Genomic DNA, 48,635 nt, shown 5'->3' on the forward strand with positions numbered 1-48,635 from the left:
GGGATTCAGCACCCTCGGCACCATCGGCAGGCTCGTGTACCAGGGCTATGAGGAGCTGATCGCCCTCACCGCGGCCGCCGCCGTCACCAGCAGGATCCGCCTGACGACCAGCGTGCTGCTCGCGCCGCTGTACGAGAACGCCGCGCTGCTGGCCAAGCAGGCCGCGTCACTCGAACGCATCTCCGGCGGGCGCTTCGTCCTGGGTGTGGGGCTCGGCGGGCGTGACGACGACTATGCCGCCAGCGGGCTGTCCACCAAGGGCCGCGGGCATCGCTTCGAGGAACAGATCGACGACATGAAGCGCATCTGGGCGGGCGAGGAGCGCGGATTCGCCGGCGGGATCGGTCCTGCGACGGTGCGTGCGGGCGGCCCCGAGCTGATCCTCGGCGGTTCGACCGACGTGAGTTTCCGGCGGGTGGCCAAGCTGGCCGACGGCTGGATCATGGGCGGCGGCTCGCCCGACATGTTCGCGCAGGCCGCGGTCGGTGTGGACACCGCCTGGCAGCAGGCCGGCCGCGAGGGCAAGCCCCGCAAACTGTCCCTGGCCTACTTCGGGCTCGGCCCGAACGCCCGCGCCCAGGCGGACGGATACCTGCTGGACTATTACGGCTTTCTCGGTGACGCCGCTGCTCAGGTCGCCGGGAGCGCCGCGGTGACCCCGGACATGGTCAAGTCGTACGCCGCCGCGTTCGAGGCCGCCGGCTGCGACGAGCTCATCTTCGTCCCCACCGGTTCCGGCCTGGAGCAGATCGAGCTGCTCGCGGCGGCGATCGCCTGACGGTCAGTCCGGCGGAGCCGCAGTGCTCCGCCGGACCAGCAGGCGGGCCGGCACCAGATCCGTGCCGGGGCGCGGCTCGCCACCGGTACGGATCTGCTGGAGCACCTTGCGCACACACCGGCGGCCCACCTCCGCGAAGTCCTGGTGGACGGTGGTGAGCGGCGGCACGAAGTACGCGGCGTCCGGGATGTCGTCGAACCCGACCACGCTGACATCGTCCGGCACGGACCGCCCGCGCTCGTGGAACGCGCGCAGCAGACCCAGCGCCATCTGGTCGTTGGACGCGAACACGGCCGTGCAGTCGGCTTGTTGAGCCAGCGCGAGTCCGGCCGCATACCCCGACTCGGCCGACCAGTCACCGTGCAGCGGCGGCGGCACCGGGCGCCCCGCCTCCTCAAGTGCCGCTCGCCAGGCCTCGGTTCGGCGCTGCGCGGAGAAGGACGTCTCCGGCCCGGTCACATGCCATACGGTCCGGTGGCCCAGGTCGAGCAGGTGTTGTACGGCCATGCTGGCGCCCGCGCTCTGGTCGGTGTCGACCACGCTGTAGCGGTCGCCGGCGTCCGAGTCCACGACCACGACATGTACCCCGGGCGGGAGTTGGAAGGAGCCGGTACCGGTGTCGAGGAGATGGATCTCCATGATGACGATCACGGCGTCGACCGCCAGCTCGCCCATACGCGTGAAGGCCCCCAGGACGTTGTCCTGCGTCGGGACGTCGATCGGGATCAGCGTGATCGCGTACCCCTCGGCCGCCGCGTGCGTGGCGATCGCCTCCACGGTTCGGCTGTTGCCCGTGGAGGACAGGCTGAACAGGATCACGCCGATGGTGTTGAACTGGCCGTAACGCAGCGCGCGCGCCGCGCTGTTGGGCCGGTAGCCCAGCTCCCGCATCGCGGCAAGCACCTGCTCCCGGGTCGAACCGACCACCCCGGCCTGGCCGTTGGAGACCCGCGAGACCGTCTGCGACGAGACACCCGCGAGCCGGGCCACGTCGGCCATGGACACGCGCTGCTTGCGCCGCCCGCCAGGCACGCCCGAACCGCCCCGCTCCACCACGGCTGCCTCCTTCGACCGGTGCCCGATGTGCCCACGCGCACCGGATGTTACGTGTGGGAAACCTTGACGGTCGCCGGAGCGGATGTCACGATTCCGGCGCCTCCGAGTTTACGTAAACATCGTCCGCGGCGATCCCGAGTCCGCCACCCGCCCCCACTCCTGCCGCCTCTTGCCGCACAGCATGTTTACGTAAACATCCGGTCCTCCTGAAAGGGCACGTCGATGCGCAAGACCCCTGCCACGAGCCGCCGCACTCCTCGGCTGCGCGCCGCCTTCGTGGCGCTGGCGATCACCGCGATCAGCGGAGCGACCCTCACGGGCACCCCCGCCTCCGCCACCGCGCCGAGCACCGGCACGACCCAGTTCAAGGGCGTGAACTGGGCCGACCCGCGCGACAACTTCGCCGACGACCTTCTCCAGCTGTCCGGCCTCTCGACGACCGACGGCTACGCGAAGACGTACGCCAAGGCGACCCGGATCATCGCGGCCTTCCGCGCCAACCTCGGCGCCAACACCGTGCGGCTGCCGATCAACCCGTACACCGTCAACGGCGCGTACTGGAAGTCGTATCGTGCGGTCGTCGACGCGGCCTCGGCCCAGGGCTTCAAGGTGATCGTGTCCTACTGGGAGGGCACCGGCGCCCAGAAGGACGGCTACATCGACGACGAGACCACGTACTGGCCCATGTGGAACACCGTGGTCAAGGCCTACAAGCACAACCCGCTGGTCTACTTCGAGCCGATGAACGAACCGCACGGCTACACCGACGCCGAGTGGGCCGACATCGCCGCCAAGTGGCTGGCCACCTACCCGTCGGTGCCCCGCAACCGCGTCTTCGTCAGCGGCGCCGGCTACAACGACCACGTCACCTCGGTCTGCGCCGACCCGCGCCTGAAGGGGACCTATCTGTCGCTGCACCACTACGGCTTCTGGAAGAGCTACGCCACCTACGACGAGTGGGTGGCCGACCTCAAGGTGCGCATCGGCGACTGCGCGGGGCGTACCGTCGCCGACGAGTTCGGGGCGCCGATGACCACGGGCCTCGACTACAACAAGGCGACTCCGGACGACAACTTCGTCAACTTCATCCAGGCCGTCACGGACACCTTCCGCGAGCTGGAGATGGGGTCGGTGTACTGGCCCGGGCTGCGCACGGACGACACGTACTCCATCCAGACCCTGACCGGTCCGGTCGCCCGTCCCTGGCTGGCCACCACCAACCAGTCGGGCGCCGACCGCCTCGCCTGGGCCTGGGGCCGGGGCAAGCCGGTCAAGCCCTGACAACTCGGTTCACACGGCCGACCGCGGTGCGCCCGCCCGCGGCCGGCCGTTCGGCGTCGGCTCAGGCCGCCGCCGGGCGGACCAGCCCCGACTCGTAGGCGAAGACCACCGCCTGCACGCGGGCCCGGGCGCCGATCTTGGCGAGGATGTGGCTGACGTGGGACTTCACGGTGGTCGGCGCGATGGAGAGCCGCTCGGCGATCTCGGCGTTGGACCAGCCGGAGGCGACACCGGAGAGGATGACGCGCTCGCGCCCGGTGAGCGTGTCGAGGCCCACTTCGCGGATGGCGCGGGCGGGTTGCTGCTCGCGGACCGCCTCGATGAGGGCGCGGGTCAGGTCGGGCGTGATGACGGCGTCTCCCGAGGCCACGATCCGGACTGCGGCGATCAGTTCCTCGGCCGTGGCGTCCGGCTGGAGGAATCCGCCGGCGCCGGCGCGCAGAGCCGCATAGGGATAGGCCTCACCGTCGGCGGGTGTCAGGACCAGCACGCGGGGCTGGCGCTCGCCGACCCGCCCTGACCGGGTGATACGGCGGATGGCGTCGACGCCGATCGTGTGGGAGAAGCGGTCGTCCACCAGGACCACGTCGGGGTGGAGTGCGGCACTCTCACGAACCGCCTCGTCCGCGCTCGTCGCCTCGCCGACGACGGTCAGATCGGGCTCGGCGGCCAGCAGCATGCGCAGGCCGAGTCGCTGCAGTGAGGGTGCGTTGACGATGAGTACGGAGGTCATGGCGGGGCCCTTCGTGAACGAAACGGTATCGTTCCCCTAGGCCTTCAGCGTAGACCCGCACCTATCGAAACGCTAGCGTTTTTCTTCTGTGGTTTCGATCACCATGTGCCTCGGCTGAACGTCCGCCGCGACACACCCGTACCTCCTGTCGGACCAACACGGAGCAGGAGGCCCTTTGTTCCAGCAGCGAGCGCGAATCGGCGTCGATCGCGTCCCGTCCCCGGCCCGGCTGCCGCGGGCCGCCGCCCTCGTCGGCGGCCTGGCCCTGCTGCCCCTGGCCGTGGCGTGCAGCGGAGGCGAGGACGACCGCGCGGAGACCAGGACCGGCAAGATCGCGGTGACCGCCGCTCCCGAGGCCGGGGTGGTGGCACCGGCCAAGGTCGAGGTGATCGCCGGGCTGATCGGCTGCACGCCCAAGATCCGGGTCGACGCGGACGAACTGCGGCAGGGCGTGTGCCACACCAAGGCGGCCGACCAGGTCATCACCACGTTCCCCGAGGAGAAGTACAAGCTCGCCTGGCTCGACGCGGCCAGCGGCTACGGCGGACAGCACCTCGTCGGCTCGCGCTGGGTGGTCAGCGCGCAGCCGGCCAAGCTGAAGGAGTTCCGCACCAAACTGGGCGGCGAGATCCAGCAGTTGCGCGGCATCGGCCCGGCCGCCCCGAGCGCCTCCTGACGGCGGCCGCGGCGGGTCTACCCGAACGTCACCTCGGCCGTCGCGTGCCGCTCCTCCCGGTGCGTGGCCACCCGCAGTGCGGCACCCTCGTCGGTCGGGGTGCCGCAGGCCGCGATGTGCTCGCCGCCGAAGACCGGCTTGTGGAGCCGGTACGACAGTGAGCGCACCGGCCGGAACGGCGCCTGGCGGCGGGGGAGTTCGAGCATGAGCAGGGCGAGCAGCGGGCCGTGGACCAGGAGGCCGGGGTAGCCCTCCTCGTCGCGGCAGTACGGGGCGTCGTAGTGGATCCGGTGCGCGTTCGCGGTGAGGGCGCTGAACCGGAAGAGCAGCGCGGGATCCGGGTGCACGGCGAGCTGCCAAGGGGAGTTGGCTTCGGGGAGGGCCGACTCGTCGAGGGCGCCCGGGTGTTGACCCGCACTGCGGCCCGACCGGTACACGCTGTCCTGCTCCTCGACGAAACAGACCCGCCCGCGCTGCCGGAACTCACGGCGCTCGGTCACGAAGAGCAGCTCCCCGGTGCGCCCTTGCTTGGCGGTGAGCGCGCCCAGGCTGCTCACGCGCTCGGCCGGTTCGCCCAGGCGCAGCGGCTCGCGGATCTCGCAGCGGCCTCCGGCCCACATGCGCTGGCGTTGCGGGATCCGCGGCAGGAAGTGGCCTTCGAGCGGATGGCCGTCGGGTCCCAACCGGCCCTGTGCGGGCCAGTTCAAGAAGTACAGCCAGTGCCACAGCGGAGGCAGCGGCTCGCCGTCCTTCGCCACGGCCTCGGGCAGGTCCAGGACCGCCGACAGGGCGGCCACCGGACCGACGGGCAGCGGATCCTCGTCCGTGACCGGACCCGGGGTCCACGACTCCACGTACGAACCGAGCGGGGTGGCGGCTGACGCGGTCGCCGGCCTGTTGTCGGACTCCATCGTCCTCCTGTCCTCGGAACTGCTCACCGGTCCTGCTCGCCCCCGCCCGCCAGTTGGTCCGCGAGGCACGCGAGGTACAGCGCCATCGTGGTGCGGTGCTCGCGCAGGGGGCGGCCGGTGATCTGCTCGATCTTGTTCATCCGGTAGATCACCGTATTGCGGTGGATGTGCAGCGCGGCGGAGGTCCGTACGAGATGGAAGCCGCTCTCGCACCAGGCGGTCACCGTGTCGCGCAGCGACGGCCAGTCGGGCTGGGCGCGCAGTTCGGCCGTGGTGAGTTCGATCAGCCGGCTGCGGGCGGGCTGGCCCACGGCCGCCAGGAGTTGGTGGACCCGGAGGTCGGTGATCAGGTGGACGGCGGAACCCTCCGTCATCCGGGCGCCGAGCCGCAGCGCGTCGCAGGCGTCCTGGTAGGAGTCGTGCAGTCCACCGACCGAGGAGGCCGCCTCGCCGATACCGGCGCGGGCGCTGAGCCCGTCCTGCGCGGCGATCACATCGGTGACCCGTCGGCACGCGGCGAGCAGGGCGTCCGTCGGCTGCTGCGCGGGCAGCCGGCTCAGTACGCCGATCCAGCCGGGGGCCGTCGAGGCGACGACGTCCTGCGGGTCGGCGAAGACCTCACGGACCGTGCGCAGCAGTTCCGAGCGGACCAGTGCCATGTCGTGGGTGGGTGCGCTGCGGCGCCCGGCGGCCGGGTCGGGCACGGTCACCTCGATGGCCACCGCGGCCCGCGGCAGCCGCAGGTCGAAGCCGAGCTCGGCGGCCCGGAACATCAGGAACTCGCCCTCGACGACCTGCGGATCGTAGGAGGCGATGTCGGTGAGCAGCTTCTCCGAGGCCCGTTCGGCGAGCAGCCGCGAGCGCAGCATCACCGACTCACGCAGCAGGATCTCCGTCTGCCGCTTCACCAGCAGCCCGAAGCGGCGCACTTGTCCGGGCGTACCGGTGATCCCGACCGTGCCCACCGCGCGTCCGCCTGTCACCAGCGGCAGTGTGACGCCCGGCCGTACCCCGCGCAGCAGCCCGGCCTGCGAGGCGCTGTGGGTGGCGGGTTCCTGGGTGCGTACGACGTCCACGGACGCCTCGTGGAAGGTGCCGACGCGGCTGCTGTCGCCGCTGCCGATGACCATGCCCTCCGCGTCCGTGATCAGCACGTTGAACCCGATGACGGCGGAGGTGTCCGCGGCGATCTCCTGGGCGAGCGACGGGCTCAGCATGGGTGTTCCTCCCGCCGGCAGCCGGTGCGGATCTGGGCGCACCGTACAGGGGAGGGGTCCGTATCGGCCACAACTCTGTACGAAGTGACCGGTGACGTGATCCGAACCGGTCTCTAGCGTATGCCCCCAATCAAGGTCCCCGCCGAGGGCACAGCGCGGTGAACGGCGGGTCCCGTTCAGTACCCGGAAGCGCCCGTGAGCGCCCGGACGGAAGGCCCAAGCCGATGACACGTGCACGCTCTCTCGCGTCCGCCCTGCTGGCGACTCTCCTGCTGTCCACCGTCTCCGCCTGCGGTTCCGGCGACGACGCCCCCAAGAACGTGTCCGCGAAGGTCGCCGCCCTGGGCACGCTGACGCCCGGCGTCATCAAGGTGGCCGTCCAGCCGTACGCCCCCTACACCAGCGTCCAGGGCGACAAGATCGTCGGCCTGGACGGCGACATCCTCGGTTACGTCGCCAAGAAGCTGGGCCTGGAGATCAAGCCCCAGGTCACCGACTTCGCCGGCATGCTGGCCGGCGTCCAGTCCCGCCGCGTCGACCTCACCATCGGCGGTGTCGCCTGGTCCGCCGACCGGCAGAAGCAGGGCCTGTTCACCGACCCGCCCTACTACTCGCCGCCCGCGATGGCCGTGCGCAGCGGAAAGACGTACAAGACGGTCGACGACCTCAAGGGCCTCGACCTCGGCACGGTCGAGGGCTATGTCTGGGTCAAGTCGATACAGGCCGTGCCCGGCGCGAAGCTGCACGCCTACCCCGACGCCAACGGCGTCTTCGACGACCTCGGCGCCGGCCGCGTCGACGTCGGCTTCCTCGACCCGCTGATCATCATCGCGGCCCAGAAGGAACGCCCCGACCTGAAGATCAAGACGGAGTACCTGACCCCGCCGACCGCCGCCGAGGTCAAGGCCGAGCCCGCGTACGCCTATTTCCAGCCGTACCAGACCGGCTTCTACCTCCCCAAGAAGGCCACCAAGCTGGAGCAGGCGATCTCCGCGCAGATCGACGCGATGTACACCAACGGCGAGTTGGCGAAGCTCGTGAAGAAGTACGGCGGTGACCCCGAGCAGTTCCTGAAGCCGGCCGCCGATGTCGCCGGCGCGCGGCGCGGAGTGGACCGGCCCGCCGACTGGACGCCCCCGTCCATCGCCAAGTGAGGGGATGACATGTCCGGTCTCTTCCAAGTCCCCTGGTCCGACTACCGATCCGACCTGCTCGACGCGCTCGGCCGTACCGTCTCCTACACGGTGGTCAGCTTCGCCGGCGCGGTCCTGCTTGGCCTGGCGGTGGCCCTGCTCCGGCTGAACCGCGCCTGGCCCGCGCGAGCCGTCGCCGCCGTCTACACCGAGGTGTTCAAGAACGTCCCGCTGCTCGCCATCATCTTCCTGACCTACTTCGGTCTGGCCTCCGCGGGCATCCGGCTCGACGTGTTCACCGCCGGCTGCCTCAGCCTGATCGTCTTCTACGCCGCCTACCTCTCGGAGATCTTCCGCTCCGCCATCAGCGGCGTCCACACCGGTCAGACCGAGGCCGGTGAGGCGCTGGGCCTCGGCAAGGTGGGCATCTTCGTGCACGTCGTCCTGCCGCAGGCGGTCCGGCAGGCGTTGCCCGGCACCAACACCATGCTGGTCGACCTGCTCAAGTCCACCTCCCTCCTGGTCACCGTCTCGGCCGCCGAGCTGATGTCCGAGGGGCGGCTCATCACCTCGGCGACCTTCCGCGCGCTGGAGGTGTATCTCGTCATCTCCGCCCTCTACTTCGCCCTGTGCTACCCGCTCTCCCAACTCCTCCTGCTGCTGGAACGCAAGGTCCGCGCGGGCGTCCCGCTGTCGCCCTGGCGACGACGCCGAGTCCGTGCCGCCCGTGCGCTGCTCGCCAGCGACCTCGACACCCGCACCGACCGCAAGGAGGCGGTCGTATGACTGAGCCTGTCACCACGACCACCGAACAGACCGGCCCGGCCGCGACCGGCGAGGCGGTGGTACGGATCCGGGGGCTGCGCAAGTCGTTCGACGGGCGGCTCGTCCTCGACGACGTGGACCTGGAGGTCGACCGCGGCCGCATCGTGAGCGTCATCGGGCAGAGCGGCGGCGGCAAGACGACGCTGATGCGCTGCGTCAATCTGCTGGAGCGGCCCGACCGGGGCACGGTCGAGGTGGCCGGAGAGGTGGTGCACCGCGACGGCCGGACCGTCTGCCGCGACCTGCCACGACTGCGCCGTACCGTCGGCATGGTCTTCCAACGGTTCAACCTCTTCCCGCACTTGACGGCCGTCGAGAACATCGTGCTGGCCCAGCGCAAGGCGGGCGTCGCCGAACCGGAGGCGCTGGAGCGGGCCGTCACCCTGCTGCGCCGGGTCGGCGTGGCCCACCGCGGCCTCGCCCTGCCCGACCAGCTCTCCGGCGGTGAGCAGCAACGGGTCGCCATCGCAAGGGCGTTGGCGCTCCGGCCCGAGGTGCTGCTCTTCGACGAACCCACCTCGTCCCTGGACCCGGAGGCCACCCGTGAGGTGCTCGGCGTGATGCGCGAACTGGCCGCGGAGGGTATGACGATGCTCCTGGTCACCCATGAACTCCCCTTCGCCCGCGAGGTGTCGGACCACGTCGTGTTCGTCGACGGCGGCCGGATCGTCGAGGAGGGCCGCCCGCAGGACGTCCTCGACCACCCGGCGCAGACCCGCACCAGAGAGTTCCTCACGGCGTACGGATCCGGGACGTGAGCGCCGTCAACAGCTCGAACGGGCTGACCGGCGACGATCCCGTCGTGGTCGTCGGCGGTGGAGTGGTGGGACTGTGCACCGCGTACTACTTGGCCCGGGCGGGCCTGCCCGTCGAGGTCGTCGAGCGGCGCGGCCTGGCCTCCGGGGCCTCCCGGGGCAACGCGGGCTGGGTCTGCCTCAGCCACTCAACTCCTGTTCCCGCCCCCGGAGTTGTGCGCTACGCGCTCCGCTCCCTGGGCCGACCGGACTCGCCCCTGTACCTACGGCCGCTGCCCGACCCGGCGTTCGTGCGCTGGCTGTGGCGGTTCTGGCGCAGCAGCACCCCGGCCGCCTTCCGGCGCGGCTACGCGGCGATCGCCGAACTGAACCGCGACACCTTCGCTCTCTTCGACGAGCTGCGCGCGGCCGGCGTCGACACGACCCTGACCCGACCCGGCATGGTGCACGCCTTCCTGTCGGCGACCGAGGCCCGCCAACACCTCGCCGTCCAACGGGAGATGGCGGCCGGCCGCTATCCCATGCCGGACGACGTCGTCACCGGCGACGAGGCCCGGCTGCTCGACGACGCGCTCTCGCCGCAGGTACGGGCCGCCTACCTTGTCGAGGGAGAGGGCGTCGTGGACCCGGAGGCGTTCGGGCGCGGGCTCGGCGAGGCGCTCGCCGCGTCGGGGGTGAAGGTCCACGAGAACACGGAGGTCGACGGGTTCCGTACGCATGCCGGACGCGTCACGGCCCTGCGCACCGGCGACGGCGAGATCCCCTGCTCGGCCGTCGTCATCGCGGCCGGGATGCGCTCGGCGGGGCTGCTCGGTTCGCTGGGCCGCCCACTGCCGCTCCAGGCCGGCAAGGGCTACAGCTTCTCGGTCGACCTCGACCCGGCACCCCGGCACACGCTCTATTTCGGCGAACGCCGAGCCGTCGCGTCGCCGATCGCCGGCACCACCCGGATCGGCGGCACGATGGAGCTGAGCGGCAACAACAACCGCCTCGACTGGCGCCGGATCGTCGCCGTCGCCCTCGCCAGCCGCCACTATCTGGGCCGCTGGTTCGACGACCCGGACGACCTGGTGAGTCTGATCCGGGACCCCTGGGTCGGCGGCCGCCCCTTCCTCCCCGACGGCCTCCCGGTCATCGACCGCGTCCCCGGCTACGGCAACGCCTTCGCCGCCACGGGCCACGGCATGCTCGGCGTGACGCTGGGCCCGGTCACGGGCCACCGGCTCAGCGAGTACGTCCGCACCGGGCGCCGCCCGGAGGGCCTGGCGCCGTTCCGGTTCGATCGGGTGCGGTAGTTCCGATCGGGGACGGCAGTGAGGCGAAGCTCGCACCCAGGGTTCCGTCCCGACGGTGAACTCAGTTGATGAACCGCGCCGTCGAGCGGACATGGTGGGCGCCCCGATACCCCCGTACCCGCCGTACGAGGTCCTCGGCTGCCGTCGGCCAGTCCGGGTGGTCGAAGTCGAAGCCCGCGTCCAGCAGGCGGCCGGGGACGACGCGGCGGCTCTTGAGGAGGAGTTCGGTGTCCGAGCGAAGCGCGAACGCGCCGAGCTCGGCCATCGCCTTCGTCGCGGGCAGGCCCACCGAGGTGCCCCAGGCCTCGCGGAGGTCACGCATGAAGTCCCGTTGCGGCAGCGGGTTCGGGGCGGCGAGGTTCACCGGTCCGCTCAAGTCGTCCCGCTCGACCAGGAATTCGACCGCGCGGACGAAGTCGTGGTCCTGGATCCAGGAGACGTACTGCGCGCCGCCCGCGACCGGGCCGCCGAGGCCGAGCCGCACAAGGCGCAGCAGGACGTCGAGGACACCGCCCCGGTCGGGGCTCATCACCATGGCCGAACGGAGCGCCACCTTGCGGGTGTGCGGGGTATCGGCCTCCTCCAGCTCCCGCTCCCAGGCCCGGGCGATCTCGATGCTGTAGACCCAGTAGTCGGGGACGTCCGGCTCGGTGCCGCCGATGACACCCGTCGTCTCGTCGTTCGGCGCGTCGAAACGGTGGGAGTAGATGGTCGCGGTGCTCATCTGGAGCCAGACGCGGGGCGGTCGGGCAGCGGACGCGATCGCCTCGCCGACGGCCCGCGCGGAGTCCACCCGTGAGTCCATCATCGCCCGCAAGTTCGCGGGCGTGTAGCGGCAACTGACGCTCCGCCCCGCCAGGTTGATCACCACATCGCTGCCGTCGATCACCTCGGCCCAGGGGCCCTGGCGCACCCCGTCCCACGGGATGTCGCCAGGGCGTCCCGGCCGTCGGCTCAGCACCACGACCTCATGACCGGCCGCGGTCAGCTCGCGGCGCAGCAGCGTCCCCACCTGCCCGGTGCCCCCGGGAATCACGATCTTCATCCGGCTCGCCCCCTCTGTTCTCGGAGCGAGCATACGCCGGTGTTGAACGTGTTCAAAACGGCGGGGTGGCGCCTCCTGGGGTTGGTCAGTGCCGGGGCTGGTACGCCTTGGGCAGGCGTAGGCCGCGGTCGGCCATGATCTGGCGGACGCGGTCGGGGTAGTCCGTGATGATGCCGTCGATGCCCATGTCCATGAGCGCCTCGATGGTGGCCGGATCGTCACAGGTCCACGGGATGACCTTGAGGCCCCGGGCGTGGGCCTCGGAGATCATCTTGGGGTCGGGGTAGAAGCGGAAGTCCGGGTCGCCGATCTTGCCGCTCTGCGGGAAGCCGTAGTTCGGGGAGAGCGCCTTGACACCGGGAATGGTGGCCGCCGCCTTGACGAAGTCGCCGTCGTAGTCGTCGGCGTCGATGCCGCCCAGCCAGGGGGAGGCGCCGGGCTGGCCGACCTGGAGGAAGTCGTAGTTGGTGAGCGCGACCAGCGGCCACCTCGGCGCCAGCTTGTGCATCGCCTTCAGCGCACCCCAGTCGAAGGACTGGATCGTGACCTGGTCCTCGATGCCGGAGCGGTGGATCTCCTCGTAGACGCGGCGCACGAACAGCTCACGCGGGGCGGTCTGTTCGGGCGCGCCCGCCTCGACCTTCGTCTCGATGTTCAGCTTGACCTGCTTGGCGCGGTAGCTCTTGACCAGGTTCAGGACGTCCTTGAGCTCGACCATCCGGAAACCCTTGACCACCTCCTGCTGCGGGAACCCGGGCAGTTGCTGGTAGCCGCAGTCCAGAGTCTTGATCTGAGCCAGCGTCAAGTCCTTGATGTACTTGCCGACATACGGGTACATCGGGTCGCCGGGCGTGACCGGCGCCGTGTCCCTGCACTTCACCCCGCTGATCTGCCGGTCGTGGTTGACGACGACCTTGCGGTCCTTGGTGATGTGGGTGTCCAGCTCCAGAGTGGACACCCCGAGCCGCAGGGCCTTGCCGAAGCCCTGCAGCGACTCCTCGGTCGTCAGGCCCAGACCGCCGCGATGGGCCTGCAGATCGAACAGGGCTCTGTGCGCGGGCGGTTGGGGCGTGTGCGCCGTCGTTGTCGCGTGGGCGGCCGTCGGGAGGGCGAGCACCGGCGCCAGCGCCAGGCCGGCGAGGGCATGTCGTGCGGACATCGAAACCTCACTCGTGTCGGTTCGGGCGAGCAGGAGACGCTAGTTGAGCCACGGGCGTACGCAACAGCGTGGACATGTTCCCGCCATGAACCCTCACCGAACGGCCGCCCGGCCTCACCCGCGCGGCCCCGCTTCACAGCCGTACTCCTCGTGCTCGTCAGCCGCGCAGATAAGCCCCGAGCCGGGCGATCGCCGACGGGTTGCGCGGGCTCTCCACCAGGTCGACGTAGTCGAGGACGAAGATCCGGCGGTGCTTGACGGCGGAGACATTGCGCAGCGGGGCGTACGACAGCAGGAACTTCCGCTTCTGCTCGGCGCTCACGTCCCCGTAGTCGCAGATCACGATGACGTCAGGGTCCCGCTCGACGACGCTCTCCCAGCCGACGGTGGTCCAGGAGTCGGCCAGGTCGTGCATGACGTTCGCGCCGCCGGCCGCGCTGATGATCTGGTCCGGGGCGGCGTAACGGCCGGACGTGAAGGGCTGATCCTGGCCGCTGTCGTAGAGGAAGACCTTGGGACGCTTCGCCGGCGCCTTCGCCTCGACGTCGGCGATCTGCTTCTTGAAGCCCGCGATGAGGGTGGCGGCCCGCTGCTGCACCCCGAACAGCTTCCCGAGGTTGGTGAGGTCCTCGTACAGCGCGTCCAGCGGCGGCATGATCCCGCGCGAGGTCTCCGTACGGCCGTTGTGGCACGACTCGGTGAGGGTGTACGTGGGGATGCCGAGCTTCTTCAGGCTGTCCGGGGTGAAGCCGTCGGCCTCGCTGAAACCGTAGTTCCAGCCCGCGAAGACGAGGTCGGCGCGGGCGTCGAGGACGTTCTCCTTGGTGAGTTGGTCCTTGGAGAGCCACTTGACCTTCTGGTAGCCGTCCTTCCACCGGACGTCGCTGAGGTCGCCCTTGTCGTCGGGCATCGCGAACCCGGCCATGCGGTCCTCCAGACCGAGCGCGAACATCAACTCGGTGATGCCGACGTCGTTGGTGACCACGCGGTCGGGGACCTTGTCGTAGGTCACCTTGCGGCCGCAGTTGGTGAGCGTGACGACGGTGGACTTCGCCTTCGCGTCGGCCTGCGGTTCGACGGTGGCGCCGCAGCCGGTGGCGGTCGCGGCGAGACAGAGGGCGGCGATGAGCAGCTTGCGCACAGGGATCCTTACGCGGGTGGGGGCAGGGTTCTTACGAGGGGTTGGGTGCAGGGTTCTTACGAGGTGGCGGGGAGCAGGTCGAACAGCAGCTGGACCGCGCCCGTCTCCGGGTGCCGCACGGGATGCGCGCGCACCCCGAACACCTCGGCGAGCAGGGCTGGTTGGAGAACCTCGTACGGCGGCCCCGAGGCGACGATCCGGCCGCCCGCGACGACGTACAGCCGATCGCAGTGCGCGGCGGCCAGGTTGAGGTCGTGCAGGGCGGCCAGGGCGGTCAGACCGCTGCGCCGGACCAGCGCGAGCACGTCCAACTGGTGGGCGATGTCGAGGTGGTTGGTGGGCTCGTCGAGGACCAGCACCCGGGGCTGCTGGGCCAGCGCGCGGGCGATGAGGACGCGCTGCCGCTCGCCGCCGGACAGCGCGAGGAAGCCGCGCTCGGCGAGATGATCGACGCCCGTGCGCTCCATGGCCTCGGCGCACACGGCACGGTCCCGCGCGGCCGTCCGGTCCAGGTGCGGCAGTCGCCCCATGGCGACCACTTCGGCGACCGTGAAGTCGAACTCCGCCGCCGACTCCTGGGGCAGCGCGGCCAACACCCGCGCGGCGGCCCGGGATTGCATGCCGTGCACGTCCTCGCCGTCGAGCCGTATCGCACCCTGGTCCGGCCGCAGCGCCCGGTACACACACCGCAGCAACGTCGACTTGCCGCTCCCGTTGGGCCCGACGAGACCCACGAACGCCCCGCTGTCCACGGCGAGTTCGATGTCCTCGACCAGCCGGGCACCGGCCACTTCGACGGTCACGTCGGTGATGTCGAGCCGCATGATCAGCGCCCTCCGAACGCATAGTGGTTGCGCCGCATGAGCAGCGGAGAGGCAGGCGCCCCGGCTGCAGGGATGATGTCTTCGGCGGGCAACTCGGTGCGTGAGAGCGGGAGTTGCGGCAGCGCGTCCGCCCGCTCGACCGGTATGCCGTCCAAGTGGAGCCGCATGGTCAGCGGCCTCTCCGCCCGATCGACCGTCACGCCGTCCGTGTCGATCCGCACGCTCACCGCCCCCCGAACGCATAGCCGCCCCGCCGCATCAGCAGCAGAAACGCGGGCACCCCGACCACGGCCGTGATCACGCCCACCGGCAACTCAGCCGGTGCCAGCAGGAGTCGGGACAGTACGTCCGCCCAGACCAGGAGCACGGCGCCGACCAGGGGGGCCACGGCCAGCACCCGGCGGTGGTCGGCGCCGACGAGCATCCGGACGACGTGCGGCACCATCAGGCCGACGAAGCCGATCGCCCCGCTGACCGCGACCACCGTCCCGGTCACGGCGGCGGTGACGAGGAACAGTTCCCGGCGCAGCCGGCCCGGCCGGACGCCGAGCGCGGCGGAGGTCTCGTCGCCCATGGCCAGCGCGTTGAGCGACTCGGCCCGCCATCGCAGCCACGCCCACCCTGCCGTCACGGTCACCGCGGCGAGCGGCACTTGGACCCAGGTCGCGCCGCCCAGGCTGCCCAGCAGCCACATCATCGCCGACCGGGCAGCCTCGCCCCGGGCCGCGCCGAACACCATCACGGTGGTCACGGCCTCGAAGCCGTACGCCAGTGCCGTCCCGGTCAGGACCAGGCGCAGCGGGGTGAGTCCGTGCGGGGAGCGGGCCACGGCGTAGACCAGGACCATCGCCGCGAGTGCCGAGGCGAACGCCGAAGCGGACAGTGCCCACACCCCGAGCCCCGCGAACGCCCCGAGCAGGATGACCGCGTTGGCGCCGACCGCCGCGCCCGAGGAGATGCCCAGCACGAAGGGATCGGCGAGCGCGTTGCGGACCATGGCCTGCACGGCCACGCCGACGGCCGCGAGCCCCGCCCCGACGACCGCGCCGAGCACGACCCGTGGCAGCCGGATCTCCCAGACGATGGTGTACGCGGCGGCGTCATCGGCATGCACGGTCCCACCGGTGAGCCCGGCCCACAGAAATCGGAACACCTGAGCCCAGCCGATCCCGGCCGCGCCGAGCCCGACCCCGCACACGAGCGAGACCAGGAGCAGCAGGACCAGGCCGATGAGCAGCGGCGGCACGGGTATGCGGGTGGGGGTGGCACTTCGGCGCACGGCGGGGGTGGTCCTTCACCTGGGGCCACCTGTGGGACCTCAAGCAGGAGACAGCCCGTACGACCGTGCCGGCCGCGCGGTCCCCTCTCGCAGTCCACGGCGAGCAGTCGACGGGTCGCGCCACCCACAGGCGATCGGGCTCACGCGGCAGGCCGTTCTCACAGTGCCGCGCACACCGTTGCGGGTCAGCGCCGGACTCTCACCGGACTTCCCCCGCGGGAGGCTCCGGGAGCGTAGCAAACGCACAAAAGGGGTCTGTCACCCAGGTCCTTGCTGCCGCACGCGCCGGGCGACCTCGCTGTCCTCGGTCTCCCACCAGGGACGGACCATGTCCGGCCCCGCCGACTGCGCGACCGGGACCAGGTCAGTGTCCAGGCGTCGGTCCAGTACGACGTTCCGGGCCCGCTCCGTGCGGGCCCACTGCACGAGGATCGCGAGCAAGAAGGGGAGGGCCACCAGTTCGGCGATGCTGATCATGGCGCCGCCACCGATCTGCTGGTCGTGGTGGACGTCCGGCGCCCAGGGCGGGGCGTGGTGCAGATACCAGGCGCCGGCGATCAGCGTGCCGTGGGTCATCACGACGACACCCGGCACGGCGTCCACGATCCCGTCGAGGAACACCAGCGCGGCCCGGACCGGGTGGGTGCACCAGCCGGGCAGCGCCTCCTCGCCGGTCAGCACCGGCACCACGAACAGACAGCCGGCGAGCAGCAGATGCAGATACATGAGGTCGTGCAGCGGACCGTACCGCAGCGCGGTCGCGAAGTACGGCGTGAAGTACACCGTCAGCTCGGTCGCCAGCACCAGCGCCGTACTGACCAGCGGGAAGGTGAGCAGTCGTACGACCCGTCCGGTCATCGCCCGCCGCAGCCGGCCGGCCGGGCCCTCCGGCAGCGCCCGCAGCGCGAGGCCCAGGGGGTCGCCCAGGGCGAGGCCGAGGGGCGCGACCAGGTCGAGGAGGACGTTCTGGACGGCGGCCGGCCAGAACAGCACCCGGTCGTAGACCGCGAGACCGGACATCGTGGCCGCCGTGAGTGTGCCGAGGCCCAGCAGGGCGAAGGCCGCGGTCCGGGCGACGGGCCAGCGCTCGCCCCGGCGTGTGAGCCGCAGTACAGCCGCTGCGTACAGGCCGCCCAGCAGGACGACGAGGAGCAGCGCGGGCACGTCCAGTCGCCAGGAGGAGAGCAGCCGTCCCGCGGTGAGCTCCGGCAGACTCCCCATCACCAGGTCTCTCCTCGCTCCGTGTCGCGTCCGATGCGCGAGGGACGTTACGCCGCGTGGAATACCGACACCGGCCATACATGGGGCGAAACAGGCGACTTCGTACCAGTCTCATACCAACTTCCTACGAACAGCGCCGACTTCCTGTGAAAATCGTCGGCCCGTGGAATTGATCGTGTCGACCCACTCGCAGTCGTCCGCCGCGAGAGGCACTCTTGACGACGTGCGTACTGTTTCGCGACGTTTGAGAACTGCGGGAATCCGTGTCCCGGGGGTGGATCGGGGGCGGAGGCGGGTACACGTCGTGGATCGGCGGGTAATCAAACAGTGGCGCGTCGCGCACAGCGCGTCACGGGGGGAGCAGATCAGACGTGGAAGTGACGATCCACAGACTTGAAGACTTGACCGCCTCGCTCCGAGCGGCTTGGCACGGGGCGATGGACGAGTCGCCCGAGTACTCGAATCCCTTTCTCGCACCGGAGTTCGCGCTCGGGGTGGCCAGACAGCGGGACGCGGTGCGGTTGGCCGTCCTGCGGCAGGAGGGGAAGCCGGTCGGCTTCTTCCCGTACGAACGAGACGCTCTGGGTGTGGGCCGGGCCATTGGTCTCGGCCTTTCGGACTGTCAGGCCCTCGTGCACCGGCCCGGAGTGACCTGGGACGCCCAGGAGTTGCTGCGGGCCTGCGGGCTGTCGATCTTCGAGTTCGACCATCTGGTCGAGGAGCAGAAGCCGTTCGGCGCCTATGTGACGGGCCGGTTCGCCTCGCCGGTGGTGGATCTGAAGCCCGACGAGAGCGGCTACGCGCAGTGGCTGCGCGGCGCGTACCCGGGACTGGCCAAGACGACGCTCAAGAAGGAACGTCGCCTCGGGCGTGACGTGGGCGAGGTGCGGTTCGTCTTCGACGAACGGGACCCGGCCATGCTGCGCACGCTCATGCGCTGGAAATCTGCCCAGTACCGCAGGACCGGCAGGATGGATCGTTTCGCCCGGCAGTGGATCGTCGACCTGGTGGACGACCTCTTCCAGGTCCGTGAGGAACACTTCACCGGCGTGCTGTCCGTGCTGTACGCGGGCGACCGGCCGGTGGCCGCGCACTTCGGACCCAGATCGCGCACGGTGCTCGCGGCCTGGTTCACCGCCTACGACCCCGACCTGCACTACTACTCGCCGGGACTGATGATGCACCTGCGCACGGCCGAGGCCGCGGCCCGGGCCGGGGTGACGATGATGGACCTGGGGCGCGGCGACAAGGAGTACAAGGACTGGCTCAAGACCCGCGAACTGCGCGTCGGCGAGGGCTTCGCCAGCCGCCCGCACCCGGTGGCGACGGCCTACCGCGTCTGGCGCAGACCGGTGCGCGGCCTGCGCAACACGGTCAACGCCCACCCCCGTCTCCGCGAACCCGCCGACCGCCTCCTGAAGACGGTCGGCGGCCTGCGTACCTCACGCCGGTCGCCGTCCGGTGGGGGAGCGGGCAGCGCTTCCTGACGTCGGTCGGTACGGGCGGGGCCTTCGCGGGCCCGCCCGGCGGTTGGGTCGGCGCGGCTCGACGCGTGTCTTCGGGGCCGGACCCGAGTTTGCCGAATCGGCAACAGGCTTCGCCTGGGCCGAGTCGGTCGCCGCATGATCGGTCTCGTAGCCGCAGACCGCAGGGCCGCCCGGTCAGCCGACCCGACGGTCCCCGCGCTCACCCGGGAGGACCCATGCCGCAGCCGACCCCCGCCGACCGCACGCACCGCCTGGTGCCCTCGCCCGCCGGCCGTACCCACCTCGTGGAGCAGGGCGAGGGCCCCCTGGTCCTGCTCGTCCACGGGTTCCCCGAGTCCTGGTACTCCTGGCGCCGGCAACTGCCCGCACTGGCCGCGGCCGGCTACCGCGCCGTGGCCCTCGACGTGCGCGGCTACGGCCGCTCCTCCAAGCCCGCCGCCGAGTCCGCGTACCGGATGCTCGACCTCGTCGAGGACAACGTCGCGGTCGTGGAGGCCCTCGGGGAGACCTCCGCCGTGATCGTCGGGCACGACTGGGGCGCGAACATCGCCGCCACCTCCGCGCTCGTACGCCCCGATGTCTTCCGTGCGGTCGGCCTGCTGAGCGTCCCGTACACCCCGCCCGGCGGTCCCAAGCCCAGTGAGGTCTTCGCGGGGATGGGCGGCGAAGAGGAGTTCTACGTCTCCTACTTCCAGGAGCCCGGCCGCGCCGAGGCGGAGATCGAGCCCGACGTACGCGGCTGGCTCGCCGGTTTCTACGCCGCTCTGTCGGCCGACACCATGCCCGAACCCGGCGCCCCCGACCCGCACTTCGTCACCCGCGGCGGCACGCTCCGCGACCGCTTCCCGCAGGGGCGCCGTCCCGCCTGGCTCGGTGAGGACGAACTCGACGTCTACGCGGGGGAGTTCGAGCGCAGCGGTCTCACCGGCGCGTTGAACCGCTACCGCAACATGGACCGCGACTGGGCGGACCTGGCCGGTCACCAGGGCGCCCCGATCCGCCAACCCTCCCTCTTCCTGGGCGGTTTGCTCGACGCGTCCACCACCTGGCTGGCCGACGCGATCGAGGCGTACCCCACCACGCTCCCCGGCCTGACCGCCTCCCACCTCCTCGAAGGATGCGGCCACTGGATCCAGCAGGAGCGGCCCGAGGAGACCAACCGGATCCTGGTGGAGTGGTTGGACGGGCTCGCTGCATGACGTGAACGGGTGGGCGTAGGGGCCGAGTTACCAGGTCGGGATGAGGCCGCCGTCGATCCTGATGTCCGCGCCGAGGACGTTCCCGGACCGGGGACCCGCCAGGTACAGCACCGCTTCAGCGACCTCGGCGGGCTGGGTGAACCGGCCGCTCACCATGGACCGCGCGGCCCCCTCCGCGACCGAGGCCCGGTCGGCGCCGGTCGCCCGGCCGACCGTGGCGGCCACCCCGCTGTCCGACAGCCACAGATCGGTGGCGACCGGTCCGGGACTCACCGTGTTGACCCGGATGCCCTGCCCGCCGACCTCCTTCGACAGCCCCTTGGAGAAGGCGGCGACGGCGGCCTTCGAGACGCTGTAGTCGAGGACCAGGGGATCGGGCAGGGAGGAGTTGACCGAGGCGATGGTCACGATGCTGCCCTCGCCCCGCGCGAGCATCACCGGAAGCACGGCTCGGGTGGCCCGCACGGTCGTCAGCAGGTTGACCGAGAGCGTGGACAGCCAGTCCTCGTCGGTGATGGACAGGAACCCGTCCGGGCGGACCGGAGCGGCGCCGACGTTGTTGACCAGGATGTCGATACGGTCGCCCGCCCGCTCCACCAGCAGGGCGGGACCATCCTGCGTGGCGAGGTCGACCTCGACCACCTCGACCGCTCCGGACTTGGCCAGCTCCGCCAGTTCGTCGGAGGTGTGCCGGGCACCCGCGACCACCCGCGCGCCCTCGGCGGCCAGCGCCCGGACGACGGCGAGGCCGATGCCCCGGCTGGCTCCGGTGACGACCGCGGTGCGACCGTCCAGTTCGTGGACCATGAGGTGCTCCTAGGTGTCGGGGACGAACCTCTCCCAGCAGCCAGAGTGACTCAGGAACCACCCTGGCGCAGGGCGAACGCCATGGGCGGGAGAAGAACGACAGACATCAGGGTCGCCCTCAAGATCCACAGGCCCGAGGGCCGCCCTCAGATCCGTCCTGCCCCCTGATACGCCCCAGCCCCAGCCTCAGATCCGACCCGCCCGCCGCTGTCGCCGCAGCAGCAGCCCCAGGTACAGCCCGCCGACCACCGCGGTCACCACGCCGACCGGCAACTGGGCCGTCTCATGGATGCGTTGGGAGGCGAAGTCGGCGGTGACGACCAGGAAGGCGCCGGTGCAGGTGGCGCCCAGGAGGTTGGGGCCGGGCGCGTGGGTGAGGCGGCGGGCCAGCTGCGGTGCGATGAGCGCGACGAACGGGACCGGTCCCGCGGCGGCTGTCGCCACCGCGCAGGCGGCCGTGGCCAGGACCAGGATCACCAGGCGGGTGCGCTGGACGGGCACGCCGAGACCGCCCGCCACGTCGTCGCCCATCTCCAGGATCCGCAGCCTGCTCGCCGTGAGGGCGACCAGCGGCAGCAGCACGACCAGGCCGATGGCGGCCGGGCGTACGTCCTGCCAACCCCGGCCGTTCAGGCTGCCGTTGAGCCACACCATCGCCTGCGCGGCCTGCGTGAAGCGGGCCTTGGCGAGCAGATAGGCGTTGACGCCCTGGAGCAGCGCGCTGATCCCGATGCCGACCAGCACAAGCCGGTAGCCGTGGATGCCGTGCCGCCAGGCGAGCAGGTACACCAGCAGCGCGGTCGCCAGGCCGCCGCCCACCGCCCCGAGCGCGATCTGCCCGCCGGTGCCGCCGATGACCAGCACGACCAGCAGGCCCCCGGTGGCGGAACCGTAGGTGAAGCCGACGATGTCGGGGCTGCCCAGCGGATTGCGGGTCAGGCTCTGGAACAGCGCCCCGCTCAGCCCGAGCGCCGCACCGACCAGAACGCCGGTCAGCAGGCGGGGCAGTCGGAGTTCGTTGACGACGAAGTTGGTCTGCCGGCTGCCGTTGCCGAGCAGCGTGCGGATCACGTCGGCCGGGGAGATGGCGAACTCCCCGGTCCCCAGGGCGAGTACACCCACCGCGAAGGTGGCGGCCAGCACCAGCACGCACACCGTGACCGTACGGACGTCCACGCGCAGCGACAGCCCGCGTGAGCGGCTGCGGACGACGTGCGTACGGCGGGGGAGGGTGGAAGTCGTCCCGGGCGGAGCTGTCGTCACGACGACACCGCCTTGCCGGGGGAGAGGACCGTGATCACGACGACACCGCCCTGCCGAGAGGGAAAGCCCAGGTCACGACGACACCACCCGGCGATGCCGGACCAGCGCGATGAACACCGGCGCCCCGATCACCGCGGTCACCACACCCGCGTCCAGTTCGTCGGGCCGTACGACGACCCGCCCCAGGACGTCCGCGTACAGCAGGAGCGCCGGTGCGAGGAGCATGGACAGCGGCAGCGTCCAGCGCTGGTCGGTGCCGGCGATCATGCGGGCCATGTGCGGGACGGCGAGGCCGACGAAGACCAGGGGGCCGACGGCGGAGGTGGCCGCGCCGCACAGCAGGGTGACCGCCAACAGGCCCAGAAACCGGGTCCGGTTGAGGTGGGCGCCGAGCGCGCGGGCCGCGTCGTCGCCGAGGGCGAGCGCGTTGAGCGGGCGGACCAGGGAGAGAGCGAGGATCAGGCCGACGCCGACGAACGGCGTGATGGTCGTCAGCGTCTGGTTGTCGGCGCGGGCGAGCGAACCCACGCTCCAGAACCGGAGTTGGTCCAGGGCCTGGGCGTCGAGCAGCATCACGGTCTGGCTCAGGCCGGTGAACACCGCGGCGATCACCGCACCGCCCAGCGCGAGCCGTTCCGGTGTGGCTCCGCCGCGTCCGCCGGAGGCCAGCGAGTACGCCAGCAGACCGGCGATCACCGCCCCCGCCATGCCGAACCACACCCCGGCCCACAGGCTGGTCAGCCCCAACACCGTGATGGAGAAGACCACTCCGGTGGCCGCGCCCGCGTTGATGCCGAGCAGTCCGGGGTCGGCCAGCGGGTTGCGGGTCAGCGCCTGGATGAGCGCGCCCGCGACACCCAGCGCGGCTCCGGCGGCGATCCCGGCGAGGGTGCGGGGCACTCGTACGTCCCAGATGACGGAACTCGCGATCGACCCGTCGTCGTGCAGGAGGGCGTGGAAGACGGTGGCCGGTGCGAGTGAGCGCGAGCCGATCGCCAGGCTGAGCACGATCGCCACGAACAGCAGCACCAACGCGCCGACGACAGCGAGCAGTCGGGTCCGGGCGCGCCGCCGAGGGGGCGGGTCCGTCTGCTCAAGTGCGGGCGTGGCGACCTTAGTTGACACCGCCACCCTCCGCACTCAGCCGTTCGGCGATCCGGCGACCGAGCGCCTTTTTGTCGATCTTACCGACCGAGGTACGGGGGAAGATGTCGACCACCTCCACCCGGTCGGGCAGCTTGTACGCGGCCACCCCGCGGTCGGCGAGGAAGGCGGCGAGTTCGCGCTGGGTCGGGGTGGTGGCCCCGCCGCGCGGGACCAGGTAGGCGCAGGTGCGTTCGCCCATGGTGGCGTCGGGCATGCCGACCACGGCCGCGTCGTGCACCGCGGGGTGGGCCAGGATGTGGTTCTCCAGCTCTTCGGCGGAGATCTTGTCGCCGCCCCGGTTGATCTGGTCCTTGGCCCGGCCCTCGACGACCAGGTGTCCGCTGGGCAGTACTCGGACCAGGTCGCCGGTGCGGTAGTAGCCGTCGTCGGTGAAGGTGCGGGCGTTGTGCTCGGGCGCCCGGTAGTAGCCGCGCAGGGTGTAGGGGCCGCGGGTGAGCAACTCGCCGGTCTCGCCGGGGAGTACGTCGTGTCCGTCCTCGTCGACGACCCTGATCTCGTCGTCGGGGGACAGGGGCCGGCCCTGGGTGCCGATGACGAGGTCCGAAGGGTCGTCCAGGCGCGTGTAGTTGAGGAGTCCCTCGGCCATGCCGAAGACCTGCTGGAGGGTGCAGCCGAGGGTCGGCTCGACGCGGGCGGCGGGCTCGGCGCCCAGCTTGGAGCCGCCGACCTGGAGCAGGCTCAGCGAGGACAGGTCGGCCTCCTCCCACTCCACCGCGTCCAGCCACAGCAGGGCGATCGGCGGCACCACGGCGGTCGCGGTGACCCTCTCGCGCTCGATCAGCGCGAACGCGTCGTCCGGGCTGGGCGTGGGGGAGAGGACCACCGTGCCGCCGACCAGCAGGGTGCCGAGGATGCCCGGACAGGCCAGCGCGAAGTTGTGCGCGGTCGGCAACACCACCAGGTAGACGGTCGACTCGTCGAAGCCGCAGACCTCCGCACTCGCCCGGACGTTGTACGTGTAGTCGTCGTGGGTGCGCGGGATGAGCTTCGGCTTGCCGGTGGTGCCGCCGGACAGCAGCAGCACGGCCACGTCACCGGGGTCGGGCACGGGCAGCGGCACGGGCTCGGCGTCCAGGTCGTCGAACGCGGTGAACTCCGCTGGATCGCCTGCCACTATGACGTGCTCGAGCGAGGGCACCGCCTTGCGCACGGCACGGGCCAGCACGCGGTGGTCGAAGCCGTCGAGTACGTCGGGGATCGCGTACGCCGTGGCGCCGGCCGTCTCGGCGACATGCACGATCTCGCTCTCCCGGTGCGCGGGCAGTGTCAGCACCGGCACCGCGCCGGCCCGCAGCAGCGCGAAGAACAGCACCACGAAGGCGTCCGTATTGGGGAGTTGGACGACCACCCGGTCGCCGGGGCCGATGCCGAGCCGCCGCAGCCCCGCGGCCGTACGGTCGGCGCGTCGGTCGAGGTCGGCGTACGACCACCTCTGACCGTCGGCGTCGACGAGCGCGATCCGCCCGGGGGCGCGCTCGGCCCGGTCCCGCAGGAGCCGGTCCAGCGGCCGCCCCTGCCAGTGACCGGCGTCCCGGTACCTCCGCGCGAACGGTTTCGGCCAGGTCACCCACCCGTCGAGCATGCTCAACTCCCGCCGCTGTCCACTTCCTTCGATTTAGGAAAGGCTTGCCTAATAAGCGATCTCGGTCAAGCCTGAGGAGGGTCTGGACGGGCGATCGATCCGGAGGCTAGGGTCGGGTTGTAATTAGGTTAGGTTAACCTAAGTTCAGGGAGGTAGCTCGTTGCTGCGTTATCGGAGCGCGGAGACGGATCTGCCGGGTGACCCCCTCCTGTTGACCGCGGCACTGGCGGAGTCGGGATTGTTCGACCAGTACGTGGTCTACGAACGGGAGGGTGACTTCTGCTTCGCGGGCGGTGTGCTCGGCGAGGTCGTGGTCGCTCGCTCCGGGATCCGCCGCAGATGGCTCGCCGATGAGACCAGGACCCCGATCGGACCGCACCCTCTCCGCCAGGTCCAGGAAAAACTCGCGGACATGGACATCCAGGACTGGAACGCCTACGGCTGGATGGCCTTCGAGTTCTCCCACCTGCACACCGACCGACCCGAGCGGGCCGGTGACGCCGACCTCCTCCAACTGGTCGTCCCGCACAGCGAAGTGAGGTTCCGTCAGGGAAGCGTCCTGGTGCGCAGCGCGGACCAGGAGACCCTCGAAGCGCTGTTGACCCTGCTCGCCGAACCCGTCGACCGCCCGGTCGTCGAGGCCCAGCCGATCGATGTCGCGGACCATGCGGGCGGCTACCCGGGGATCGTGGCCCGGGCCATCGAGGAGATCCGGACGTCGACCGACCTCCAGAAAGTCATCCTCTCCCGCTCGGTCCCCGTGCCCTTCCCGGTCGACTTCGTCGCCACCTACGTACACGGCAGGTCGCACAACACCCCGGCCCGCTCCTTCCTGGTGAACCTGGGCGGCCGACGCGTGGCCGGCTTCAGCCCCGAGACCGTCGCCGAGGTGAGCGCGGACGGCGAGGTCGTCACCCAGCCGCTCGCGGGAACCCGGGCCCGTGGCCTGGGCGGCGCCGAGGACGAGCGGCTGCGCGCCGAACTCCTCGCCGACCCCAAGGAGATCTCGGAGCACGTCCTGTCCGTGAAACTCGCGGAGGAGGAGATGGCCACCGTCTGCCGTCCGGGCACCGTCTCGGTGCGCGACCTGCTCAGCGTGCGCCAGCGCGGCAGCGTCCAGCACCTGGGTTCCAGCGTGCACGGACTGCTCGCCGACGACGCCACCGCCTGGGACGTCCTGCGCGCCGTCTTCCCGGCCGTCACCGCCTCGGGCATCCCCAAGCTCCCGGCCTACGACTGCATCAGCCGACTGGAGAGCGGCCCCCGCGGCATCTACAGCGGCGCGATCCTCGCGGCGAGCAGCGACGGGGCTCTGGACGCGGCTCTGGTGCTGCGCAGCCTCTTCGAGGAGGACGGCCGCACCTGGCTGCGGGCCGGCGCCGGCATCCTCTCCGGATCCACGCCGGAACGGGAGTTGGAGGAGACCTGCGAGAAACTGCGCAGCGTCGCCCCGTACGTCGTCCCCGCCCAGCCGGCGCCGCTGGCCGTACCGTCGCTCCAGGGCTAGGGGCTCGCGTGCGTCTCGGAGAAATGGTCGTCGACGTCGCCCCGCTGCGGTCGAGCAGAGACTTCCGGCTGGTGTTCGCCACCCAGGCGATCTCCATGGTGGGCACCCAGCTCACCTCGGTGGCGGCGAGCCTCCAGATCTACGAGCTGACCGGATCCACCGTCCAGGTCGGTCTGATGAGTCTGGTACTGGGCATGGCTCTGCTGGTCGGTCTGCTCGCGGGCGGTCTGCTCGCCGACCGGGCCGACCGGCGCCGGGTCGTGCTCGTCACCCGGTCGGTGACCGCGGTCGTGGTCACCGGACTCGCGGTGAACGCGGCCCTGCCCGATCCGCATGTGTGGTTCGTCTTCGTGGCGGCCGTCCTGGCCGGCGGCAGCGCCGGTCTCGGCGGCCCCGCGATGATGGCCGCCACCCCGAACATCGTCCCCAAGAGCCAGCTCGCCGCGGCGGGCGCGCTCACCACCCTGACCGCCCAACTGGGCGGCATGGCGGGCCCGTCGCTCGCCGGGGTGATCGCGGCGGGACCGGGCCTGGCCTGGTGCTTCGGGATCGACGCGGCCGTCTACGTCGTAGGACTCGCGCTGCTCGCACCGCTCCCGGCGATGCCGCCCGAGGGCTCGGGCGAGGCCCAACACCCGCTGAAGGCAATGGCGGAGGGCCTGCACTTCCTGCGCGGCAACCAGGTCGTCGCCGGGCTGCTGCTCATCGACGTCTGCGCCATGGTCTTCGCGATGCCGTACGCGCTCTTCCCCGAACTCGGCACCGAGCACTTCGGCGGCGGCCCGTCCACCGTCGGGCTGCTCTACACCGCCCCCGCCGTCGGCTCGTTCTGCGGCGCGCTGGCCAGCGGCTGGACCGGCCGGATCCATCACACCGGGCGGGCACTGATCGGTGCGGTCGCGGTGTGGGGCGTGGCGATCGCCTGCTTCGGTCTCAGCGCCAACCTCTGGCTCGGGCTGACCTTCCTGGCGCTGGCGGGCCTGGGCGACACCGCCTCGGAGATCCTGCGCCGGGCCCTGCTCCAGCACTACACGCCGGACCGGCTCCAGGGTCGGGTCGGCAGTCTGTGGCTGGCCCAGGCCACCGCCGGGCCCTCCGTGGGCAACCTCGAAGCCGGCCTGGTCGCAAGGGCGTTGGGCTCGTCGGCCGGGGCCGCGGTGGTCGGGGGAGTGGTCTGTCTGGCCGGGGTGGCGACGGTCGCGCTGGCCGTGCCGGGCCTGCGCAAGGCCACCCTGCACGGACCCGCCGCCACCGAACCCGCGCCGTCCCCCGAGGTCTCCCCGGCGGCCGACTGACACAGGAGGGACCCGTGCCGAGCGCGCAGGTCAACGGAATCCGACTCCACTACGACGATGAGGGCCACGGCGAGCCCGTGGTGCTGGTGATGGGCCAGGGCGCCCGCGGCCGGTCCTGGCATCTGCACCAGGTGCCCGACCTGGTGGCGGCCGGACACCGGGTCGTCACCTTCGACAACCGGGGCGTCCCGCCGACCGACGAGTGCCCCGAGGGCTTCACGATCGACGACCTGGTGGCCGACACCGCCGGACTCGTCGACCACCTCGGCCTCGGCCCCTGCCGCTTCGTCGGCGTCTCCATGGGGGCCTACGTCGTCCAGGAGTTGCTCCTCGCCCGGCCCGAACTGGCTGTCCAGGGCGTCCTGATGGCCACCCGCGGCCGCACGGACGGCCTGCGTGCCGCCATGCGTGCGGCCGAACGCGCCCTGTACGACAGCGAGTCGGAGCTGCCGCCCGTCTACTCGGCCTGGGTACGCGCCCTGCAGAACCTGTCCCCGGCCACCCTCGACGACGAACAGCGGATCCAGGACTGGCTGGAGCTTTTCGAGTTCTCGCCGCCCGCCTCGGGCCCCGGCGCCCGGGCTCAGCTCGACCTGACCGTCCCGCCCGGACGCCTCGACGCCTACCGCGCGATCTCCGTGCCCTGCCTGGTCATCGGCTTCGCCGACGACCTCGTCCTGCCCCCGCACCTCGCCCGCGAAGTGGCCGACGCCATCCCGTCCGCCGGCTACCGGGAGATCAAGGATTGCGGCCACTACGGGTATTTGGAGCGCCCGGACGAAGTGAACCGGGTGCTTCTCGACTTCTTCCGCAGTCGTCCTTCCCCGTCCGGCGATCTTAAATTAGGTTAGCCTCACCTAAGTATCTACTCCAAGGGGTAACCGGTGCAGCGCACCCTTCTCAATGGAAAGATCCACCGAGCCACCGTGACGCAGGCCGATCTCCACTACGTGGGATCCCTGACGATCGATCAGGACCTCATGGAAGCCGCCGACATCGTCGAGGGCGAAGTGGTCCAGGTGGTCGACATCGACAACGGCGCACGGCTCACCACCTACGCCATCACCGGGGAGCGCGGCAGCGGCGTCATCGGCATCAACGGGGCCGCCGCCCATCTCGTCCACCCCGGTCACCTCGTGATCATCATGACCTTCGCCGTGCTCGACGAACTCGAACGGGCCACCCATGAACCGCGGGTCGTCCACGTGGACAAGGCCAACCGCATCGTCAAGCTCGGCGCCGACCCGGCCGAGCCGGTGCCCGGCGCGCCGGACCAGTTCTCCGGCGCCTTCCCCGCCGCCGCCCCTGCCCCCGCCCCGCACCAGGAGAGGAACTGAGCCATGGCCAACCCGTTCGACGACGAGAACGGCGTCTTCCACGTGCTGGTCAACGACGAGGGCCAGTACTCCCTCTGGCCGGATTTCGTGCCCGTCCCGGCCGGCTGGACCGGCGTCCACGGCCCCGACACCAGGGCCGCCTGCCTGGACCACATCGAACAGCACTGGACGGACATGCGCCCGCGCAGCCTGGCCGAGGCCATGAGCCGGACCGAGGCCTGATGGCGGCCCGCCCGGGCGTGGAGGACGTACTCCCCCTGTCGCCGATGCAGGAGGGGATGGTCTTCCACGCGCTCTACGACGATCACGCCCAGGACGTCTACACCGGGCAGCTCACCATCCGCCTCGAAGGACCGCTGGACCCCGACCGGATGCGCGCCGCCGCCGAGGCGCTGGTCGCCCGGCACGCCAACCTGCGCGCCGCGTTCCGCACCCAGCGCTCCGGCCGCCCGGTCCAGGTGATCCGCAGCGAGGTCCGCGTCCCCTGGGTCGTGACCGACTTCTCCGCCCTGCCGGAACCGGAGCGCGACACGGCCTTCGACCGGCTCCTGGCGGCGGACCTCGACGAACGCTTCGACCTGGCCCGCCCGCCCCTGCTGCGGTTCCGGCTCGTCGTGTTCGGCGAGCGGGACCACCGACTGGTCGTCTCCTCGCACCACTTGCTCTGGGACGGCTGGTCGGCACCCGTCCTGGTACGGGAGTTGTTCCAGCTGTACACATCGGCCGGGGACCCTGCGGTGCTGCCCCGCGCTCGGCCCTACCGCGACTACCTCGCCTGGCTCGCCCGCCAGGACCACGAGGCCGCCCGCACGGCATGGACCGCCTCACTGACGGGACTTGACGAACCGTCACTCATCGCGCCCGAGGCCCAGGGCAAACCCGCCGGACAGCCCGACCGGTACGTCCTGGACCTCCCCGAGCGGGACACCACGGCACTGAACACCGCCGCCCGTGCCCACGGGCTCACCGTCAGCAGCGTGCTGCAAGGACTGTGGGCCGTCCTGCTCGCCCGGCTGACCGGCCGCACCGACGTGGTCCTGGGCGCCACCGTCTCCGGCCGCGACGCCGACGTGCCCGGCATCGAGTCGATGATCGGCCTCTTCATCAACACCCTGCCCGTACGCGTCCGGTTGCGCCCCGAGGAACCGCTCGCCGACCTGCTCCGCCGGGTCCAGACCGAGCAGTCCGCCCTGCTGGACCACCGGCACCTCGGCCTCGCCGACATCCAGCGCGCCGCCGGACACACCGTGCTCTTCGACACCCTGCTGGTCTTCGAGAGCTACCCGATCGACGACGACGGCATCGCCCGCGCCCTCGACGGCCTGCGCATGACGGACGTCTCTGTCCGCGACGCCACCCACTACCCGCTGGCCCTCACCGCGCTGCCGGGACCGGGCCTCACCCTCACGTTCAGCCACCAGCCGAGCGCCCTTGACCACACCGCGATCGTGCGCGTCGCCGAACAACTCCTCCAGCTGCTGGACGACTTCACCCACCACCCCGAGCGGCCCGTCGCCCAGCTCTCACTGCCGGACCAGGACGACCTGCCCGCCGCGAACCTCGCGCGCTCCCTGACGCAGCCCGCGGTCCGCGCCCTCTTCGAGGAACAGGCCACCCGCACCCCCGACGCACCTGCCGTACTGCACGGCGACACGACCCTCACCTACGCCGAACTCAACGCCCGCGCCGACCGGTTGGCGGCAGCCGTGACCGCCCGTGGCGCAGGGCCCGAGTCCGTGGTCGCCGTCGCGCTGCACCGCGGCCCCGACCTGGTCACCGCACTCCTGGCGGTCCTCAAGGCGGGCGCCGCGTGTATGCCGGTGGACCCGTCCTACCCGGCGGACCGCATCGCCTTGATGCTCGGTGACGCAGCCCCCAAGCTGGTCATCTGCGAGCCGGACATGGCTCAACAGCTCGGCATCGCCCCGGACTTGGTGTGCACCCCGGACGCGTCGACCGACCTACGGGGACCGCGCCGGCCGCTGTCGCCCGAGAACCCCGCGTACGTCATCTTCACCTCCGGCTCCACCGGCCGCCCCAAAGGCGTGCTCGGCACCCAGCGCGCGCTCGTCAACAGGCTCGCCTGGGGGCGGGAGTTGCAGGAGGGCGGAACCCCGGGGGTACGCCTCGCCAAGAGCCCGATCAGCTTCATCGACGGACTGACCGAGTTGTTGGGGGCGTTGGTCATCGGGGACGCGGTGGCGCTCGTCGACGACGACGCGACCGGCGACCCGGCCGCCCTCGCGACGGTCACGGACCGGAGCGGGGTCACGGTGTTCACCGCCGTACCCAGCCTCTACTCCACCCTGGTCGAATCCGCCCCGCCGGACAGCTTCGCGTCCGTCCGCACCTGGATCGCCAGCGGCGAACCGCTCCCCGCCGAACTCGCGGAGTCCATCACGCGACGGTGGCCGGCGGCACGGCTCGTCAATCTGTACGGCTGCTCCGAGGCGGCCGGGGACAGCCTGATGCACGCGTACGAGGGCGGCGACGGGCCGGTCCCGCTGGGGCAACCCATCGCCAACACCCGCGCCCATGTCCTGGATCCGTTCCTGCGACCGGTCCCGATCGGTGGCACCGGCGAGCTGTACCTGGCCGGGGACGGCCTGGCCCGCGGCTATCTGAACCAACCCGGCCGCACGGCCGAGCGCTTCGTCGCCGACCCCTTCGGCCCGCCCGGCAGCCGCCTCTACCGCACCGGCGACCTGGCCCGCCAACGCGCCGACGGAACAGTCGAGTTCCTCGGCCGCGCCGACGATCAGGTCAAGATCAGGGGCTTCCGAGTAGAGCCGGGTGAGATCGAGGCGGCGGCTCGTGCGCTGCCGGGTGTGGGCCGGGCGGCGGTTGTGGCGCGGGAGGACGGGCCGGGGGCGCGGCGGTTGGTGGCGTATGTCGTGCCGGCGGTGCGTGATGGGGCTTCCGTTCTTGGTGCCGGTGCCGGTGCCGGTGCCGGTGCCGGTGCCGATGCGGATGCCGGTGTCGGTGCTGTTCCCGACCTCGACGCCCTTGCCCTGCGCCGGGCGTTGGCCGAGCGACTGCCCGCCCATCTCGTACCGTCCGCTGTCGTCGTCCTCGACGCCCTGCCCCTCACCCCCAGCGGCAAGGTGGACCGCCGCGCCCTGCCCGCCCCCGACTTCACCGAGGCGAGCACCTTCGAACCGCCGCGCACCGAACCGGAGAAGGTCCTGTGCGGACTCTTCGCCGAGGTGCTCGGGCTCGAACGCGTCGGTATCCACGACGACTTCTTCGAACTCGGCGGAGACAGCATCGTCTCGGTCCGGCTCGCCGACCGAGCGCGCCGGGCGGGACTCGGACTCTCGCCCCGTGACGTGTTCACCCGGCGCACCCCGGCCGGTCTCGCCGAGGCCGTGGGAGACGAATCCGGGCCCCCGCAGGAGGAGTTCACCGCGACCGCCGCACCGCTCGTATCGCTCAGCGCGACCCAGCTCGACAACGTCAAGGCCAGGTGGAGGAGTCGATGAGCAAGGAGCCCGGGGACGACGGTTCCCTGGTCGAGGACGTCCTGCCGCTGTCCCCGCTCCAGCAGGGACTGCTGTTCCACGCCCTGTTCGACGAGGGCGCCCAGGACGTCTACACCATGCAGACCCTGGTGGAGATCGAGGGCCCCCTCCGCCCCGAACTGCTGCGCACCGCCGCCGAGGAGCTCTACGCCCGGCACGCCAACCTGCGCAGCGCCTTCCTCCACGAGGATCTCGACGAACCGGTGCAGGTCGTCCTCAAGCAGGTCGCCGTCGACTGGAAGGAGGCGACCACTAGCGGGGAGGCGGCGGGATCAAGCGGGGAGGAGGCGGGTGCGAGCGCGGAGGAGGCCGAGCTGGCCGCCCTGGCCACCGCCGACGCCACCACCCGCTTCGACCTCACCGACCCGCCCCTCCTGCGACTCACCCTGGTCGACCGCGGCGCCGACCGCTGGCTGCTGATCCTCACCAACCACCACCTCCTCCTCGACGGTTGGTCGATCCCGCTGCTGGTCCGCGAGCTCCTCCAGCTCTACGCCGCGCAGCTTGCCCCCGGCCGGACGGCACCCCTGCCCGCCGTACGCCCGTACCGCGACTTCCTCGCTTGGCTGGCCTCGCGGGACCGGGACACGTCCACGCAAGCTTGGCGGGAGGCCCTCGCCGGGGCCGCACCGACGCTGCTCTCACCTGTCACCGCAGGCCTGGTACCGGTCGCCCCCGAGCTGCACACCCTGCGGCTGACCGAGGAACTCACCGGCCAGGTCGAGGAGTTGGCGCGGCGTCGAGGCGTCACCGTCAACACCGTCGTACAGGGACTGTGGGCACTTCTGCTAGCGCGCCTCACCGGCCGGGACGACGTGGTGTTCGGCGCGACCGTGGCGGGGCGGCCCGCCGAGCTGGCCGGTGCCGAGTCCATGATCGGTCTCTTCATCAACACCGTGCCCGTACGGGTCGCCGTGCCGCCGGGCGAGACGGCGGGCGCGTACCTGCGCCGACTCCAGGACGAGCAGGCCCGGTTGATGGACCATCAGCACCTGGGCCTCACCGAGATCCAGCGCCTGGCCGGCGCGGGCGATCTCTTCGACACGCTGCTCGTCTTCGAGAACTACCCCATCGACCAGGAGGCGGTCGCCGAGGCCGAGGCACAGTCAGGCCTGCGGATCGTCGACGTCAAGGGCGCGGGCGCCACGCACTACCCGCTGACCTTGGCCGTGCTCGCCGAGCAACAGCTCGGTGTCGTCTTCGAGTTCAGGCCCGACTGCTACGAACGCCCGGCGGTCGAGGAACTGGCCGCACGCTTCGAGCGACTCCTCCGTACGACCGTTTCCGCGCCCGACACCCCGTTGGCCGCGCTGGACGTCCTCGCGCCTGAGGAGCGGACCGGGTTGTTGGCGGCGGGCGTCGGAGAGCGGCTGCCCGTGCCGTACGCCACCATGCCGGAGGCGTTGGAGGCGCAGGCGGCCCGTACGCCCGACGCGGTCGCGGTGGTCGGGGCGGGGGAGCGGCTGACCTTCGCCGAGTTGAACTCCCGGGCCAATCAACTGGCCAGGCTGCTGGTCGAGTCGGGGGCGGGTCCCGAGCAATTCGTCGCGTTGGCGTTGCCGCCGACCCCCGACACCCTCACCGCGCTGCTGGCGGTGCAGAAGGCCGGTGCGGCCTATCTGCCGCTGGACCCGGCCTGGCCGGGCGAGCGGATCGCCGGGATGCTCGCGGACTCCCGCCCGGTCGCCCTGCTCGCCACCGAGGACACCGTGCCCGACCTGGACGCCCTCGTCGGTGTGCCGCTGCTCCTGCTCGACGACATCGGTGTCGGGCAGCGCCTCGACGCCACGGACGACACCGACCTCACCGACGTCGAGCGGCTGGCGCCGGTGCACCCGGAACACCCCGCCTACGTCATCTACACCTCCGGCTCCACCGGGCGCCCCAAGGCCGTCGTGATCCCGCAGCGGGCCATCGCCAACCTCTTCGCCGCCCACAACGCGGCCCTGCACACCCCGGCCCGCGCTGCGGTCGGTGGCCGTCCGCTCCGGATCGGGCACGCCTGGCCGACCGCGTTCGACGCGTCGTGGCAGCCCATGCTGTGGATGTTCGCCGGACACGAACTGCACCTCGTGCCCGAGGACGTCCGCCGCGACCCCGACGCGCTGCGCGCCTTCCTCGCCGAGTACGGCATCGAGTTCATCGAGCTGTCGCCGTCCCTGCTGGCCGAGGTGGTCGCCCAAGGCGGGGACTGGCAGGCCGAGTTGAAGGTGCTCGGCGTCGGCGGCGAGGCCGTACCGCCCGACCTGTGGCGCACTCTGCGGGCCACCGAGGGACTGGCCGCCCACAATCTCTACGGCCCCACCGAATGCACCGTCGACTCGGCCGACTGCGACCTCGCCCTCAGCGACCGGCCCGCGATCGGCCGGCCTGTGGCGGGCGGCACGCTGTACGTCCTCGACGGACACCTCAACCCCGTACCCACCGGAGTCGACGGCGAGCTGTACATAGCAGGTGCGGGCTTGGCTCGCGGCTACCTCGGCCGCCCCGGTGCCACCGCGAGCCGCTTCGTGGCCGACCCGTTCACCGACCGCCCCGGCGCCCGTATGTACCGCACTGGCGACATCGCCCGTTGGACCGAGGACGGCCTGGTGGAGTGTCTGGGCCGGGTCGACGACCAGGTGAAGATCAGGGGCTACCGGATCGAGCCCGGCGAGATCGAGGCGGTGCTGCTGGACCACGAGTCGGTGGAGCGGGCCGCGGTGATCGTGCGGGAGGACACGCCGGGGGTACGGCGGCTGGTCGCGTATGTCGTGCCGGCGGGGACGGGTACGGGTGCGGGTGCCGGCTCTGCGGCCGCGCCGGACGGCTCGGACATCGCCCTTGCTCCGGCTCCCGAGGACACGGCCGAGCAGCTGCGCCGGGACGTGGCCGCCGTACTCCCCGACTACATGGTCCCGTCCGCCTTCGTCACGGTCGACGGCTTCCCGCTCACCCTGAACGGCAAGCTGGACACCGCCGCGCTCCCCGCCCCGACCCGGTCCGCAGGACCCGCCGCGCAGCCCCCGCGCACCCCGGTCGAAGAACGGCTCGCCGCGCTCTTCGCCGACGTCCTCGGGCTGGACACGGTCGGCGTGCACGACAGCTTCTTCGTCCTCGGCGGCGACAGCATCGTGTCGATGCGGCTGGTCTCCCAGGCGCGCGCGGCCGGGCTGGGGATCTCGCCGAGGGACGTCTTCGAGCACCCCACGGTCGCGGGACTCGCCGAGCGCGCGGGCAGCAACGGCACCCGGCAGCGGACCGCCGACCCCGACGCGGGGACCGGCGAGATCCCGCTCACCCCGATGCTGACGTGGCTCGTCGAGCAGGGCGGCCCGTTCCGCGCGCTCAGCCAGGCCCGGTTCCTGCGGACGCCGGCCGGCATGGACCTCGACGGACTGCACCGCACCGTCCAGACCGTCCTGGACCGGCACGACCTCCTGCGCGCGTCCTTCAGCCAGGCGGACGACGGGACTTGGAGCTTCCGCGCCGCACCCGTCGGTACGGCCCGCGCCGCCGACTGTGTACGACGGATCGATGCCGAGCGGCTCGACCACACGGCCGTCGGGACGCTGGTCCCCGAGGCGTTCGACGAACTGGTCGCCGAACTCGACCCGGCGGCCGGGTCGGTGGCCCGCTTCCTGTGGTTCGACCCCGGAGAGGGCCGCGAGGGACGGCTGTTGGTCGTGCTGCACCACGTCGTCACCGATGCCGCCTCGTGGGGCGTCCTGGTAGCCGACCTCGCAGGAGCCTGGGACGGGTCACCGCTCCCACCACCCGGTACGTCCTTCAAGGAGTGGGCCGAGGGCCTGCGGACCGAGGCGCAGTCGCCCCGCCGCACAGCCGAACTCTCCTTCTGGCAAGGCATCTTGAACCGTCCCGAACCGTTCCTCGGCTCCTCCCCGCTGGACCCCGCCCAGGACACCAGGTCCACGATCCAGCGGCTGTGGACCACCCTAGGCCCCGACCTCACCGCCCCGCTGACCGCCGCCCCCGTCCAGGAAGCGCTGCTGACCGCGCTGGCGCTCGCCGTCCCGGACTGGCGGCGATCCCTCGGCCGCCCGACACCGGACGGGGACACCTCGCTCCTGATCGCCCTGGAGGGGCACGGCCGAGAGGAGCAACTCCTGCTCGACGCGGACCTGTCCGGCACCCTGGGCTGGTTCACCAGCGTCTTCCCGATCCGACTGGATCCCGGCGGCGCGGGATCCGGCGCGGACCGGGTCCGGCGGATCGGCGACCAGGTCGCCGAGCTCCCCGACAAGGGAGTCGGCTACGGACTGCTGCGCCATCTCAACCCGGACACGGGCGCCGTACTGGCCGAACTCCCGGAGCCCCAGATCGAGTTCAACTACTTGGGCCGGATGACCATGGGTGAGCGGCGGGACAGCGATCTGTTCACCAGCGCCCCCGAGACCGGCGCCATGGGCAGTGGAGCCGACCCTGGCATGCCGGCCCCGTACCCGCTGGTCGTCGACGCGGTGATCACCGGTGAGGAACTGAGCGTCTGCTGGCAGTGGCCGGAGCGGCTCTTCGCCCAGGCGGAGATAGAGCGACTGGCCGACGGCTGGGCGACCGCCCTCGAACTGCTTCTGAAAGGCGGAGAGCTGTGACGGAGACCCCCACGGCCACCCCCGGCGACCTCGCGGCACGCAAGCGTGAACTACTGCGCCGCAGGCTGGAGGACGCCGGCCTGGCCGACGCGCCCGCCCGCTCCGAGCGGATCCCGCGCCGACCCGCCGACGCCGGACGCCTTCCGCTGTCGTACGCCCAGTCCCGGATGTGGCTGCTCCAGCAGCTCGACCCGACCAGCCCCGCCTACAACGTGTGCCTGGCCATCCGGCTGCGCGGCCCCCTCGACGCGACCGCCCTGCGGACCGCCCTGCAGGGCTTGGTCGACCGGCACGAGGTACTGCGCACGCGCTACCCGGCGTCAGCCGACGGCACCCCGGAGCAGGTCGTCGACGCGGGGGCGGAGGTGGCCTTCGAGAGCGCCGACCTGAACGGACTGCCCGAGGAGGAGCAGGACCGCAGGGCCGAGACGCTCGCGCGGACCGCCTCGGCGACCTCGTTCGACCTCGCCGCCCACCACCCCATGCGCACGCTCCTCGTCCGCCGCGGCGAGCAGGACCACACCCTCGTCCTGACGGTCCATCACATCGCTTGGGACGGCGGCACGTTCAATGCCCTCTCCCGTGACCTCAGCGCGCTGTACCGAGCGGCGGCGACCGGCGAGGCCGCCGATCTCGAACCCCTGCCCGTCCAGTACGCCGACTTCGCGCACTGGCAGCGCGAGACCTGGAACGACGAGCGGCTGGCCGAACACCTCGACCACTGGCGCACGGCACTCGTCCCGCCGCCCGGCCCGCTTGCCCTGCCCACCGACGCCGCCCGCACCGCGCAGCCCACCGCACAGGGCGACCGCCGCTTCCACACCTTCGCGTCCGACGTGACCGACCGGCTCACCGCCTTCGCCCGCAACGCCGGCGCGACCCCCTTCATGGTCCTCCTCGCCGGACTCGCCGCCCTGCTGCACCGGACCACCGGCGCCACCGACATCCCGGTCGGCTCGGCCGTGATGAGCCGCGACCTTCCAGGCCTGGAAAAACTGATCGGCAACTTCGGCAACACCCTGGCCCTGCGCGCCGACCTCGACGGCGACCCCGGCTTCGCCGAACTCGTCGAACGTGTACGTCAGTTGTGCACCGACGGCTACGCCCACCAGGACATGCCGTTCGACCTGCTGGTCGAGCGACTGCGCCCGGAACGGCACCCCGGCCGTGCCGTCTACTTCGACGTCATGCTGCTCTTCCTGACCCAGGGGCTCGAAGGGCCGCGCCTGCCCGGAGTGACGGCCGAGTGGGAGACCGTCCACAACGACACCACCCAGTTCGACCTCTCCCTGGAGGCGTTCCACACCGCCGGCCGTCTTCGCGTAGAGGCCACCTATCGCAGCTCCCTCTTCACCCCGGAGACGGTCGACCGTCTGCTGCGGCAACTGGAGACGCTGCTGGGCGCGGCGCTCGAAGAACCCGAACTCGCGCTCTCCAGACTGCCGTTGATGACCGAGTCCGAGGAAGCGAGGGTGCTGGAGGACTGGAACGCGACCGCGCATCCCGTCCCTGCCACCACCCTCACCGCCCTCGTCGACAGGCAGGCGCACGCCACGCCGGACGCCCTGGCCCTGATCGCGGAAGCCACCGAACTCGACCACGCCGAACTCCACGCCCGCGCCAACCGCCTCGCCCGCCTCCTCATTGCCCAAGGCGTGGGCCCCGAGCGGCTGGTGGGCGTCGCCCTCGACCGTGGCCCGGACCTGGTCGTCGCGCTTCTCGCCGTGCTGAAGGCGGGCGGCGCCTACGTCCCCCTGGACACCGGCTACCCCGCCGAGCGACTGGCGTTCATGATCCAGGACGCCATGCCCGCGCTCGTGATCACCGCCGGCGACGCGCTGCCCCCGCACGCGGCACCGACCCTGCGGCTGGACGATCCCGAGGTGCAGGCCCGGCTCGCTCCTCTGGACCCCGCCCAACTCGCCGACGAGGAACGGCTGGAGCCCCTGCGCCCCGCCCACCCGGCCTACGTCATCTACACCTCCGGCTCCACCGGCCGCCCCAAGGGCGCGGTCGTCTCGCACGCGGCGATCGTCAACCGGCTGCTGTGGATGCAGGAGACGTACGGACTGCGCCCCGAGGACCGGGTGCTGCAGAAGACCCCGGCCAGTTTCGACGTGTCCGTGTGGGAGTTCTTCTGGCCGCTGATCACCGGCGCGGCCCTGGTGCTCGCCCGCCCGGGCGGCCACCGCGACCCCGCCTACCTGGCCGAGCTGATCCTCGAACAGCGGGTCACCACCGCCCACTTCGTCCCCTCCATGCTGCGCGTCTTCCTCGACGACCCGGCGGCGGAGCGCACGCGTGGCGTCCTGCGCCGAGTGGTCTGCAGCGGCGAGGCCCTCCCGTCGGAACTCGCCGACCGCTTCGCCCAACTCCTTGACGGCACCGAACTGCACAATCTCTACGGTCCGACCGAGGCCGCCGTGGACGTCACCGCGTGGCCCTGCGCCGAGGGCACCGGGTCCGCCGCCGGTTCCGTACCGATCGGCCGACCGGTGTGGAACACCCGCACCCTGGTTCTCGACCCCACACTGCGCCCGGTCCCGCCCGGCATCCCCGGCGAGCTGTATCTCGGCGGCACCCAACTGGCCCGCGGCTACCTCGACCGCCCCGGCCTCACCGCCACCCGCTTCGTCGCCGACCCCTACGGCCCACCGGGCGCCCTCCTGTACCGCACCGGCGACCTGGTGCGTTGGACCGCGAAGGGGGCGTTGGAGTTCCTCGGCCGGGGCGACGACCAGGTCAAGATCCGGGGCTTCCGGGTCGAGCCGGGCGAGACAGAGGCCGCCACGGCCGCACTGGCAGGGGTGTCCCAAGCCGCGGTGACGGTACGTCAGGACGAGCCGGGTGAGCCGCGCTTGGTGGCGTACGTCGTCGCGCGTCCCGGCGTTCGACTGGACCCCCTCCAGGTCCGGCAGGACCTCAAGGCGACGCTGCCGGACCAGTCGCTGCCCGCCGTGGTCGTCGTCCTGGACGAACTGCCGCTGACCCCCAACGGGAAGCTCGACCGGGCAGCCCTGCCCGCCCCCGACCTCGCGGCCCTCACCACGGCGACCGCGCCCCGCACCGAGGCGGAACAGCAACTGTCGGCCCTCGTAGCCGAGTTGCTCGGACTGCCGACGGTCGGTGTCCACGACGACTTCTTTGCCCTGGGCGGTCACTCCGTCCTGGCCACCCGCCTGGTCGCCCGGATCCGGGCCGACCTCGGCGCGGTCGTCCCGCTGCGCGCCGTCTTCGACACCCCGACGGTCGCCGAACTCGCCACGCTCCTCACGCCTGTCCTAGGCACCCCGGCCGAGCGCCGCCCCGCGCTGCGCCCGACCCGGCGCCCCGACCCGGTGCCGCTGTCCTCCGCCCAGGCCAGGCTCTGGTTCCTGTACCGGCTTGAGGGCCCGAGTCCGACGTACAACATCCACACCGCCATCCAGCTGTCCGGCTCGCTCGACGACACCGCGCTGCGCGCCGCGCTGAACGACGTCGTGGCCCGCCACGAGTCCCTGCGCACGGTCTTCCCCGACGGCGACGGCACTCCCCGACAGGTCGTGCTGTCGGCGCAGGATGCGAAGGTGCCCTTCACCGTGCGGCCCGTCGGCGAGGCAGATCTCGACGCCCTCCTGCGCGAGGAGGCCGCCTACGCCTTCGCGCTGGACGTCGAAATCCCCGTCCGTGCCACGCTGTTCACTCTCGCGCCCGACGAGCACGTCCTGCTGCTGCTCGTGCACCACATCGCCACCGACGGTTGGTCGGCGGATCCGCTGCTGCGGGACCTGGAGAACGCCTACACGGCCCGACTGGCGGACACCGCCCCGGAGTTGCCGCCGCTCGCGGTGCAGTACGCCGACTACACGCTCTGGCAGCGGTCGCTCGGCGAACAGGATGCGCAACTGGCTTACTGGCAGCAGGCGTTGGAGGGGCTCCCGGAGGAACTCCAGCTGCCCGTCGACCGGCCGCGCCCCGCCGTCCCCGGCTATCAGGCGGGTGCTGTCGACTTCACCCTCGGCGCCGACGTGCACACCGCACTGCGAGACCTGGCCGCCGAGACCGGCGGGACCGTCTTCATGGCCCTCCAGTCCGCCCTCGCGGTCCTGCTCGGCAGGCTCGGCGCCGGCGACGACATCCCGCTCGGCACGCCGGTCGCCGGACGTGGTGACGCGGCTCTCGACGACCTCGTGGGCCTCTTCGTCAACACGCTGGTGCTGCGCACCGACCTCTCCGGCGACCCGACGTTCCGCGTACTCCTCGCCCGGGTGCGCGAGGCCGATGTGGACGCGTACGCCCATCAGGATCTGCCGTTCGAGCAGTTGGTGGACGCGCTCGCCCCGACCCGCTCGATGGGCCGCCACCCGCTCTTCCAGGTGATGCTCGCGCATCAGCAAGCGCCGGACGAGACAAGGGACTTCGCCGGTCTGACCCTGCGGGAGCGGCGGGTCGCCTTCTACACCGCGAAGACCGACCTGGCCTTCCACCTGTTCGAGCGCGCGGAGGCGGGCGGGATCAGCGGGGCACTGGTCTTCAGCCGCGACCTCTACGACCCCGACTCGGCGCGGGACTTGGTGGAACGGTTCGTGCGGCTGGTCGGTGAACTGGCCCGGCAGCCGGACCGCCCGGTGGGCGCGGCCGACGTACTCACCCCGCACGAGCGGCAGTTGCTGCTGGGGGAGTGGAACGACACCGCGCACCCCATGCCTGCCACCACCCTGACCGCCCTGTTCGAGGAGCAGGCGGCGGCGACACCCGACCTCATGGCCGTCGAGTACGGCACCGAGGACGGGCCGTCGCTCACCTACGCCGACCTCAGCTCTCGCGCCAACGCCCTTGCGGCAAAGCTCATTTCCCTCGGTGTCGGTCCTGAGCACCGGGTCGGCATTCATCTCGAACGCTCGGTGGAGATGGTGGTCGCCCTGGTCGCCGTCCTCAAGGCTGGCGGTGCCTTCGTGCCGCTGGAGCCGTCCTGGCCGGCCCGCCGGATCGAGGAGGTGTCCCGCAACGCGGGGCTGACGGCGGTCCTGGGTCGAGTCGGCGACACGACAACGCCCGGTGGCCCGCCCCTGGTCGAGGTCGACCTGAGCGGCCCGGTTCCGGACGCGGCGGCTCCTGACGTGGTCGTCGACCCCGAGGGACTCGCCTACGTCATCTACACCTCGGGCTCCACCGGCGTACCGAAGGGGGCGATGATCCGCCACCGGGCCATCGCGCACCGGCTGTTGTGGCAGCGCGTGCTGCTCGGCTTCGGCACGGACGACGCCGCGCTCTTCAAGGCGCCGCTCGGCTTCGACATCTCCATCAACGAGATCTTCCTGCCGCTGGTGCACGGCGGGCGCGTGGTGATCGCCGAGCCCGGCGGCGAACGGGACGTCGACTATCTGCTGGAGACCGTCGAACGACACCGGGTGACCTTCACCTATTTGGTCTCCTCGATGCTCGATCTCCTCCTGGAACAGGACGGGTTCGCCCGACGGGCCGCGTCGCTGAAGCACGTGTGGTGCGGCGGCGAGGTGCTCACGCCCGAGCTGTTCGCCCGCTTCAGGGCCGCGAGCCCGGCGATCATGTACCACGGGTACGGACCGGCCGAGGCGACCATCGGCGTCAGCCACGTCGTCTACCGCACGGGTGCGATGCGCAGCGCCGTCTCCATCGGCCGGCCCAACGGCAACACCCGGCTGTACGTGCTCGACGACCGGCTCCGACCCACGCCGGTCGGCGTCCCCGGCGAGCTGTACGCCGGTGGCGTCTACCTCGGCCGCGGCTATGTCAACGACCCGCGCCGGACCGCCGATCACTGGGTGGCTGACCCCTTCGGCCCGCCCGGCGAACGGCTCTACCGCACCGGCGACCTGGTGCGGTGGCAGCGCGACGGCACGCTGGAGTTCCTCGGCCGCGCCGACAATCAGGTCAAGATCCGCGGTATGCGGGTGGAGTTGGAGGAGATCGAGGCCGTCCTGGAGCAGCACCCGGCCGTGCGGCGCGCGGTCGTGGTGATCCGGGAGGACGCGCCGGGCGTCAAGCAACTCGCCGGATACTGCCTGGCAGTTGGTGACGTGGGCGCCGAGGTGCGCGGCTGGCTGCTGGAGCGGCTGCCCGAGCACATGGTCCCGCGCACGCTCACTGTCCTGGACGCCTTCCCGCTGCTGCCCTCCGGCAAGGTGAACCGCACCGGCCTACCCGCCCCCGAGACCACGGCCACCACCGCGACCCGGGCACCCGCGAACGAACGCGAGGAGCAGCTCACCGAACTCTTCGCGAGTGTCCTCGGGTTGGCGAGCGTCGACGTGGACGACAACTTCTTCGAGCTGGGCGGCGACAGCATCGTCTCCATCCGGCTGGTCACCCTCGCCCGCAAGGCAGGCCTCGACCTCAGCCCCCGGCAGGTCTTCCAGTCGCCGACCCCCGCCGGTCTGGCCGCGGCGGCAGGCACCGCGGCCCGCCCCGAGTCCGGCCCCGCCGACGAGCCGGTGGGCGAGCTGGACCTCACCCCGGTCATGCACTGGACGGCCGGCCCCGACGGCTCCTACGGCGGCCTGGCTCAAGCGGTCCTGCTGACCACCCCGCCCGACCTCACCGACGAGGCGCTCATCGCCGTACTCCAGGTCCTCGTGGACCGCCACGACATGCTGCGGGCCCAACTGACGGACGCGCGGCGGCTGGTGGTGCCGCCCGAGGGAACGGTACGGGCCGGAGACCTGCTCACCCGCGCAACCAGCGAAGACCTCGACGTGCAGCTCGCCGAGGCGGCCGCCCGCCTCGACCCCCGCACCGGTCGCATGCTGCAAGCCGTCCGGTTCGAGGCGGCCGACGGCGGCCCTGGCCGACTGCTCCTCGTCGCCCACCACTTGGTCGTGGACGGCGTGTCCTGGCGGATCATCGGCACCGAACTGGCCGAGGCCTGGGCGACAGCGCGAGGCGGAACGACCCCGCGGCCTCGGCGTACCGGCACCTCCTTCCGGACCTGGAGCGCCCTGCTCGCCGAGGAGGCCCGCAAGCCCGAGCGGTTGCGTGAACTACCTTGGTGGACCGAGGCGTTGGAGGGCGCGCGCCCCCTGCTGGACCGCACGCTCGACCCGGACCGCGACACCGCGCGGACGGTACGGGAGCGGACCCTCGTCCTCCCCGAGGACATCACCGCGTCCCTCCTGACGTCCGTCCCCGCCGCCTACCACGCGGCCGTCCCCGACGTACTGCTCACCGCCCTTGCCCTGGCCGCGGCGGCCTGGCGGGAGGAGCGCGGGGACCTGACGGGACGGTCGTTGCTTGTCGGTGTCGAGGGGCACGGGCGCGAGGAGGACATCGCCGACGGTGTGGATCTGTCGGCCACGGTGGGCTGGTTCACGACCTTCCACCCGGTCGGCATCGATCCGGGCCCGCTCGATCTCGACGACGCGCTGGCCGGTGGTCCCGCCGTGGGTACGGCACTCAAGCGCGTCAAGGAGCAGGTGCGCGCGGTACCCGAACACGGCCTCGGCTACGGCCTGTTGCGCCACCTCAACCCCGACACCGCGCCCGAACTGGAGAAGCTGCCGCAGCCGCAGCTCGTCTTCAACTACTTGGGCCGGTTCAGCGCCGCCAACTCGGCCGCGGTGGCGTGGGAGTTGGCCCCCGAGGCCCCGATGCTGCGCGTACCACCGGACGCCGACCGACCCGTGGCCTTCGGTCTGGAGCTGAACGCGGTCGCCGTCGAGGAGGCGGGCGGCACCCGGCTGCACATCTCCGCCGCCTGGCCGGAGGCCTTCCTGACGGCTGATGAGTCGGACGCCCTGCTCGCCCTCTGGGAACGCGCCCTGCGCGGTCTCGCCCGGCACGCCGACGGCTCGCCCGCCGGTGGGCTCACCCCGTCCGACCTCCCCCTGGTCGAACTGACCCAGGAAGACATCGACGACTTCGAGAACGACGACTTCTAGAACGGCTCCGAGAACCACGACTTCCAGAACGACTTCGAGAACGACTTCGAGAACGACGAGTTCTGAGGGACCCCGAGATGACACCCCAGACGCCCGCACGACCCCCGCAGCGGAGGAACCGGTGACCCAGCAGCCCCCGACACCCGACGAGTTGCTCCGCTCGGTCACCGACGCACTGAGCTCCGAGGAGCCGCCGCCCGGTGAGGACGACAGCCTCATCGGGTTCGGCCTGGACTCCATCACCCTGATGAAGATCGCCGGTGGCTGGCGCAAGCAGGGCGTCCGGATCGGCTTCTCCGACCTGGCCAAGGAGCCGACTCTGCGCGCCTGGCGGTCCCTGCTGGCGGCCGCCGTACCGGAGCCGGCCGCCCCGCCGACTCCACCGTCGCCGGTCGCGGCGACCGTCCCCGACGAGCCGTTCCCGCTCGCGGTCATGCAGCACGCCTACTGGATCGGCCGCGGCGACGACACCAACCTGGGCTCCGTCGCCGCGCATCTCTACGTCGAGTTCGACGGCGCGGACGTGGACCCGGAACGGCTCGACACCGCCGTACGGGCGCTCGTGGCGCGGCACGCGATGCTGCGGGCGCGGTTCACCGACGACGGGCGGCAGCAGATCCTTCCCCAAGTGGCTAGGCCGGTCACGGTCGTTGACGACCTGAGGGACCTGGACGAGGAGGCCGCCGCCACGGCACTGGAGGAGACCCGGCACTCCTCCTCGCACGCTCGGCTGGACGTCGCCGCCGGTGAAGTGTTCCTCGTCCGGCTCTCGTTGCTGCCCGGCGGCCGGACCCGGCTGCACGTCGACGTCGACATGCTCGCCGCGGACGCGCTGAGCTACCGCGTGCTGCTCTCAGATTTGGCCGCGCTGTACGCGAAGCCCGACGCGCCACTGCCTCCGATCCGCACCAGCTATCCGGAGTACCTCGCCGAGCGCGCGGAGGTGCGGCGGCTGAGTCGTGAGCAGTCGCAGGAGTGGTGGCTGCGGCGGGTGCCCGAACTGCCCAGCGCACCCGAACTCCCGCTCGTGCCAGAGGCGGAGCGCACCGACCCGACCCGGGTGACCCGCCGCCACCACTGGCTGCCGCCCGAGGAGAAGCAGCGACTGACCACGCGAGCGCATCGGCACGGGCTGACCCCCGCCATGGCCGTGGCGACCGCCTTCGCCGAGGTGCTGGCCGCCTGGAGCGGACAGCCGCGCTTCCTGCTCAACGTGCCGATGTTCGACCGCCGCGGCTCCCACCCCGACGTCGATCTGCTGGTCGGCGACTTCACCAGTTCCGTGCTGCTGGACGTCGACGTCACCGAGCCCACGTCGTTCACCGACCACGCTCGGCGCCTCCAGGACCGTATGCACACCGACGCCGCACACGCCGACTACTCCGGCGTCGAGGTACTGCGGGACCTGACCCGGCACAACGGCGAACAGGTGCTGGCGCCGGTCGTGTTCACCAGCGCGCTCAACCTGGGGGAGCTGTTCGACTCCGGTGTCACGCACTCCTTCGGGAAGCCGGTCTGGATCATCTCCCAGGGGCCGCAGGTGCTGTTGGACGCCCAGGTGACCGAGGTCGACGGCGGTCTGCTCGTCAACTGGGACGTCCGGGAGGACGCGTTCCCCGCCGGGCTGATCGACGCGATGTTCGCCGCCTTCCACGGGCTCGTCACCCGGCTCGGCACCGACGACACCGTCTGGGAGCAGCCGGTCCCGGCGCTGCTGCCCGCCGCGCAGTCGGCCGTACGTGCCGTCGTGAACGCGACCGACGGACCGCGCAGCCATCGCCTACTGCACCAGGGGTTCTTCGAGCGGGCGGCCGAACGGCCGGACGCACCCGCGGTCCTGTGGGGTGACGAAAACGCCCTGACCTACGGCGAGTTGGCGGACCGAGTGCTGCGCACCGCCGCCGCGCTGGTCGCGCGCGGTACCAGCCCCGGGGACACGGTCGCCGTCAGCCTGCCCAAGGGACCCGAGCAGATCGTCGCCGCCCTGGGCGTGTTGGCGGCCGGCGCCGCCTACGTACCGATCGGGGTCGAGCAGCCCGCCGCCCGCCGTGACCGCATCCGTGCGACGGCCGGCTTCCGGCTCGCGCTGACCGACGGGCGCCCGGTGGACGGGATCGACACCCTCGTGGTCGCCGACGCCCTGTCGACCGAGCCGCTGTCGGAACCGGTGGTGGTGGACGAGGAACAGGCGGCCTACGTCCTGTTCACCTCGGGCTCCACCGGCGAACCCAAGGGCGTCGAGGTGCCCCACCGGGCGGCCATGAACACGATCGACGACCTCAACGACCGTTTCTCGGTGGGCCCTGACGACCGCTGCCTGGCCGTCTCCGCCCTCGACTTCGACCTCTCCGTCTACGACCTGTTCGGGCTGCTGAGCGCGGGCGGGGCCGTGGTCCTGGTGGAGGAGGCCGACCGGATCGAAGCACAGCAGTGGGCGGAACTCGTCCGCACCCACCGGGTCGCACTCCTCAACTGCGCGCCCCCGCTGCTCGACATGCTGCTGCTCGCCACCGGACCCGGTGAACTCGCCGGACTGCGCACGGTGTTGCTCGGCGGCGACTGGGTCGGCACCGATCTGCCCGGGTGGCTCGCCGAGCGGGCGCCGGGCTGCCGGTTCGTCGGTCTGGGTGGGACCACCGAGACCGCGATCCACTCCACCGTCTGCGAGGTGACGGACGCTCAAGTACCCGCGCACTGGCGGGCGGTGCCGTACGGAACTCCGTTGCGTAATGTGCGCTGCCGGGTGGTCGACGCGCAGGGGCGGGACTGTCCGGACTGGGTGCCGGGGGAGCTGTGGATCGGCGGGGACGGGGTGGCGCTCGGCTACCGGCGCGATCCGGAGCGCACCGCCGAGAAGTTTCCCGAGGGCGACGGCATCCGCTGGTACCGGACCGGTGACCTCGCCCGGTACTGGCCCGACGGCACTCTGGAGTTCCTGGGCCGCCGCGACCATCAGGTGAAACTGCGCGGCTTCCGGATCGAGTTGGGTGAGGTGGAGGCGGCGCTCGCGGGGCATCCGGCCGTTAGGCGTGCGGTGGCCGGGGTGACCCGGGCGCAGGGCGTCCAACTCGCCGCCACGGTGGCCGCCGAGGACGTGACCGAGGACGACCTGCGGGAGTGGGCGCGTACCGTGCTGCCCCCGCACATGGTCCCGGCCCGGATCGTCGTCGTACGAGAGCTGCCCCTCACCTCCAACGGGAAGCTGGACCGGCGGACGGTGGCGCAACTCTGGGAGTCGGCACAGGAGTTGGAGCACCGGGCGCCCGGCACCGCGCTGGAGAACGTCGTGGCGCGGATCTGGGGAGACGTGCTCGGCACCGGGCGCGTCGGCCTCGACGACGGGTTCTTCGCGCTCGGCGGGGACTCGGTGCTCGCCACTGTGATCGTGAGCCGGCTGCGAGAGGCGCTGGACACCTCCGAGGTGTCCGTCCGCGCGCTGTTCGCGACCCTCACGGCCGGCGGGATGGCCAAGCGGCTGTCCGCCGAGGAGGAGACGCCCGGACGGCTCGAACAGGTCGCCGCCATTCACCTGGAGATCGAGGGGATGTCGGCGGAGGAGATCGACTCGGCGCTGCGGGACGCGTGACAGAGCGAAGCGGCGGGGCGGCGCGCTGCGAATGTAGGACTCGTTTTTCATGGCCGTCAATAGACTGA

The 48,635-nt window shown here is 71.6% G+C and carries 33 protein-coding genes (1 of these 33 only partly in view); 18 read left to right on the forward strand and 15 right to left on the reverse strand.

The annotated features are described in order from the left end of the window. On the forward strand, nucleotides 1-778 hold the 3' portion of the coding sequence (locus ACWDR3_RS09265; protein WP_450351835.1) for an LLM class flavin-dependent oxidoreductase. The gene continues 86 nt to the left of window position 1, outside the view; only the last 778 of its 864 coding nucleotides appear in the window; the start codon falls outside the window, past its left edge; it ends in the stop codon at nucleotides 776-778. 3 nt (nucleotides 779-781) lie between these two features. Here the strand turns inward: ACWDR3_RS09265 and ACWDR3_RS09270 are convergent, their stop codons facing one another. Continuing rightward, complete coding sequence (locus ACWDR3_RS09270) at nucleotides 782-1,834, reverse strand: LacI family DNA-binding transcriptional regulator (RefSeq protein WP_450351836.1); 1,053 nt, start codon at nucleotides 1,832-1,834, stop codon at nucleotides 782-784. 222 nt (nucleotides 1,835-2,056) lie between these two features. Between ACWDR3_RS09270 and ACWDR3_RS09275 the strand changes: the two genes are divergently transcribed. Then, nucleotides 2,057-3,115, forward strand: coding sequence for a glycoside hydrolase family 5 protein (locus tag ACWDR3_RS09275; protein ID WP_450351837.1), 1,059 nt, complete (start codon nucleotides 2,057-2,059; stop codon nucleotides 3,113-3,115). Nucleotides 3,116-3,176: 61 nt separating this feature from the next. Here the strand turns inward: ACWDR3_RS09275 and ACWDR3_RS09280 are convergent, their stop codons facing one another. Next, nucleotides 3,177-3,848 carry a LuxR C-terminal-related transcriptional regulator gene (locus ACWDR3_RS09280; protein ID WP_450351838.1) on the reverse strand — a complete coding sequence of 224 codons (672 nt, stop codon included), beginning with the start codon at nucleotides 3,846-3,848 and terminating at the stop codon, nucleotides 3,177-3,179. A gap of 175 nt (nucleotides 3,849-4,023) precedes the next feature. On the opposite strand from ACWDR3_RS09280, the gene ACWDR3_RS09285 reads away from it, so the two are divergent. Beyond that, complete coding sequence (locus ACWDR3_RS09285) at nucleotides 4,024-4,524, forward strand: hypothetical protein (protein ID WP_450351839.1); 501 nt, start codon at nucleotides 4,024-4,026, stop codon at nucleotides 4,522-4,524. A 17-nt stretch (nucleotides 4,525-4,541) separates the two neighbouring features. Here ACWDR3_RS09285 and ACWDR3_RS09290 read toward each other — a convergent pair whose 3' ends face one another. Then, nucleotides 4,542-5,435, reverse strand: coding sequence for a hypothetical protein (locus ACWDR3_RS09290; protein ID WP_450351840.1), 894 nt, complete (start codon nucleotides 5,433-5,435; stop codon nucleotides 4,542-4,544). Nucleotides 5,436-5,458: 23 nt separating this feature from the next. Next, nucleotides 5,459-6,652, reverse strand: coding sequence for a CdaR family transcriptional regulator (locus ACWDR3_RS09295; RefSeq protein WP_450351841.1), 1,194 nt, complete (start codon nucleotides 6,650-6,652; stop codon nucleotides 5,459-5,461). Nucleotides 6,653-6,876: 224 nt separating this feature from the next. On the opposite strand from ACWDR3_RS09295, the gene ACWDR3_RS09300 reads away from it, so the two are divergent. The 4 genes from ACWDR3_RS09300 to ACWDR3_RS09315 are packed head-to-tail and all read left to right on the forward strand — an operon-like array spanning nucleotide 6,877 to nucleotide 10,660. After that, nucleotides 6,877-7,806 carry a substrate-binding periplasmic protein gene (locus ACWDR3_RS09300; protein WP_450351842.1) on the forward strand — a complete coding sequence of 310 codons (930 nt, stop codon included), beginning with the start codon at nucleotides 6,877-6,879 and terminating at the stop codon, nucleotides 7,804-7,806. A gap of 9 nt (nucleotides 7,807-7,815) precedes the next feature. Continuing rightward, nucleotides 7,816-8,571, forward strand: a complete 756-nt coding sequence (locus tag ACWDR3_RS09305) for an amino acid ABC transporter permease (RefSeq protein ID WP_450351843.1) — start codon at nucleotides 7,816-7,818, stop codon at nucleotides 8,569-8,571. Then, nucleotides 8,568-9,368 carry an amino acid ABC transporter ATP-binding protein gene (locus ACWDR3_RS09310; RefSeq protein ID WP_450351844.1) on the forward strand — a complete coding sequence of 267 codons (801 nt, stop codon included), beginning with the start codon at nucleotides 8,568-8,570 and terminating at the stop codon, nucleotides 9,366-9,368. The genes ACWDR3_RS09305 and ACWDR3_RS09310 overlap by 4 nt, the downstream gene beginning before the upstream one ends. Then, complete coding sequence (locus tag ACWDR3_RS09315) at nucleotides 9,365-10,660, forward strand: NAD(P)/FAD-dependent oxidoreductase (protein WP_450351845.1); 1,296 nt, start codon at nucleotides 9,365-9,367, stop codon at nucleotides 10,658-10,660. The genes ACWDR3_RS09310 and ACWDR3_RS09315 overlap by 4 nt, the downstream gene beginning before the upstream one ends. A 61-nt stretch (nucleotides 10,661-10,721) precedes the next feature. Here the strand turns inward: ACWDR3_RS09315 and ACWDR3_RS09320 are convergent, their stop codons facing one another. From ACWDR3_RS09320 to ACWDR3_RS09350, 7 genes are all read right to left on the reverse strand, one after another. Continuing rightward, nucleotides 10,722-11,705 carry a TIGR01777 family oxidoreductase gene (locus tag ACWDR3_RS09320; RefSeq protein WP_450351846.1) on the reverse strand — a complete coding sequence of 328 codons (984 nt, stop codon included), beginning with the start codon at nucleotides 11,703-11,705 and terminating at the stop codon, nucleotides 10,722-10,724. 85 nt (nucleotides 11,706-11,790) lie between these two features. After that, nucleotides 11,791-12,864: a glycerophosphodiester phosphodiesterase family protein gene (locus tag ACWDR3_RS09325; RefSeq protein WP_450351847.1), complete on the reverse strand. Its 1,074-nt coding sequence runs from the start codon at nucleotides 12,862-12,864 to the stop codon at nucleotides 11,791-11,793. 157 nt (nucleotides 12,865-13,021) lie between these two features. After that, nucleotides 13,022-14,005 (reverse strand): ABC transporter substrate-binding protein, encoded by a 984-nt coding sequence (locus tag ACWDR3_RS09330; protein WP_450351848.1) that lies wholly within the window; start codon nucleotides 14,003-14,005, stop codon nucleotides 13,022-13,024. A 56-nt stretch (nucleotides 14,006-14,061) separates the two neighbouring features. After that, a complete protein-coding gene (locus tag ACWDR3_RS09335) occupies nucleotides 14,062-14,829 on the reverse strand; it encodes an ABC transporter ATP-binding protein (RefSeq protein ID WP_450351849.1) in 768 nt (255 codons plus the stop codon). Nucleotides 14,830-14,831: 2 nt separating this feature from the next. Next, on the reverse strand, nucleotides 14,832-15,050 hold the full coding sequence (locus ACWDR3_RS09340; protein ID WP_450351850.1) for a hypothetical protein: 219 nt from the start codon (nucleotides 15,048-15,050) through the stop codon (nucleotides 14,832-14,834). A 2-nt stretch (nucleotides 15,051-15,052) separates the two neighbouring features. Continuing rightward, nucleotides 15,053-16,108 carry a FecCD family ABC transporter permease gene (locus ACWDR3_RS09345; protein ID WP_450351851.1) on the reverse strand — a complete coding sequence of 352 codons (1,056 nt, stop codon included), beginning with the start codon at nucleotides 16,106-16,108 and terminating at the stop codon, nucleotides 15,053-15,055. 258 nt (nucleotides 16,109-16,366) lie between these two features. Then, a complete protein-coding gene (locus tag ACWDR3_RS09350; RefSeq protein ID WP_450351852.1) occupies nucleotides 16,367-17,329 on the reverse strand; it encodes a cytochrome c oxidase assembly protein in 963 nt (320 codons plus the stop codon). Between the two features lie 371 nt (nucleotides 17,330-17,700). Between ACWDR3_RS09350 and ACWDR3_RS09355 the strand changes: the two genes are divergently transcribed. After that, complete coding sequence (locus ACWDR3_RS09355) at nucleotides 17,701-18,816, forward strand: GNAT family N-acetyltransferase (RefSeq protein WP_450351853.1); 1,116 nt, start codon at nucleotides 17,701-17,703, stop codon at nucleotides 18,814-18,816. A gap of 215 nt (nucleotides 18,817-19,031) precedes the next feature. Next, on the forward strand, nucleotides 19,032-20,015 hold the full coding sequence (locus ACWDR3_RS09360) for an alpha/beta fold hydrolase (protein ID WP_450351854.1): 984 nt from the start codon (nucleotides 19,032-19,034) through the stop codon (nucleotides 20,013-20,015). Between the two features lie 27 nt (nucleotides 20,016-20,042). On the opposite strand, the gene ACWDR3_RS09365 is transcribed toward ACWDR3_RS09360, so the two are convergent. The 4 genes from ACWDR3_RS09365 to ACWDR3_RS09380 all read right to left on the reverse strand — a co-directional run bounded on the left by ACWDR3_RS09365 (nucleotide 20,043) and on the right by ACWDR3_RS09380 (nucleotide 24,834). Continuing rightward, entirely contained in the window at nucleotides 20,043-20,822 is a 780-nt protein-coding gene (locus tag ACWDR3_RS09365) for an SDR family NAD(P)-dependent oxidoreductase (protein ID WP_450351855.1), read from the reverse strand. A 186-nt stretch (nucleotides 20,823-21,008) separates the two neighbouring features. Continuing rightward, nucleotides 21,009-22,085 (reverse strand): FecCD family ABC transporter permease, encoded by a 1,077-nt coding sequence (locus ACWDR3_RS09370; RefSeq protein WP_450351856.1) that lies wholly within the window; start codon nucleotides 22,083-22,085, stop codon nucleotides 21,009-21,011. 72 nt (nucleotides 22,086-22,157) lie between these two features. Beyond that, nucleotides 22,158-23,210, reverse strand: coding sequence for a FecCD family ABC transporter permease (locus ACWDR3_RS09375; RefSeq protein WP_450351857.1), 1,053 nt, complete (start codon nucleotides 23,208-23,210; stop codon nucleotides 22,158-22,160). Then, nucleotides 23,200-24,834, reverse strand: a complete 1,635-nt coding sequence (locus ACWDR3_RS09380; protein ID WP_450351858.1) for a (2,3-dihydroxybenzoyl)adenylate synthase — start codon at nucleotides 24,832-24,834, stop codon at nucleotides 23,200-23,202. The genes ACWDR3_RS09375 and ACWDR3_RS09380 overlap by 11 nt, the downstream gene beginning before the upstream one ends. 160 nt (nucleotides 24,835-24,994) lie before the next feature. On the opposite strand from ACWDR3_RS09380, the gene ACWDR3_RS09385 reads away from it, so the two are divergent. From ACWDR3_RS09385 to ACWDR3_RS09425, 9 genes are all read left to right on the forward strand, one after another. Beyond that, complete coding sequence (locus ACWDR3_RS09385; protein ID WP_450351859.1) at nucleotides 24,995-26,341, forward strand: salicylate synthase; 1,347 nt, start codon at nucleotides 24,995-24,997, stop codon at nucleotides 26,339-26,341. An 8-nt stretch (nucleotides 26,342-26,349) separates the two neighbouring features. After that, the gene (gene entS / locus ACWDR3_RS09390) at nucleotides 26,350-27,636 is read left to right on the forward strand and encodes an enterobactin transporter EntS (RefSeq protein ID WP_450351860.1); all 1,287 of its coding nucleotides are present in this window, start codon (nucleotides 26,350-26,352) and stop codon (nucleotides 27,634-27,636) included. A gap of 14 nt (nucleotides 27,637-27,650) precedes the next feature. Beyond that, nucleotides 27,651-28,487 (forward strand): alpha/beta fold hydrolase, encoded by an 837-nt coding sequence (locus tag ACWDR3_RS09395; protein ID WP_450351861.1) that lies wholly within the window; start codon nucleotides 27,651-27,653, stop codon nucleotides 28,485-28,487. Between the two features lie 33 nt (nucleotides 28,488-28,520). Beyond that, nucleotides 28,521-28,973: an aspartate 1-decarboxylase gene (gene panD, locus ACWDR3_RS09400; RefSeq protein WP_450351862.1), complete on the forward strand. Its 453-nt coding sequence runs from the start codon at nucleotides 28,521-28,523 to the stop codon at nucleotides 28,971-28,973. A gap of 3 nt (nucleotides 28,974-28,976) precedes the next feature. Beyond that, entirely contained in the window at nucleotides 28,977-29,195 is a 219-nt protein-coding gene (locus ACWDR3_RS09405; RefSeq protein WP_402354389.1) for an MbtH family protein, read from the forward strand. Continuing rightward, nucleotides 29,195-32,455, forward strand: coding sequence for an amino acid adenylation domain-containing protein (locus tag ACWDR3_RS09410; protein ID WP_450351863.1), 3,261 nt, complete (start codon nucleotides 29,195-29,197; stop codon nucleotides 32,453-32,455). The genes ACWDR3_RS09405 and ACWDR3_RS09410 overlap by 1 nt, the downstream gene beginning before the upstream one ends. Continuing rightward, nucleotides 32,452-37,086 carry an amino acid adenylation domain-containing protein gene (locus tag ACWDR3_RS09415; RefSeq protein ID WP_450351864.1) on the forward strand — a complete coding sequence of 1,545 codons (4,635 nt, stop codon included), beginning with the start codon at nucleotides 32,452-32,454 and terminating at the stop codon, nucleotides 37,084-37,086. Before ACWDR3_RS09410 ends, ACWDR3_RS09415 begins: the two co-directional genes overlap by 4 nt. Continuing rightward, the gene (locus ACWDR3_RS09420; protein ID WP_450351865.1) at nucleotides 37,083-44,981 is read left to right on the forward strand and encodes an amino acid adenylation domain-containing protein; all 7,899 of its coding nucleotides are present in this window, start codon (nucleotides 37,083-37,085) and stop codon (nucleotides 44,979-44,981) included. The genes ACWDR3_RS09415 and ACWDR3_RS09420 overlap by 4 nt, the downstream gene beginning before the upstream one ends. Before the next feature lie 121 nt (nucleotides 44,982-45,102). Next, nucleotides 45,103-48,567, forward strand: a complete 3,465-nt coding sequence (locus tag ACWDR3_RS09425) for an amino acid adenylation domain-containing protein (RefSeq protein ID WP_450351866.1) — start codon at nucleotides 45,103-45,105, stop codon at nucleotides 48,565-48,567. Nucleotides 48,568-48,635 lie beyond the last annotated feature (68 nt).

Source organism: Streptomyces sp. NPDC001002, assembly GCF_053599215.1.

What these genes read in the sequence shown, in the direction of transcription:
- ACWDR3_RS09350 (WP_450351852.1), bottom strand. Translation starts at nt 17,329, where the DNA reads ATGGGGAGTCTGCCGGAGCTCACCGCGGGACGGCTGCTCTCCTCCTGG.
- ACWDR3_RS09325 (WP_450351847.1), bottom strand. Translation starts at nt 12,864, where the DNA reads ATGTCCGCACGACATGCCCTCGCCGGCCTGGCGCTGGCGCCGGTGCTC.
- ACWDR3_RS09300 (WP_450351842.1), top strand. Translation starts at nt 6,877, where the DNA reads ATGACACGTGCACGCTCTCTCGCGTCCGCCCTGCTGGCGACTCTCCTG.
- ACWDR3_RS09405 (WP_402354389.1), top strand. Translation starts at nt 28,977, where the DNA reads ATGGCCAACCCGTTCGACGACGAGAACGGCGTCTTCCACGTGCTGGTC.
- ACWDR3_RS09275 (WP_450351837.1), top strand. Translation starts at nt 2,057, where the DNA reads ATGCGCAAGACCCCTGCCACGAGCCGCCGCACTCCTCGGCTGCGCGCC.
- ACWDR3_RS09415 (WP_450351864.1), top strand. Translation starts at nt 32,452, where the DNA reads ATGAGCAAGGAGCCCGGGGACGACGGTTCCCTGGTCGAGGACGTCCTG.
- ACWDR3_RS09360 (WP_450351854.1), top strand. Translation starts at nt 19,032, where the DNA reads ATGCCGCAGCCGACCCCCGCCGACCGCACGCACCGCCTGGTGCCCTCG.
- ACWDR3_RS09365 (WP_450351855.1), bottom strand. Translation starts at nt 20,822, where the DNA reads ATGGTCCACGAACTGGACGGTCGCACCGCGGTCGTCACCGGAGCCAGC.
- ACWDR3_RS09410 (WP_450351863.1), top strand. Translation starts at nt 29,195, where the DNA reads ATGGCGGCCCGCCCGGGCGTGGAGGACGTACTCCCCCTGTCGCCGATG.
- ACWDR3_RS09280 (WP_450351838.1), bottom strand. Translation starts at nt 3,848, where the DNA reads ATGACCTCCGTACTCATCGTCAACGCACCCTCACTGCAGCGACTCGGC.
- ACWDR3_RS09290 (WP_450351840.1), bottom strand. Translation starts at nt 5,435, where the DNA reads ATGGAGTCCGACAACAGGCCGGCGACCGCGTCAGCCGCCACCCCGCTC.
- ACWDR3_RS09295 (WP_450351841.1), bottom strand. Translation starts at nt 6,652, where the DNA reads ATGCTGAGCCCGTCGCTCGCCCAGGAGATCGCCGCGGACACCTCCGCC.
- ACWDR3_RS09305 (WP_450351843.1), top strand. Translation starts at nt 7,816, where the DNA reads ATGTCCGGTCTCTTCCAAGTCCCCTGGTCCGACTACCGATCCGACCTG.
- ACWDR3_RS09380 (WP_450351858.1), bottom strand. Translation starts at nt 24,834, where the DNA reads ATGCTCGACGGGTGGGTGACCTGGCCGAAACCGTTCGCGCGGAGGTAC.
- ACWDR3_RS09335 (WP_450351849.1), bottom strand. Translation starts at nt 14,829, where the DNA reads ATGCGGCTCGACATCACCGACGTGACCGTCGAAGTGGCCGGTGCCCGG.
- ACWDR3_RS09310 (WP_450351844.1), top strand. Translation starts at nt 8,568, where the DNA reads ATGACTGAGCCTGTCACCACGACCACCGAACAGACCGGCCCGGCCGCG.
- ACWDR3_RS09320 (WP_450351846.1), bottom strand. Translation starts at nt 11,705, where the DNA reads ATGAAGATCGTGATTCCCGGGGGCACCGGGCAGGTGGGGACGCTGCTG.